The 57,671-nt window shown below is 32.0% G+C and carries 56 protein-coding genes and 1 other RNA gene (2 of these 57 only partly in view); 51 read left to right on the top strand and 6 right to left on the bottom strand.

The genetic code is table 11. The features are described 5' to 3' along the window. The 16 genes from galU to ACSVC9_RS11105 form a co-directional block, all read left to right on the top strand. Positions 1 to 711: the 3' portion of a UTP--glucose-1-phosphate uridylyltransferase GalU gene (galU, locus tag ACSVC9_RS11180; protein ID WP_446897570.1), read on the top strand. Its footprint begins 171 nt before the window's first position; the window shows 711 of its 882 coding nt (coding positions 172-882); its start codon lies off the left edge, out of view; it ends in the stop codon at positions 709 to 711. Between the two features lie 142 nt (positions 712 to 853). Continuing rightward, entirely contained in the window at positions 854 to 2,710 is a 1,857-nt protein-coding gene (locus ACSVC9_RS11175) for a polysaccharide biosynthesis protein (RefSeq protein WP_446897569.1), read from the top strand. A 16-nt stretch (positions 2,711 to 2,726) separates the two neighbouring features. Beyond that, on the top strand, positions 2,727 to 3,902 hold the full coding sequence (locus ACSVC9_RS11170; protein ID WP_446897568.1) for a glycosyltransferase: 1,176 nt from the start codon (positions 2,727 to 2,729) through the stop codon (positions 3,900 to 3,902). A gap of 24 nt (positions 3,903 to 3,926) precedes the next feature. Continuing rightward, complete coding sequence (locus ACSVC9_RS11165; protein ID WP_446897567.1) at positions 3,927 to 5,246, top strand: nucleotide sugar dehydrogenase; 1,320 nt, start codon at positions 3,927 to 3,929, stop codon at positions 5,244 to 5,246. A gap of 64 nt (positions 5,247 to 5,310) precedes the next feature. After that, positions 5,311 to 6,417 (top strand): Gfo/Idh/MocA family protein, encoded by a 1,107-nt coding sequence (locus ACSVC9_RS11160; RefSeq protein WP_446897566.1) that lies wholly within the window; start codon positions 5,311 to 5,313, stop codon positions 6,415 to 6,417. A gap of 33 nt (positions 6,418 to 6,450) precedes the next feature. Next, positions 6,451 to 7,200, top strand: a complete 750-nt coding sequence (locus ACSVC9_RS11155) for a DapH/DapD/GlmU-related protein (protein WP_446897565.1) — start codon at positions 6,451 to 6,453, stop codon at positions 7,198 to 7,200. An 80-nt stretch (positions 7,201 to 7,280) separates the two neighbouring features. After that, positions 7,281 to 8,387: a glycosyltransferase family 4 protein gene (locus ACSVC9_RS11150; RefSeq protein WP_446897564.1), complete on the top strand. Its 1,107-nt coding sequence runs from the start codon at positions 7,281 to 7,283 to the stop codon at positions 8,385 to 8,387. Positions 8,388 to 8,404: 17 nt separating this feature from the next. Next, positions 8,405 to 9,949, top strand: coding sequence for a murein biosynthesis integral membrane protein MurJ (murJ, locus tag ACSVC9_RS11145; RefSeq protein ID WP_446897563.1), 1,545 nt, complete (start codon positions 8,405 to 8,407; stop codon positions 9,947 to 9,949). Between the two features lie 22 nt (positions 9,950 to 9,971). Further along, complete coding sequence (locus ACSVC9_RS11140) at positions 9,972 to 11,318, top strand: ABC transporter substrate-binding protein (RefSeq protein WP_446897562.1); 1,347 nt, start codon at positions 9,972 to 9,974, stop codon at positions 11,316 to 11,318. A gap of 28 nt (positions 11,319 to 11,346) precedes the next feature. Continuing rightward, complete coding sequence (locus tag ACSVC9_RS11135; protein ID WP_446897561.1) at positions 11,347 to 12,795, top strand: O-antigen ligase family protein; 1,449 nt, start codon at positions 11,347 to 11,349, stop codon at positions 12,793 to 12,795. Positions 12,796 to 12,797: 2 nt separating this feature from the next. Then, entirely contained in the window at positions 12,798 to 13,829 is a 1,032-nt protein-coding gene (locus tag ACSVC9_RS11130) for a glycosyltransferase family 2 protein (RefSeq protein ID WP_446897560.1), read from the top strand. A gap of 177 nt (positions 13,830 to 14,006) precedes the next feature. After that, positions 14,007 to 15,107: an O-antigen ligase family protein gene (locus ACSVC9_RS11125; RefSeq protein ID WP_446897559.1), complete on the top strand. Its 1,101-nt coding sequence runs from the start codon at positions 14,007 to 14,009 to the stop codon at positions 15,105 to 15,107. Then, positions 15,091 to 16,209, top strand: coding sequence for a glycosyltransferase family 4 protein (locus ACSVC9_RS11120; protein WP_446897558.1), 1,119 nt, complete (start codon positions 15,091 to 15,093; stop codon positions 16,207 to 16,209). The genes ACSVC9_RS11125 and ACSVC9_RS11120 overlap by 17 nt, the downstream gene beginning before the upstream one ends. Continuing rightward, a complete protein-coding gene (murJ, locus tag ACSVC9_RS11115; RefSeq protein ID WP_446897557.1) occupies positions 16,210 to 17,751 on the top strand; it encodes a murein biosynthesis integral membrane protein MurJ in 1,542 nt (513 codons plus the stop codon). It begins immediately after the preceding gene. 21 nt (positions 17,752 to 17,772) lie between these two features. Next, positions 17,773 to 18,426: a sugar transferase gene (locus ACSVC9_RS11110; protein WP_446897556.1), complete on the top strand. Its 654-nt coding sequence runs from the start codon at positions 17,773 to 17,775 to the stop codon at positions 18,424 to 18,426. Positions 18,427 to 18,443: 17 nt separating this feature from the next. Next, the gene (locus tag ACSVC9_RS11105) at positions 18,444 to 19,160 is read left to right on the top strand and encodes a WecB/TagA/CpsF family glycosyltransferase (RefSeq protein ID WP_446899845.1); all 717 of its coding nucleotides are present in this window, start codon (positions 18,444 to 18,446) and stop codon (positions 19,158 to 19,160) included. On the opposite strand, the gene ACSVC9_RS11100 is transcribed toward ACSVC9_RS11105, so the two are convergent. Together ACSVC9_RS11100 and pdaA are read right to left on the bottom strand one after the other, a co-directional pair. Beyond that, positions 19,157 to 19,570 (bottom strand): RrF2 family transcriptional regulator, encoded by a 414-nt coding sequence (locus tag ACSVC9_RS11100; protein ID WP_446897555.1) that lies wholly within the window; start codon positions 19,568 to 19,570, stop codon positions 19,157 to 19,159. The two genes, ACSVC9_RS11105 and ACSVC9_RS11100, sit on opposite strands and share 4 nt — an antisense overlap. A gap of 124 nt (positions 19,571 to 19,694) precedes the next feature. After that, positions 19,695 to 20,546, bottom strand: coding sequence for a delta-lactam-biosynthetic de-N-acetylase (gene pdaA, locus ACSVC9_RS11095; protein WP_446897554.1), 852 nt, complete (start codon positions 20,544 to 20,546; stop codon positions 19,695 to 19,697). Positions 20,547 to 20,970: 424 nt separating this feature from the next. On the opposite strand from pdaA, the gene spoIIAA reads away from it, so the two are divergent. From spoIIAA to sigF, 3 genes are read left to right on the top strand one after another with little or no spacing between them, the layout of a single operon-like run. Next, a complete protein-coding gene (spoIIAA, locus tag ACSVC9_RS11090) occupies positions 20,971 to 21,306 on the top strand; it encodes an anti-sigma F factor antagonist (protein WP_446897553.1) in 336 nt (111 codons plus the stop codon). A gap of 14 nt (positions 21,307 to 21,320) precedes the next feature. After that, positions 21,321 to 21,749 (top strand): anti-sigma F factor, encoded by a 429-nt coding sequence (gene spoIIAB / locus ACSVC9_RS11085; protein WP_446897552.1) that lies wholly within the window; start codon positions 21,321 to 21,323, stop codon positions 21,747 to 21,749. A 9-nt stretch (positions 21,750 to 21,758) separates the two neighbouring features. Further along, the gene (gene sigF / locus ACSVC9_RS11080) at positions 21,759 to 22,514 is read left to right on the top strand and encodes an RNA polymerase sporulation sigma factor SigF (RefSeq protein WP_446897551.1); all 756 of its coding nucleotides are present in this window, start codon (positions 21,759 to 21,761) and stop codon (positions 22,512 to 22,514) included. A 71-nt stretch (positions 22,515 to 22,585) separates the two neighbouring features. On the opposite strand, the gene ACSVC9_RS11075 is transcribed toward sigF, so the two are convergent. Both ACSVC9_RS11075 and hpt read right to left on the bottom strand, forming a co-directional pair. Next, entirely contained in the window at positions 22,586 to 24,919 is a 2,334-nt protein-coding gene (locus ACSVC9_RS11075; protein ID WP_446897550.1) for a transglycosylase domain-containing protein, read from the bottom strand. 177 nt (positions 24,920 to 25,096) lie between these two features. Further along, positions 25,097 to 25,630 carry a hypoxanthine phosphoribosyltransferase gene (hpt, locus tag ACSVC9_RS11070; RefSeq protein ID WP_446897549.1) on the bottom strand — a complete coding sequence of 178 codons (534 nt, stop codon included), beginning with the start codon at positions 25,628 to 25,630 and terminating at the stop codon, positions 25,097 to 25,099. 262 nt (positions 25,631 to 25,892) lie between these two features. Here hpt and rd point away from each other — a divergent pair, with 262 nt between their 5' ends. The 27 genes from rd (at position 25,893) to ACSVC9_RS10935 (ending at position 50,847) form a co-directional block, all read left to right on the top strand. Then, positions 25,893 to 26,054: a rubredoxin gene (rd, locus tag ACSVC9_RS11065; protein WP_446897548.1), complete on the top strand. Its 162-nt coding sequence runs from the start codon at positions 25,893 to 25,895 to the stop codon at positions 26,052 to 26,054. Between the two features lie 238 nt (positions 26,055 to 26,292). Continuing rightward, positions 26,293 to 27,198 (top strand): nucleotidyltransferase domain-containing protein, encoded by a 906-nt coding sequence (locus ACSVC9_RS11060; protein WP_446897547.1) that lies wholly within the window; start codon positions 26,293 to 26,295, stop codon positions 27,196 to 27,198. Between the two features lie 42 nt (positions 27,199 to 27,240). Beyond that, positions 27,241 to 28,656 (top strand): MocR-like pyridoxine biosynthesis transcription factor PdxR, encoded by a 1,416-nt coding sequence (gene pdxR, locus ACSVC9_RS11055; RefSeq protein WP_446897546.1) that lies wholly within the window; start codon positions 27,241 to 27,243, stop codon positions 28,654 to 28,656. Positions 28,657 to 28,698: 42 nt separating this feature from the next. Next, positions 28,699 to 29,346 carry a HEAT repeat domain-containing protein gene (locus ACSVC9_RS11050; RefSeq protein ID WP_446897545.1) on the top strand — a complete coding sequence of 216 codons (648 nt, stop codon included), beginning with the start codon at positions 28,699 to 28,701 and terminating at the stop codon, positions 29,344 to 29,346. A 13-nt stretch (positions 29,347 to 29,359) separates the two neighbouring features. Continuing rightward, positions 29,360 to 30,004 carry a YigZ family protein gene (locus tag ACSVC9_RS11045; RefSeq protein ID WP_446897544.1) on the top strand — a complete coding sequence of 215 codons (645 nt, stop codon included), beginning with the start codon at positions 29,360 to 29,362 and terminating at the stop codon, positions 30,002 to 30,004. A gap of 81 nt (positions 30,005 to 30,085) precedes the next feature. Further along, a complete protein-coding gene (locus ACSVC9_RS11040; RefSeq protein WP_446897543.1) occupies positions 30,086 to 30,823 on the top strand; it encodes a YebC/PmpR family DNA-binding transcriptional regulator in 738 nt (245 codons plus the stop codon). Positions 30,824 to 30,968: 145 nt separating this feature from the next. After that, on the top strand, positions 30,969 to 32,213 hold the full coding sequence (locus ACSVC9_RS11035) for a GyrI-like domain-containing protein (RefSeq protein WP_446897542.1): 1,245 nt from the start codon (positions 30,969 to 30,971) through the stop codon (positions 32,211 to 32,213). Positions 32,214 to 32,277: 64 nt separating this feature from the next. Next, positions 32,278 to 32,874, top strand: a complete 597-nt coding sequence (locus tag ACSVC9_RS11030; protein ID WP_446897541.1) for a hypothetical protein — start codon at positions 32,278 to 32,280, stop codon at positions 32,872 to 32,874. Positions 32,875 to 32,966: 92 nt separating this feature from the next. Beyond that, a complete protein-coding gene (gene ruvA, locus ACSVC9_RS11025) occupies positions 32,967 to 33,563 on the top strand; it encodes a Holliday junction branch migration protein RuvA (RefSeq protein ID WP_446897540.1) in 597 nt (198 codons plus the stop codon). Positions 33,564 to 33,578: 15 nt separating this feature from the next. Next, positions 33,579 to 34,604 (top strand): Holliday junction branch migration DNA helicase RuvB, encoded by a 1,026-nt coding sequence (gene ruvB / locus ACSVC9_RS11020; protein ID WP_446897539.1) that lies wholly within the window; start codon positions 33,579 to 33,581, stop codon positions 34,602 to 34,604. Positions 34,605 to 34,638: 34 nt separating this feature from the next. Then, positions 34,639 to 35,664: a tRNA preQ1(34) S-adenosylmethionine ribosyltransferase-isomerase QueA gene (gene queA / locus ACSVC9_RS11015; protein ID WP_446897538.1), complete on the top strand. Its 1,026-nt coding sequence runs from the start codon at positions 34,639 to 34,641 to the stop codon at positions 35,662 to 35,664. Between the two features lie 12 nt (positions 35,665 to 35,676). Next, positions 35,677 to 36,798, top strand: a complete 1,122-nt coding sequence (tgt, locus tag ACSVC9_RS11010; protein ID WP_446897537.1) for a tRNA guanosine(34) transglycosylase Tgt — start codon at positions 35,677 to 35,679, stop codon at positions 36,796 to 36,798. A 22-nt stretch (positions 36,799 to 36,820) separates the two neighbouring features. Next, positions 36,821 to 37,120, top strand: a complete 300-nt coding sequence (gene yajC / locus ACSVC9_RS11005) for a preprotein translocase subunit YajC (protein ID WP_446897536.1) — start codon at positions 36,821 to 36,823, stop codon at positions 37,118 to 37,120. A 58-nt stretch (positions 37,121 to 37,178) separates the two neighbouring features. Next, complete coding sequence (locus ACSVC9_RS11000) at positions 37,179 to 37,547, top strand: TIGR04086 family membrane protein (RefSeq protein WP_446897535.1); 369 nt, start codon at positions 37,179 to 37,181, stop codon at positions 37,545 to 37,547. A gap of 80 nt (positions 37,548 to 37,627) precedes the next feature. Further along, positions 37,628 to 37,765, top strand: a complete 138-nt coding sequence (gene scfA, locus ACSVC9_RS10995; protein WP_291717679.1) for a six-cysteine ranthipeptide SCIFF — start codon at positions 37,628 to 37,630, stop codon at positions 37,763 to 37,765. An 80-nt stretch (positions 37,766 to 37,845) separates the two neighbouring features. Next, the gene (gene scfB / locus ACSVC9_RS10990; RefSeq protein ID WP_446897534.1) at positions 37,846 to 39,213 is read left to right on the top strand and encodes a thioether cross-link-forming SCIFF peptide maturase; all 1,368 of its coding nucleotides are present in this window, start codon (positions 37,846 to 37,848) and stop codon (positions 39,211 to 39,213) included. A 92-nt stretch (positions 39,214 to 39,305) separates the two neighbouring features. Beyond that, entirely contained in the window at positions 39,306 to 40,595 is a 1,290-nt protein-coding gene (gene secD, locus ACSVC9_RS10985; protein ID WP_446897533.1) for a protein translocase subunit SecD, read from the top strand. A 1-nt stretch (position 40,596) separates the two neighbouring features. Next, entirely contained in the window at positions 40,597 to 41,487 is an 891-nt protein-coding gene (gene secF, locus ACSVC9_RS10980; protein ID WP_446897532.1) for a protein translocase subunit SecF, read from the top strand. Positions 41,488 to 41,644: 157 nt separating this feature from the next. Further along, on the top strand, positions 41,645 to 42,502 hold the full coding sequence (locus ACSVC9_RS10975; RefSeq protein ID WP_446897531.1) for a DHH family phosphoesterase: 858 nt from the start codon (positions 41,645 to 41,647) through the stop codon (positions 42,500 to 42,502). Positions 42,503 to 42,581: 79 nt separating this feature from the next. Beyond that, positions 42,582 to 43,100, top strand: coding sequence for an adenine phosphoribosyltransferase (locus tag ACSVC9_RS10970; protein WP_446897530.1), 519 nt, complete (start codon positions 42,582 to 42,584; stop codon positions 43,098 to 43,100). 107 nt (positions 43,101 to 43,207) lie between these two features. After that, on the top strand, positions 43,208 to 45,385 hold the full coding sequence (locus ACSVC9_RS10965) for a RelA/SpoT family protein (RefSeq protein ID WP_446897529.1): 2,178 nt from the start codon (positions 43,208 to 43,210) through the stop codon (positions 45,383 to 45,385). Positions 45,386 to 45,395: 10 nt separating this feature from the next. Continuing rightward, positions 45,396 to 45,845, top strand: a complete 450-nt coding sequence (gene dtd / locus ACSVC9_RS10960) for a D-aminoacyl-tRNA deacylase (protein ID WP_446897528.1) — start codon at positions 45,396 to 45,398, stop codon at positions 45,843 to 45,845. A 28-nt stretch (positions 45,846 to 45,873) separates the two neighbouring features. Next, entirely contained in the window at positions 45,874 to 46,476 is a 603-nt protein-coding gene (locus tag ACSVC9_RS10955) for an MBL fold metallo-hydrolase (RefSeq protein ID WP_446897527.1), read from the top strand. Between the two features lie 97 nt (positions 46,477 to 46,573). Further along, positions 46,574 to 47,821, top strand: a complete 1,248-nt coding sequence (gene hisS, locus ACSVC9_RS10950; protein WP_446897526.1) for a histidine--tRNA ligase — start codon at positions 46,574 to 46,576, stop codon at positions 47,819 to 47,821. A gap of 25 nt (positions 47,822 to 47,846) precedes the next feature. Continuing rightward, entirely contained in the window at positions 47,847 to 49,625 is a 1,779-nt protein-coding gene (gene aspS, locus ACSVC9_RS10945) for an aspartate--tRNA ligase (RefSeq protein WP_446897525.1), read from the top strand. A 42-nt stretch (positions 49,626 to 49,667) separates the two neighbouring features. Further along, positions 49,668 to 49,847: non-coding RNA, 6S RNA (gene ssrS / locus ACSVC9_RS10940), on the top strand. 52 nt (positions 49,848 to 49,899) lie between these two features. After that, a complete protein-coding gene (locus tag ACSVC9_RS10935) occupies positions 49,900 to 50,847 on the top strand; it encodes a DMT family transporter (protein ID WP_446897524.1) in 948 nt (315 codons plus the stop codon). Between the two features lie 57 nt (positions 50,848 to 50,904). Here the strand turns inward: ACSVC9_RS10935 and ACSVC9_RS10930 are convergent, their stop codons facing one another. Beyond that, positions 50,905 to 51,564, bottom strand: a complete 660-nt coding sequence (locus ACSVC9_RS10930; protein WP_446897523.1) for a DUF6483 family protein — start codon at positions 51,562 to 51,564, stop codon at positions 50,905 to 50,907. Between the two features lie 210 nt (positions 51,565 to 51,774). Here ACSVC9_RS10930 and trhA point away from each other — a divergent pair, with 210 nt between their 5' ends. The 5 genes from trhA to ACSVC9_RS10905 all read left to right on the top strand — a co-directional run bounded on the left by trhA (position 51,775) and on the right by ACSVC9_RS10905 (position 56,323). Further along, complete coding sequence (gene trhA, locus ACSVC9_RS10925) at positions 51,775 to 52,425, top strand: PAQR family membrane homeostasis protein TrhA (protein WP_446897522.1); 651 nt, start codon at positions 51,775 to 51,777, stop codon at positions 52,423 to 52,425. A gap of 163 nt (positions 52,426 to 52,588) precedes the next feature. Continuing rightward, positions 52,589 to 53,500 (top strand): quinolinate synthase NadA, encoded by a 912-nt coding sequence (gene nadA / locus ACSVC9_RS10920; protein ID WP_446897521.1) that lies wholly within the window; start codon positions 52,589 to 52,591, stop codon positions 53,498 to 53,500. 29 nt (positions 53,501 to 53,529) lie between these two features. Next, the gene (gene nadB, locus ACSVC9_RS10915) at positions 53,530 to 55,122 is read left to right on the top strand and encodes an L-aspartate oxidase (RefSeq protein ID WP_446897520.1); all 1,593 of its coding nucleotides are present in this window, start codon (positions 53,530 to 53,532) and stop codon (positions 55,120 to 55,122) included. Positions 55,123 to 55,133: 11 nt separating this feature from the next. Beyond that, positions 55,134 to 55,964, top strand: coding sequence for a carboxylating nicotinate-nucleotide diphosphorylase (gene nadC, locus ACSVC9_RS10910; RefSeq protein ID WP_446897519.1), 831 nt, complete (start codon positions 55,134 to 55,136; stop codon positions 55,962 to 55,964). 197 nt (positions 55,965 to 56,161) lie between these two features. Next, entirely contained in the window at positions 56,162 to 56,323 is a 162-nt protein-coding gene (locus ACSVC9_RS10905; RefSeq protein WP_446897518.1) for a cell wall-binding repeat-containing protein, read from the top strand. Positions 56,324 to 56,400: 77 nt separating this feature from the next. Here the strand turns inward: ACSVC9_RS10905 and ACSVC9_RS10900 are convergent, their stop codons facing one another. Further along, positions 56,401 to 57,671: the 3' portion of a sodium:solute symporter family protein gene (locus tag ACSVC9_RS10900; RefSeq protein ID WP_446897517.1), read on the bottom strand. Its footprint extends 118 nt past the window's final position; the window shows 1,271 of its 1,389 coding nt (coding positions 119-1,389); its start codon lies off the right edge, out of view — the gene reads right to left on this strand; it ends in the stop codon at positions 56,401 to 56,403.

Genomic DNA, 57,671 nt, shown 5'->3' with positions numbered 1-57,671 from the left:
AGGAATAAAAGAGCTATAGAAGATCATTTTGACAAGTCCGTTGAACTTGAAAAAGAGCTTGAAAGTCATAATAAGAAGGAACTTTTAAAGTTGGTCCAGAAAATATCAAATATGGCTGATATATACTATATAAGACAGAAAGAACCAAGGGGACTTGGTCATGCCATAAGTTGTGCTGAAACTTTTGTTGGAAATGAACCTTTTGCAGTAATGCTTGGAGATGATGTTGTAGATAGCAAGGTACCATGTTTGAAACAACTTATGGATTGTTACGATGAATATAAGACTTCCGTTATAGGGGTTCAGGAAGTACCCAAGGAGGAAGTTTATAAATATGGAATAGTAAAAGGAATGTATATAGAGGACAGAGTTTATAAGATTAAAGGACTGATCGAAAAACCGAAGGTTGAGGAGACACCTTCTAATATAGCTATATTGGGAAGATATATAATAACCCCAGCTATATTCAAAATACTAAAAGATACAGTACCCGGTAAAGGTGGAGAAATTCAACTTACCGATGCTCTTAGAAGCTTAGTAAAGGTGGAAGCTATGTATGCTTATAATTTTGAAGGAAGAAGATATGATGTAGGTGACAAATTGGGATTTCTTCAGGCTACCGTGGAATATGCTTTAAAAAGGGATGAACTTAGAGAACCCTTCATGAAATATCTTCAAAATTTAATGGAAACGGAACTATTTAAAAAGTAAATGAAAAGATAATAGATGAATTTGGTAAAAATAAGTTTACAAATTCATAAATAAAATATATTGAATAATTTCTACTATGATGTAAAATAGAAAAAGAGAGTTTTGTCTGAAACTTTTGCAAAAAACTTTAGGAAGTGTTGATATGCAAAAAGATAGAAAACTTGTTATATATGATATGGCTTTACTGACAGTTTCGCTTTATTTTGCACTGCTTTTAAGATTCGAATTTAGCATACCTCCTGAATATATTGGATTTTTAAAGCTTTCCTTAATTCCGGTAATAGGTATAACGCTTGTATTTAATAAATTTTTTAAGCTATATAATAGTATATGGAAATATGCATCTATAGAAGAGTTGATGTCTATAATATATTCAGTATCACTTTCAAATGTTGTCTTTATAATTTATAGTCGCTTTATAAATTTTAAATTTTTGGAAAATACTTATTATAGATTTCCTTTTACAGTGCATATAATATTCTGGATATTATCTGTAATTACTTTGGGTGGAGTCAGATTTTTAATGAGAATAGTTGATCAAAGCAAGGGCGAAAAGGAAGTAAAGAGAAGATGTAGGAAACTGTTGATAATAGGGGCAGGAGATGCATCATCAATATTAATAAGGGAAATAAAAAGGAATAAAAATTTAAATTATGATATAGTAGGGCTTATTGATGATGATGTTTCCAAAAAAGGAAAATTTATAGGTGGAGTAGAAGTACTGGGTGGAAGAAATGATATTGTAGATATTTGTGAAAAGAAGGGAATTGAAGAAATAATAATTGCAATTCCTTCTGTGGATATAAATACAAAAAGAGATATCATAAACATATGTAAAAAGACAGAGTGTAAGTTGAAAACACTTCCGGGCATATATGAAATCGTAGATGGAAGGGTAAATATAAGTAAATTAAGAGATGTCAATATAGAAGATTTGCTTGGAAGAGAAGAAGTTAAGTTAAATAACAGCAATATAAACAAATACATAAGGGACAAGGTAATACTAGTAACAGGGGGTGGTGGTTCTATAGGTTCTGAATTATGTAGACAGATATCAAGATTTAGTCCAAAGGAGTTATTGATATTAGATATATATGAAAATAATGTATACAGTGTTCAAATGGAATTGAACTATAATCATCCAGAGTTAAATAAAGAAGTCATAATAGCATCTATAAGGGACATGAATAGAATGAGAAGCATATTTTCACAATATAAGCCCGATGTTGTATTTCATGCTGCTGCCCATAAACATGTTCCACTTATGGAGTTGAATCCAGAAGAGGCAATAAAGAACAATATAATAGGTACATATAATGTGCTTAAATGCTGTAATGAGTTCAATGTCAAGAAATTCGTCCAGATAAGTACAGATAAGGCTGTGAATCCTACCAATATTATGGGAGCAAGTAAGAGGTTTTGTGAAATTATGGTTCAAGCTTTTGATCAAATAAGCAATACTGAATATGTTGCTGTTAGGTTTGGAAATGTACTTGGCAGCAATGGATCGGTTATACCGTTGTTTAAGAAACAGATATCTCATGGAGGCCCGGTTACTGTTACCCATCCTGATATAAATAGATTTTTTATGACAATACCTGAAGCTGCTCAGCTGGTTATACAGGCTGGAGCTATGGCACATGGAGGGGAGATATTTGTTCTGGATATGGGTAAACCAGTTAAAATAGTTGATTTGGCTAGAGATTTGATAACGCTATCTGGATATAAGCCTGATGTTGATATTAAAATAGAGTATACTGGATTAAGACCAGGAGAGAAATTATATGAAGAACCTCTTATGAATGAAATAGCACTTACGTCAACAGAACATAATAAAATATTTGTAGAAAAATCAGATAATATAGATATCAAGTTTGTCGAAAAATCCATAGTAGAATTTGAAAATGTTATTGGTGGAGACAGAGAAGATATATTTAAGCTTATGGAAGAAAAAGTTCCAACTTATAAGAAAAAGAAAAGTGAAGAAGAATCTGCATAGCAGGCAAGGAGGAAATATGAAGGTTCTAATAATTTCACATATGTATCCATCAAACTTTAACAGGATGGCTGGTATATTTGTATATCAGCAGGCTAAAGCCCTTGTTAAAAATGGATGTGAGGTAAAGGTTATAAGTCCCGTACCGTGGACACCTTTTCCGATAAAATATATGAATAAAAAGTGGAGAAAATATTCTATCATACCATTTAAGGATACGATTGGGTCTATAGAAGTTTATTATCCAAGATATTTGGAATTTCCACATGGGATTTTATTTTATAAATCAGGTTATTTTATGGGAAAAGGTATATCAGGAGTTTTAAAAAAGGTTTATAGTAATTTTAAATTTGATATAATACATTCTAATGTTGCATTACCAGATGGATATAGTGCAATGGTTGTAAATAGGTATTTTAAAGTTCCCAATGTTGTTACCATACATGGACAGGATTTTCAAAATACCATAACTAAAAATAATAGATGTAAACAGGCGGTTTTTGAAGTTTTAAATGCAGCAGATGGAATAATAACAGTCAGCAGTAAATTGAAGAATATGGTTAAAGATCAGAAATTCTATAATAAGATAAGAGTGATAAATAATGGAATAGATGTGAATTGTGATTTTTGCAATTCTAAAAGGAAAGATGAAAATGTAATAAAGATTTTAAGTGTATCAAATTTAAAAGAAACAAAGGGTATACATATTAATTTAGAAGTGCTGGGAAAATTGAAGGATAAATATAGTAATGTGCAATATGATATAATAGGAAGTGGAGATTTTGAAGAATCTCTTAAAAAATTAGTTAAAAAGTTAAATTTGGAAGATAAGGTGAACTTTTTAGGCAGAATGGAACATAAAGAAGTAATAAAGTGTATGTCAAACTATGATATTTTTTCTTTACCAAGTTACAATGAAGGATTTGGTGTGGCTTATATAGAGGCAATGTCTGTAGGATTGCCTGTTATAGGTGTGAAAGGAGAAGGCATAGAGGACGTGATAGTAAATGGAAAAAATGGTTTTTTAGTTGAGAGAGAAAATGTAGAGAGTTTATATAGTACTTTGGACAAATTGATTCAAGATAAAAATATTAGGGTTAAAGTGGGCTTGAATGGGAAAAGTACAGTTGAAAAATATTTTACATGGGATAAAAATGCACAAAAAGTTATAAAATTATATGATGAACTTATATAAATTATAAAACTCAGGAGGAAAGAAATGTCACAATTAAAAGATGAATTGATATTAAAGTTGAATAATAAAACTGCAAAATTAGGAGTGGTGGGTTTAGGATATGTGGGACTTCCACTTGCTGTTGAAAAAGCGAAGGTAGGATTTGATGTTATAGGATTTGATGTTCAGGATAAGAAAGTAAAAATGGTAAATGAAGGACACAATTACATAGGAGATATAGTTGATTCCGATTTATCTAAACTTGTAGAAGTGGGAAAGCTTAAAGCAACTACTGACTTTGGATTTGTTAAGGATGTCGATGCAGTTACGATATCTGTGCCAACACCGCTTGATCTATACAAACAGCCAGATTTGTCTTATGTGGTCAATTCTACTAAAAGTGTGGCTAAATATCTTCATAGAGGAATGCTTGTAGTACTTGAAAGTACTACATATCCTGGAACAACGGAAGAAGTGCTGAAACCTATACTTGAAGAGAGTGGTTTAAAATGTGGAGAGGATTTCTTTCTGGCATTTTCACCTGAAAGGGTTGATCCTGGAAATAAAAGATACAAGACAAAGAATACACCAAAGGTGGTTGGAGGCTGTACACCAGAATGTACAGAGGTTGCAGCGGCTCTTTACAGAAGCGTACTTAACAGTGACGTATTTACAGTATCTTCACCGGCAGTAGCTGAGATGGAGAAAATACTCGAAAATACATTTAGAAATATAAATATAGGACTTATAAACGAAATGGCAATACTATGTAATAGAATGAAAATAGATATATGGGAAGTAATAGAGGCAGCTAAGACTAAGCCTTATGGATTTATGCCATTTTATCCAGGACCTGGATTAGGTGGACATTGTATACCGCTTGATCCATTCTACCTTTCATGGAAAGCAAAGGAGTATGATTTTCATACTAAACTCATAGAAACTTCCGGAGATATAAATGATTCAATGCCTTCGTTTGTAGTGGATAATGCGATGAAACTTTTGAATAAATATGAAAAAAAGGCTATGAATGGAGCTAAAGTACTTCTCCTGGGGGTAGCTTACAAGAATGATATAGATGATATGAGAGAATCGCCTGCCCTCAAGGTAATAGAACACCTTGAAGCAAATGGAGCTAATATTATAATAAATGATCCATATATATCGAAATTTAAGCATAAGGGAAAAGAATATAACAGTGTTGACTGGAAAGAAGTTATAGATGAAAGTGATATAGTGATTATAACTACAAATCACAGTTGCTATGACTATGATGAGATTGTAAAGAGGGCAAAACTTGTATATGATACTAGAAATGCTACAAAGGATGTTAAAGACAACAGAGATAAGATCTATAAACTATAAAAGATAAGTTTGTGTAAGTCTTAATTTGTAAGACTTACACTATTAGAGAGAGTGGGGTATCTTTATGAAGAAGTTAAGATTTGCGATTATAGGTTGTGGGAGAATTTCATATAAACATGTAGAAGCTTTAATAAATAATAGAGAGGAAGCGGAACTTGTTTGTACCTGTGATATAATACAGAGAAAAGCTGAAGAAAAGAGAAAAGAATATATAGACAAATTAGGAGAAAAGGTTGAAATAAAAGTATATACTGATTACAAGCAAATGCTTGATAGTGAAGAAATAGATGTAGTTACTGTAGCGACGGAAAGCGGATATCATCCTCAAATAGCTATGTACTGTATGAATAAGAATAAACATGTTATAGTTGAGAAGCCTATGGCTCTTTCAATAGATGATGCAGATGATATGATAAAGTGTTCAAGGGAAAATAATGTTAAGCTGTGTATAAGTCATCAAAACAGATTCAACAAGCCGATCCAAAAACTCAGGAAAGCCATTGATGAAAATAGATTTGGAAATCTCATAAATGGAACTGCGAGAATACTCTGGAACAGAAATATGAGTTATTACAAACAGGCACCCTGGAGAGGTACGTGGAAACTGGATGGTGGAACATTGATGAATCAGTGTATACATGATATAGACCTGCTTCAATGGATGATGGGTGGCGAAATAGACAGTGTGTATGCACAATGTGATACATTCATGAGGGATATAGAAGCAGAGGACTTTGGGGCTGTAATCATAAGATTTAAAAATGGTTCTATAGGTATAGTAGAAGGAAGCGCCTGTGTGTATCCTAAAAATCTTGAAGAAACTTTGAGCATATTTGGAGAAAAAGGTGCAGTTTCCATAGGCGGACTTGCAGTAAATAAAATAGAAATATGGCGTTTTGCAGATAACAAGGACAGTGAGGATGAAATATTGAAAAGTCAGGATGGCGATCCAGATACCGTATATGGATTTGGACATACGCCTTTGTTCAAAAATATGATTGATGCTATAAATAACGATATAGAGCCATTGATTAACGGGGAAGAAGGTAAAAAAGGCATGTCTATAATTCTTGCAGCCTATAAATCCAGACTCACAGGTCAGCCTGTTAAATTTCCGTTCAAAGATTTTTCAACTATGGATATGGTAAATATAGATAAAATACATAAATAAATATTTGTGTATTCTTTAAAAGGGGAAAGAAAAATGGATAGATGTTTTATATCACAAAAAGCAGCTATAGGGAAAAATGTCAGTTTTGGGTATTTTGTAGTTGTAGAAGATGATGTAGTCATAGGCGATGATTGTATTATATCAAATAATGTAGTTATACACAGCGGAACAACTATAGGTAGTAATGTAAGAATTGATGATAATGCAATAATAGGCAAACAGCCTATGAGGGCTGCAAACAGTATATTTAAAGATGATAAGAAAACTATTAAACCGGCTGTCATAGAAGATGGATGCCTTATAGGAGCATCTGCCATAGTGTATGCAGGATCATATATAAATGAAAAATCTCTGATTGCTGATTTGGCTGTAATTAGAGAAAATGTAACTATAGGACAGAAAACTATAATTGGCAAGGGAGCTACAGTTGAGAATTACTGTAGTATAGGCTGTAATTGTAAAATTCAGACAAATGCCTATATAACAGCTTATTCCAAGATAGGGGACTATGTTTTTATAGCTCCCTGTGTTGTAACTTCCAATGATAATTATGCGGCTAGATCTAGGGAAAGGTTTAATCATTTTAAGGGAGTTACAGTAAGAAAAGGTGGAAGAATAGGAGCCGGAGCTGTTATATTGCCCGGGAAAACAATAGAGGAAGATGGTTTTGCTGCAGCAGGAAGTTTGGTTACAAAAGATATTGGTAAGGGAAATATAGTTGCAGGTAACCCGGCAAGATATTTAAGAAAGGTACCAGAGAATCAGTTACTTGAAAATCAGTAACAATTTTGTCTGCCTAAAAAGAAAGAAGGCCTTAGAGTTAAACTCAAGGCTATATTTATTTAATCTATGAGGTGTAGTCTATGATAATATGCATGCTTACATCTGGACATGATGTATTTGATAATAGAATCTATTATAAAGAAATTTTATCTTTGAAAAAACGGTATGATAAAATATATATGGTTGCGCCAGGAGATAAAGATTTTGTAACAGAGGATGGCATAATAGTAAGATGTTTTCCTAAGAGAAAAAACTGGCACGATAGAAGAGTACCAATGAAAAATATTTTTAACATAGCATGCAAAATAAAGGCTGATGTATATCATGCTCATGAGCCAGATTCTTTTTATGTAGCTACAAAACTTAAGAAGGAGCTTGGAGCAAAGATAATATATGATTCACATGAATATCATCCTGAGGCTTTTTCAGAGCATTTTAAATTTGGCAAATCACTGGTACAAAAAATTATCTACCTATATGAAAGAAAAATTGCAAGACAAGCGGATTGTATAATTACTGTAAATGGTATTTTGGTGAATAAATTTAAAAAATACAATAAAAATGTACGATTAATACCTAATTATCCAGTTTTAAAAGTTGAACATTTTGAGAAGGAGCCGCATACAAAGCCGACATTTATATATGTGGGAGGACTTAGGGATGATAGGGGAATATTTAAAATATTAGAAGCCATAGATAGTATAAAGGATAAAGATTTTAAATACATATTTGTAGGCCCGTTTGAGACCACGGAGTTTGAGTTAAAATGCAAAGAATTCATAAAAAATAATTTGAAGGAAGTAGATATTTTATTCACTGGAAAAGTTCCACATGCCGAAGTGTTTAATTATCTTAGATTATCTAATGCAGGATTTGTACTTTTGCAACCTTATAATTGGAGATATGTTAACTCTGAACCTATAAAGTTATTTGAATATATGGGGAGTAAAACTGCTGTTATAGGAAGTGATTTTCCGATGATAAGAAATATATTGAATGGATCAAATAGTGGAATATTGGTTAAAGCAGATTCTCAATTGGAAATTTCACATGCCATACTAAAGTTAGGCGAGGACGTAAAAAGGTCAAGGACTATGGGAGAGAATGGTTATAAGCAAGTAAGAGAAAAATATAATTGGAGCGTATGCGAAAAAGAGTTATTAAATGCGTACAGTGATATGGAATAATACGTTTTGGAGGAACCATGGGTGAAGCAAAAAAGAACATTAGGAGTATAGCTAAGTACAGTATGATTATAACTGTACTCCTGGTAATAAGTAAGCTTACAGGCCTTTTAAGAGAATTTATAGTGGCTATACAATTAGGAGCAACTGCTGAATCTGACATATTTAAAACTGCAAGTGCCATGCCACAAGTATTTTTTAGTGCAGTAGCAGCCGCACTTGTAACTACTTTTATACCTGTTTTTTCTGATATAAAACATGATGAGAAAAGGGCAGATGAATTTTTTAACAATGTGTTGAATATAATTATTATTTTATGTGGGATTTTGTCTATTATAGCTATAGCAGTTTCACCCCAACTTGTGAAATTATTTGCTGGTGGATTTCAAGGTAATAATTTTACAACAACCGTTAGACTTACTCAAATACTTATGCCATCTATAATATTTTTAGGGATAAGTGGATTGTATACAGGATATCTACAGTCATATAATAAATTTATCCAACCAGCTTTAACAGGAATTGCTGCAAATATAGCTATAATAATAGGACTGGTAATATTCTATAGATATTATGGGCTTATGGCAGCTATACTTTCAGTATTTGTAGGAGCTGTAACACAGGCAATAACTCAGAGACCATTTATGGGAAAAAGATATAAGTACAAATTTATTGTAAATTTTAAGGATCAAAGTGTAAGAAAAATGATGATTTTATCTGTTCCTATACTTGTGAGCAGTGCAGTTTCTCAAATAAACTTGATGGTAGCAAGAAATTTTGCTTCATATTTAGTAAACGGAAGTATTTCTGTTATAGATTATGCAAGTAAATTTAGTACTATAATAAATCAAGTATTTGTAGTATCTATAACTACAGTGTTATATCCTAAATTGACCGAAAAATTTGCACTTAATGATATAGAAGAATTTAAAGATCTATTTGTGAAATCAGTTAATATAGTTATGCTGGTATCTATTCCCCTTATATTTGGTCTTGCTGTTTTAAGTGAACCTGTAATAAAATTGGTACTGGAACATGGAAAATTTAACAGCAATGCAACTGTTGTTACGGCGACCTGTCTTAAATATTTAGCATTTTCAGCATTTGGATATTCGCTTATGGATATACTGGGAAAAGTGTTTTTTGCAATGAAGAATACAGTAATACCTATGATAAATGGTTTTATATTAGTAGTGGTCAATATTATATTTATCTTGATTCTGGGGCCAATTATGAAGGTGAACGGAATAGCTTTGGCAACTACACTGTCAGTAACTATATTGGCATTGATTCTTTTTATAGAAATCAGAAAAAAATTGAAAGGTATAAGCTATAGAGTCATCTTTATAGGTTTTATAAAGATGACATTGTCAGCGACCATAATGGCATTAGCTGTATTTATATGCTGTAAGTTGCTAAACACAATTTTACCATCAAATAATATATTTTTGGCTTTAAATATAGTAGCAAGTACTATAATAGGAGTATTGGTTTATATAATTATGTTAATTGTTCTTAAAGTAGAAGAATTAAGAGAATTAGTTAAACTAAAAACTAAAAACTAAGAAGCATAAGTGAGGAATTCAAATGAAAAATAAAAAATCTAAATGTATAGTATATGGTCTAATAGTAGCGTTATTAATTTTTACATCTTCTGTGTATAGAATTAAATTTTACAAGAGTTATCTTGGTGATAAGCAGAGTCTTCCTCAGGAATTGAAAAATAAGACCATAGTCAGGCTATGGATGAAAAAGAGTGTCATATCTCCAACTAGATCGTACCAGATACAAAAGTTTAATAAAGAAAATAAGAACAATGTATATATAATACTTAAAGAATATAAAGAAGATTATTATAATGCGTTAAAAACAACTCTTGCCACGAAAAAGTATGCTCCTGATATTTTTGAATATGGTTTTGCAGATCTTATGAAAAATAATGAAATAGCGAATTTAAACGATATAGGATTCAATACTAATAGTGTGGATAATTCAAATATAGTAAGATATAAGGGCATACCTCTCGGTGTGAAGTTAATGGAAACGAGCTCAAAGATGATCTGGAATAAAGAAATATTTAAGGAAGCAGGGATTGACCCAAACAAACCTCCATCTACATATGATGAGTTATTGGAATACTCACTAAAAATAAAGAAAAAATTTCCTAACATTACTCCATTTGCTTTTCCATTGCAGCAATATGATGATATGAAAGTATCTATTGGCGAACCAAGTGTAAATTCAGGAAATATATATACTACCTTTTGGAATTATAAAGAAGGTACTTATGATTTTAGTAGTGCTAAGGGTATACTGAATATATACAATAAGATGTATAATATGAACTTAATAGAGAAAGATTTTGACAAGAAAAGTAAAAATCAAATGAGATCGGAATTTTATCGTGGCGACATAGCTATGATGATAAGTACTTATGAGGATAAAGGATATTTTTCAAATATAGTACCACTGAATTTTCAAATTGGAATAAAAGATATAATACAGACAGGAAAAAATCAAAATATATATTATTATGTTGGAAATAGCAATTTTTTGGTTGCAAACAAATTGCCAATAAGTGACAAAAAGAAAAAAGAGGCTATAAAAGAAGTTTATGATTATATGGTAAGTAATGATGTGAATAGGGAAGTGCTTGAAACTAGAAATGCACTACCCTTGAATGTTAATAGTAGGCAGGTAAAAAATGATATTTACAGCGAATACAATGATACAAGTAAATTCCATAATGAACAATATGATCCTACTATTTTTTTAAGCAGGGATTCCAGTTATGAAATTGGATTGGTTGTAGATGCTATAAAGGGTAAAAAGTCAATTAATTCAGCAATTCAGGGGCTAGATGAGAAATATAAATACTACTATAATTTTGCAGTAGACAAGGAGAATTTTGATTTTAGTTATTATAAAAAATAGAGTTTAAATGATTGGAGAAGTGTCATAGATGCATAAATATATATGTAAATATTTAAAACAATATAGCAAGATTGTATTAATATCAATAATAGTTTCAGCTGTATTTAGCCTAGTATTATCAAGAGAAGTAGGTATGAAGACATCAATTATGCTTTTTGCGGCACTTTTTTGTCTTATTATAAATATTTATCTTATATTTGTAGATAGGAAGAAGTCAATTCTTTTATTTTTATTGTTATTGCCAATATATACGACAGTTAGACGAGTGTGCTATTTTGACATACTGTTTGTTAAAGTTACTTTTGAAACGATTTACATAAGCATTTTGTCAATAGTAAGTTTTAAGGATATAATTCGTAGTACAGTTGATTTATTTAAATCTAAAGAAAATTTATCCTTTAACTTTATTTTGATGATAATGGCATTTCTAGTGTTTTGTATAAATAGTGCATTTTATTCATGGAATATATTAACTGGACTAAGTGAAGTATATATAGGAGTATTGATGCCCCTGATGCTTATGTTATGTTTTATTACATATTTTCGAAAAGAAGATAAATATTGCATATATTATGTTTTAATTTTAGCAATTGATTTTAGTTGTTTATATGGATTTTTGCAGCTTTTTGCAAGGGGAATATCCATGTCTGCTATAAAGGTAAATAAAATATATCTTACTTTTGGATATAATAATGTAAATATATTTGCAGGTATATTGATTTCAATATTACCTCTTCTTGTGGAAATGATATTGTACAAAAAGAACAGAAAAGTTGAAAAATTATTTTTATATTCCTCATTTATTCTTTATTCTGTAGCTGTATTGATTACATTCAGCAGAGGAGCATGGCTTTGTTACATAGGCGTAATATTTTTGTCTTTATGTAGTAAAAAATATAGAAAGATATTGATAATATTGTTGATACCGGCAGTTTTTATTGCTAAGCCTACATTTAGTTATATAATAGACAGAGGAACAAGTACTACGTTTTTTAATAATGAGTCTTCGGTTGCAAGAATTCAGTCTATATTTACCGATTTGGTTATAATGAAAAATTATCCTTTTGGAATAGGAGGAGGAAATTTTGCTGAAGCGTATAAGACTTTTAGTCTTCAAGGATATTTATCAATGCCTGAAAATATAAGGTTTAAAGCTAATGCAGCTCAATATACTCTTGAGCATGCTCATAATTTACTTCTTCAGATAGGGGTGGAGTTTGGAATAGTAGCAGCTCTTATATTTATTATGATTATTGTAAATAGATTGAAACTCTGCTTGAAAAATATTGAATATAGTAGGGGTACATTTAATTGCATTTTGATATATTCTATGTTTTCATTGATAACAGGAAATCAGTTTAACCACAAGGGCGTAATTACAGGAACTCTCATAATATTTGTAGTATTTGGTATAGCACAATTACCTTTTAAAAGAAGAAATAATAACAAATTAGATTCTACAATGGGGGAAAATTAAATATGATTAAACACCAAGATTTAACAGTGTCCGTAGTAATTCCCTGTCGGAATGAAAAAAAATATATAAAGAAATGTCTTGATTCATTTATAACACAAACATATAGAAATGATTTATATGAAATTCTGGTATGCGATGGCATGTCTGATGACGGTACTAGAGACATAGTTCAGCATTATAAAAGTTTATATGGCAATGTAAAACTTATAGACAATAAAGGTTTATCAGCTCCAAGGGGAATGAACGAAGGAATTAAAAATAGCAAATCAGATGTAATAATAATTTTTGGTGCACATGCATATGCAGATAAGAAATTCATAGAGGAAAATATAGATGTACTTGTATCTCACGAAGCTGGATGTGTAGGTGGCCCAATTGAAACCATAAATGAAGATGATAAAGGATATGCTATTTCTATGGCCATGAGTTCACCTTTTGGAGTTGGAAATGCATTATTTAGATATGCAAAGGAAGAAGTTTATGTGGATACCGTAGCCTTTGGATGTTATAGGCGAGATGTGCTAGATCATATAGGATATTTTGATGAGGAACTTGTTAGAAATCAAGATGATGAATTAAATTTTAGGGTGGTTAAAAATGGTTATAAAATTTTATTGTCACCTAGAATAAAGTCCTATTATTATAGCAGATCCTCATTGAAGAAACTATGGAAACAATATTATCAGTATGGATTCTGGAAGGTAAGAGTTATGCAAAAACATGGAGGTGTTGCATCTATAAGGCATATAGTACCTGCAGCTTTTGTTGTTACAAATATTCTAGGAATAATTTTAAGCCTATTCTATAAATGGATATTATATTTATGGATATTGGAAATAATTTTGTATTTGATGGGCGATGTTATCTTTTCACTTAAACTCATAAAGAATAACAAGAGAATATGGAAATATATATTTTTTATCTTCCCAATATTGCATATAAGCTATGGGTTAGGGTTTATAAGTGGAATTTTTAATTTCTATATTGTTAAGTCAAAAAAGACTGTTAAAAATAATACTAAAATGTCCAGATAATTATTTAAAGAAGAGGTAACCAATATGAATATTGGAAATAAATTAATTAGTATCTTATTGTATATTTATATATTATTTGAGCCGATTTTACCAAGTAAATATAAAATAGGGTCAATCCCTTTCAATGGAGATTTAATATTGGCTTTGATAATACTGATTTATATTTTATCGATTCTTATGTTTAAGAATTCAAGAAAAAGATTTATAGGTGGTATGGAAGATTTTTTTACAAGCTATATTAGCATATTTATATTTGCTTTAACTTTAATAATGTTTATATCTATATCTTATGCAGCGGATAAAAAGGTGGCTCTATCAGAAACTGTAAGATTTTTAACCTATGTAGTACTTTTTTTTATTATAAAGTATGAATTAAATAGCAGAAGGATAGTTGATATGGTATTGAAGTTATATTTATTTGCTGTTTCTGTAGTTGGAATAGTGGGAGTATTTGAAAGTATGGCAGGCATAGGTTTTATTCAAAGGAGTGAGCATGGCATAAGGGATAGGATACTATCTACTATGGAGAATTCAAATAATTTAGGAGCTATTATGATTATTGCAATTTTTCCCATGATAATGCTTGCTTTAAATGAAAGAAACAGAAAAAGAAAAATAATTTTTTCATTTTTAGCTCTATTATTTTTAGCAAATATCGTACTTAGCTTTTCCAGAAATGCATGGATCGGCTTTGTTATTGGATGTTTGGTGCTTGCCTTGACTTATAGCTGGAAAATTATTTTGGCACTTATAGGCTTGGGTGGGATATCTATATTTGTACCAGCTATATCAAATAGATTAGCTGAATTTACAGATGCCAGCCAGAACTTATCCAGGATAAAATTATGGGATATAGCAATTTTTATGATAAAAGACCATCCATTAATAGGGGTAGGCAATGGTAATTACAGGATTTTATATGATAAATATAAATTACTGCTGAAGGAAAAGATAGAATATTATCCCTCAAGTAATTTTCATCCACATAATATAATTCTTAAAATACAATCTGAGTTAGGTATATTTGGAACGGTTGCATTTATTGGTATGATGATATTTATTGTTTTAAGGATTGTTAAATTTAATAAAAATATAAAGGATAAATTTTATACACCATTTTTTAGAGGATTTTTAGTTTCTTTAATTGCATTTATAAGTATGAACTTTATAGACAATTTTTTTTCAGCTCCTAAAGTAATATCATTTTTTTGGATACTAATAGCATGTTCTGAAGCTATATTATATAGAAGGGAATTTGGAGGTGATATATATTATTAGGGTACTCCACATCATATCAGGAAATGATAATGGCGGCGGTGGAAGGCATGTATTAAATGTATGTTCAAACAATATGTACAATATGAAGTGCTGCATAATGTGTATAGGAAGCGGTCTCCTATATAATAAAGCTATACATAATAACATAGATGCTTTTAATTTCACATTCAATGAGATAGTCCGAGGAAAATTGAAAAGTATAGTGAATTCAAGAAAGATTGATATAATTAATTTCCATGGGGCAAAATCAAACTTTCTATATCTTATACTCAATAGAAGTATAAAAAAGCCCTGTGTAGCCACAATACACAGCGACTATAGATATGATTTTTTGAATAGCATTTTAAAAAAATACTTATATACACCTTTGAGTATTATGGGACTTAGAAAGTTCAAAAATTATATATGTGTTTCGAATTATCTAAAAATTTTACTTGAAGAGAACAATTTTGTTGGAAGCAAATATGTAGTAAATAATGGAATGAATTTTAACTCTGTCAAGATAGCTGTGTATAGGGATGACTTAAGGGCTCAATTTAATCTGGATAAAGATGATTTTGTATATGTAATGATAGCCAGGATGCATCCAGTTAAAAACCATAAAAAGCTTATAGAAGCGTTTTATATGTTACAAGGTCACTTCCAAAATGTCAAGCTGTTTCTGGTGGGAGACGGTGAACTTGAAGATAGTTTGAAACATCTTGTAGAGGATTTGAAGATTCAGGATAAAGTGATATTTACAGGATTTAAAAATAATCCGTTAGATTTTATAAATGCTTCCGATATAAGTATTCTTACTTCGTTTAATGAAGGGGGTGCACCTCCACTGGCAATATTGGAAAGTGCCTTGTTAAAGAAATCGGTTATATGCTCTAATGTAGGGGATATGAATTTGGTAATCAGCAATAAAAGCGGGTATCTAGTAAATCCGAAGGATAAACAGGATATATTTAATAAAATGAAGGAAGCATATTTAAATAGAAATAATTTGTGCAATATGGGACAGAATTTATATAAGGATATGTCAGATAAATTTTCAATGGAGAGATTCTGGGAGAACTATTATAACGCATATTTACATATTTTAAGTGGAGTGAAGTAGATGAAAAGTTCTTTTATAGTCATGATTCTTATAATAGCAGGAAAGATACTTGCCCTTATAAGAGATTCTTTAATAGCAGCGAAATTTGGTGCAACCTATATTACTGATATATACAATTTCGCAATAGGTATGGTGTACCTTTTAACTACTGTAAGTTATGGACTTACAACCACTTTCATACCACTTAACGCAGAATACATAGAGGGTGGAAATTTAAAAAAAAGAAATAGGTTCGTAAATAATATAATAACTATAGCTTCCATTGCTGCGGTTATTGTGACTGTAATACTTATTGTATTTACGAAGCAGATAATATATGTTTTTGGCCATGGATTTACATCTAGTACAGTAGTGTTTGATGCTTCTGTTCAAGTAACGAGAATTATGCTTTTATCTCTTGTATTTGTTACTCTTCAAAGCGTGGTGGCAGGAGTTCTTCAATCACATAAGCAGTTTTATGAACCGGCTGCGATGGCCTTAATATCCAATTCGGTCTATATAATATATCTTGTATTACTTACATCAAAATACGGAATACAGGGATTCGCTGTTGCTACTGTAATAGGATTTGTAGCTCAATTTTTGATTAATGTACCTAAGTACAGGAAGCTTGGATATAAATATGTGCCTGTGCTGGACTTCAAAGATAAAAATGCGGATAGAATATTTAAACTTATGGTACCTGTTGTGATAAGTACATCAGTAATTCAACTAAATGTATTTGTAAATAGAGCTTTTGCAACTAATATGTATTTTGGAGCAACAACTATACTAGATTTTTCCAATAAAATAAATACTCTTGCCTACGAAGTTTTTGCAATTGGAATTGCAATGATTGTCTACCCTACTCTGTCTGAGTTGGCGGTTAAAGGAGAGCTGGCTGAATATAAAAAAGCAATATCCAATGCATTGACGACTATAATGATAATAATGGTTCCAGCGGCCATGGCAATAGGAATGTTAAGGGAGCCACTAGTGGATATAATCTTTAAAAGAGGGGCTTTTACGGAAGAAGCTGCACAATTGACATCTAATGCATTGCTATTTTACTGCCCTGCAATGGTTGCTTATGGAATACGCGATATTTTGAATAAAGCTTTTTATTCTTTGAAAGATGTTAGGACTCCAATGATAAATAGTTTTTTGGGAATATTCATAAATATAATAATAAATTTATTTATAGTAAAATATATGAAAGTGTCAGGACTTACATTAGCTACTACGATATCAGCTGTTTTTACTACCATAATTATGTTATGGAATCTTAATAGGAAAGTAGCTGGAATAAATTTATCGGTAGTTTTCATTAATTTTATTAAAATTGTAATTGCATCAGCTATTATGTCCATAGTTATATTTGGAATAAGTAAAATATGTTCAGTTTTATTTATAAATACTATGGTAAGAAGCTTTATGTCTATTTTTGTGTCTTTTATAGTTGGAAGTATTGTCTATTTTATATTTCTTTATATAGTAAAGGTTAGAGAATATTTGGATATTGTGCATAGAATAAAATATATAATTTTAAATAAATTTTCGTAAATAAAGACGGGGAGGAATTCCATGAAGGCTGAAGATATAAAAATTGAGATTGATAAAGATATAAAAAGAAAAAAAATTCAGTTTATGATAAAAAGGATATTTGATTTTATACTTGCTCTTGCTGGCTTAATAATTCTAAGCCCTGTTTTCCTTATAATTACACTGTGGATAAAAAAGGACTCAAAAGGACCTGCAATATTTAAGCAGGTTAGGGTAGGAAAAAATGGAATTGATTTTACGATATATAAATTTAGAACTATGGTAGTAGATGCAGAGCAAAAAAGAAAGTTAGACATAGATACTTCAAATTTGGAAAACTTCGTATTTCAAAGTAGGAATGACAATAGAATTACTAGATCAGGGGCTTTTTTGCGAAAAACAAGTTTGGATGAAATTCCCCAGCTCATGAATGTACTTTTTGGAAATATGAGTCTGGTTGGTCCGAGGCCTGAAATACCGGATGTAGTTAAATTATATCCAGAAGCTTATAGACAGCGGCTTATAGTTACACCAGGCATAACAGGATTGGCACAGATAAGTGGGAGAGGTGAAATTGAACTTGGAAAGACTGTATATTACGATCTGACTTATATAAAAAAATTTTCGTTGTGCCTGGATATAAAAATACTTTTTAAAACATTTTCCTCTGTGTTTAAAAGTAAAGGAGCATTTTGAAAATTATGGAAAAAAATATGTTTACGGAAATATTAGGATACAATATATTTAAAGGAACGAAAAAGGAGTTTATAAGTTATATAGAGCAATTCCAAAAGATAAATATAATATCAGGGAACCCAGAGGTATTATATAATGGATTCAACAATCCAAAGCTTTTGAAATGTTTTAAAGAAATATATTCAATTATAATACCAGATGGGATAGGGACTGTTCTGGCATCTAGACTATTAAAGGATTCGGTTGCAGAAAAAATTGCAGGAATAGATGTAATGAAAGATATTATAGAAAAGTGTGAGAGAGAAAACAAACCTATATATCTTCTTGGTGCGGAACAGAAGGTACTTGAAAACTGTATAAAAAATTTAATGAAAGCTTATAAAAATTTAAATATAATTGGAAGTCATAATGGATATTTTGATTTAAAAAATTGCAATAATATTGTAGAGGAGATACAGATAAAAAAACCTTATGCCATATTTATCGCCATGGGATCACCAAGACAAGACATATTTATAAGTGAAAATATAAGAAAACTTCCCTGTACTATATTTATGGGAGTTGGAGGAAGTTTTGATGTATTTTCAGGTCAGGTAAAAAGAGCACCACAATGGATGATAAAGTTTGGCCTTGAGTGGTTTTTTAGAGTGGTTAAAGAACCATGGAGAATGAAAAGGTTGGCTTCTATTCCTAAATTCTTGATAAAAGTAATTGAATACAAAAGAAAATATTAAATTTCATCTTTTAACATGTCCTTAAAGTTTATATTATCCAAATCCTCAACCAGATTATTTTGTACTCTAGACAGAGCCTGGTTTACTACACAGTAAGAGCCATGCTCTATATTGCAGTTTTCTGGATTATAAAGGCATCTATTTATATAGATAGGACCGTCTATAGCTTCAATTACATCTTTTAAAGTTATATTTTCTGGTATTCTATTGAGAGAATAACCTCCGTTAACACCTCTGTAAGATTTTATAATACCACAGAGGGTTAATTTTCTAAGTAGCTTTAAAAGAAATCTAAGAGGTATTCCCTGGTCTTTAGATATAGATTTAGCTTCAATTTTCTCACCATAACCTAATTTTGATAAATAAAGTACAACTCTAAAACCATAATCTGTTTCTTGCGTAATTCTCATAATATCTCTCCAAATAATAATTATAATCGATTTACTACTGTTTTATATTAATTATAACTAAATAGGTGGATAATATAAAGTAGAATTACTAAAGTATTTGTATTTTTTACAGTTTTAATGGGATTTAAGGCAATTTGTCAAGACTTTCAAGTGTATAGCCCTTTTCCTTCCAACTTTGAATTACTGAATCCAGTATCTCGGAATTTGTTTTTGAAACTGCATGAAGTAAAATTATTGCGCCATTGTGAGTCCTACTGGATATTTTTTGTTTGGCAAATTCAGCAGAGGGTTGATTTTCTCTGTTCCAATCATTATAGGCAAAACTCCAGAATATGGTTTTATAGCCTAATTTTTTTGTGTAAAATAGGGAAAGTTCACTATATTTACCCATAGGAGGCCTAAAAAATTTAGGCATTTCCTTACCGGTGACATTTTTATAGGCTTCCTCAGTTATAGTAAACTCTTTTTGAAAATCATCCAGATTTTTTGCGCGCTCTGCCATGGAAGGATGTTTTGCAGTATGGTTGCATACTAGATGACCTTCATTTACCATTCTCTTTATTAGATCTGGATTATCTTTTATATAAGGTGTTGTTACAAAAAATGCGGCTTTTACATTATTCTTTTTCAGTATATCCAATATTTTACCTGTATATCCATTTTCGTAGCCTTCATCAAAAGTAAGATATAATATTTTTTTTGAAGTATCACCTAAATAATAAGCAGAATATTTATTTATAAGTTTATTTACCTCGGGAGTTTCTTCAGATGGCAGTCCGTCTTTTCTGGGTTTGAAAAACCAGTTTCTTTCAGCTTTATCCAATTTGGAGATATCCAACCCTTTGAGAGAACCTGATTTTAAGACTGGTTCATTGTTTGTTGTTGTATCATGTGATGCAGAAACTCTGTTTATATTTGAACAAGTTAATGTCGAAATTATAAATATTAAAAGGAAGCAAATAGTAATTTTTTTCATTCATTATCACCTTCTATAGATATTATATATTTATGGTGTACTCCATTATATAATTTATACTGGTAATTTATAATAAAAATGTATTGCATTTATATAAATTTTGTTTAAAAATATAATACATGGTAAAAATAGATAATAAAGTGACTAATAAAAATTAAATAAAAAAAGAGGAAAATTATTCCACGTGAAGAATAGTATTCTAGAGTACTTAATTTTATAACAATAACGGAGAGGGGGTAAAATTGTCTGACTCGGACTGCACAACTTTATGTGCATACTAAAATTTATCAAAGTATGGTGAATTTTAGTCGTGTAGCAATATGCCATTATTATTGCTATATGGAAAATTAAAGTTAAGTTTAACTTAACGCTGGAACCATATTATGGCTTGGTAAATAATGATTTCAGTAGAGTTTGATATATAATGAATTTAAAATTTGAGATTAAAGATGATAAGCTTATAGTCCATATGATTGGAGAACTCGATCACCATAGCGCCGAAGAAGTTAGGAACAAAATTGATGACAGAATTGATAGAGACAATTTAAACAAAATTATACTTGATTTTTCCTGCGTAAGTTTTATGGATAGTTCAGGTATAGGTGTAGTTATTGGAAGATATAAAAAACTTAGCCTGAAAAATGGAAGTGTTTGCATTGTCAATGTAATTGATTCTGTTAAAAGAGTATTTGAGTTATCAGGTATGTTTAAAATAATAAGGGTCTATGACAGCATTGAACAGGCTATTGAGAATATTTAATGGGGGGATAAAACATGTACGATAACAGTATGAAAATAGAGTTTACTAGCAAGTCACAGAATGAGAGTTTTGCAAGAGTAGCAGTAGCAGCTTTTGCATCACAATTAGATCCGACTGTAGATGAATTGACAGATGTAAAAACTGCGGTGTCAGAAGCAGTTACAAACTCTATTATTCATGGTTATGAAAATAAAGAAGGTATTGTAACAATTAGAGCTTATATAAGTGGGAGAAAATTAACGTTGATAATAGAAGATACGGGTGTTGGGATAGAGGATGTTAATCTTGCAATGCAGCCGCTTTATACTTCCAGGCCTGATTTGGAAAGGTCTGGAATGGGATTTACAGTTATGGAAACTTTTATGGATTCCCTTCAAATACAATCTGAAGAGAACAAGGGGACAAGAGTTACGATGGAAAAAGTTTTTAAATCATTAAGTTAGGTGAATAATATGAGTGAAGAAGCTGTAAAAATATCTGGTTACGATTATAATGACAATTTAAAACTTATAAAATCTGCGAAAAAAGGTGACAAGAATTCATTAAATAAATTGGTCGAAGTGAATCTCCCGTTGGTTACAGCGATAAGCAAAAAATTCCTGAACAGGGGTTACGAGTATGAAGATATATTCCAAATTGGCTGTATGGGACTTATGAAGGCAATTAATAATTTTGATGAAAATTACAATGTCAAGTTTTCTACTTATGCGGTACCAATGATAATGGGAGAGATAAAGAGGTTTTTAAGAGATGATGGCATGATAAAAGTAAGCAGGAGCGTTAAGAATACTGCAAAAAAACTCCATTATGATAAAGAAAAACTAACTAAAAAATTAAATAGAGAGCCAACTATAGAAGAATTATCAGAGTATTCGGGGGTAGAAATAGAGGATTTGATATTTGCATCTGAATCAGCAAATAGTATGCAGTATTTATATGATACAATTCATCAAGATGATGGTGCACCAGTACTTTTAATAGATAAATTAAGCGAGAATCCAAATGAAGATGTGGAAATGGTAGATAGAATAGCTTTAAAAGAGACTTTAAAGAATCTTGATGTAAAATCCAGACAAATTATCATGCTCAGATACTTTAAGGATAAGACACAGGTCCAAGTTGCAAAAATGCTTGGTATAAACCAAGTACAGGTATCACGCATTGAAAAAAAGGTATTAAAAATGATGAAGGATATTTTAGAAGAATAGTATATTAATCTATTGTACTCGTACTGCAAAATAATAATGTTCATTTGGTACAATAGATTAATATATAAAACTTATTTTTTTATAGAATTGGAATTGTTGTTTGGTGGCAATATATTTTCATTTTCTGTATTTTGCGTATCTGTATTATCTTTATCATCAGTTTGTTCGGGAATAGTATTTTTATTGTCAACAGGATTAGTTGTAGTATCCTCTTTGTCATCTGTGTTATTATCTTCATATGTTTTGTCATCATCCAGTATGGAACTGCCTTTAAACCATGAATGGGGTAAAGTACATGTGCTTTTGGGAACAGTGCCATTTAAAAATAACTCATTATAAACTTTATTGCCTGTTGGATCTATATAACACAGTGGAGAAGGAAGATTTCCCGATTCAGAACATATTTTAGCGGTTATGACTCCGGACGGCATAGCTATATCTTTTGGTGAAAGCCCGTTGTGAAAAGGAAGCATTATAGCAGACCAAAGTGCAGCAGCTGAATTACTGTTTAAAGAACCAGGTAGTGTAGAATTGTTATCTTTTCCTATCCATACTGAAGCTGAATAGTAAGGGGTTAAACCCGAAAACCATAGATTTTTATTATAGCTTGAAGTACCGGTTTTACCACGAACCTGCATATTCCCAAAATTGGCATTAGGACCCGTTCCATCCGGGCTTACAGGACCTTTTAAAAGATCATACATTATGTATGCAGTAGATGGAGGAAGCACTTTTTTAGTTTTTATTTTAGATTCCAGAAGTATTTTGCCAGATCTATCTGTAACTTTTGTATAAAGTCTTGGTAGAGTATAATAACCGTTATTTCCAAAAACTCCATAGGCAGCTGCCATCTGCAATGTATTGGTACCATGATGGAGCTCACCAAGTGAGAGTGCAGATATACTCGCTCTGTCGTCACTATCTATATTAATCCCAAATTTTTCTGCATAAGAAGCTCCTGTTTCAAGTCCAATTTTATCCTCTATCTTAGCAGCTATAGTATTTATAGATTTCGTAAGTGCCATTCTCAATGTCATATAATTATCTGTGATTGCCGAATCGTCTTGTGGGTAATATAAATTACCATTTGAACTATATTTTTGGGCAATCTCATCAGACCAATTTGAGTCTTTTAAAATCGATGCTGCTGTATATTTCTGTGTATTTATGGCAGGACTATATACAGTCAAAGGCTTTATGCTTGATCCTGGTGGCCTAAGATAATTTTGTGAGGCTGCTCTGTTAAATGACATAGCAGGCTGATCCCCCCTTCCACCTACCAGAGATTTTACTTCACCTGTATGATAATTTATAACTACTGCGGAAGCCTGGGGTTGTAATATACCATTTTGGTCATTATATGAGCTGCTGCTAAATATGGAGCTGTTTGTAAGAACATCCTCCGTCTTTTTTTGAAGTTCCTTGTCCATAGTAGTATAAATTTTTAGACCTCCATAGGTCAATAGCTGATTTACCTGAGAATCATTGTATTTGTACTTTATTTTTAGGTCATTTTTTACTTGCTGAATGGCAGGCATTGAAAACCACTCATTCTCTAATTTGTTATTTGGTGCAGTATAGGGTTTTATAATAAGTTTGCCATTTGATACATCCTTTATGGCAGTTGTATATTGAGTTTCACTTATGTAATTGTTATCATACATTTTTTTTAAAACATTCTTTGTCCTGTTTAAATATATGGAAGGACTTTTTTTTGCTGTGTCTGAATAAGGATAATATACAGATGGGCTTTGAGGGATACCTGCTATAAATGCAGATTCAATTAAATTCAATGAACTCACTGGTTTCCCAAAATATGCTTCAGAAGCGGATTCAACTCCAAAAGACTTTCCACCTAAAAATATTGTATTCATATATGCCTCTAGTATCTGATCTTTAGTCAAGAGCTTCTCAAGTTTTATTGACATGTACATTTCCTGTAGTTTTCTTTTAAAACTTACATCTCTTGATAAATATATATCTCTTACTAATTGCTGGGTTATAGTAGATGCGCCTTGAAGTCCAGGTTTATTTGTTATTTTATTTTTTATATCGATAAAAATTACACCTATTATTCTTTTTACATCTATACCTTTATGTTTATAAAATCGTTCATCTTCAATGCTTACAAAAGCATTTTTCAAATTTTGAGGGATACTGCTGAAAGGTACAACAGTTCTATGCTCGGTACTGACTACTACATCCATGAAATCTCCCTTGTCATCATATAATATGGAAGGCTCATTCAAGTTTAAAACCTGATTTATATCTAAATTCGGTGAATTCTTAATAATGGCTAAACTAGCTCCAATGCCGGATACGAATGCCAGTAAAAAAATACATATCAATATAGTGAATGTGATTTTTAAAGCTTTATACCGAGACCTTTTATGTCTCTTTACCATAAATTGTCCTCCTTGTTAAAATCATACATAAATTTGCCAATTATAAATTATAAGTTATTATATCATAAATAAAAGCATTAATGAAATCAATATATTTAGTTCAAATAATGATAAGAACTACAGGCAAATCATATAGCAATTACCTGTAGTTCTCTGAGGTTTTACACTGGATTTAAATTATTTATCCTTATTTTCCCAATTAAATACGTAAGGAATATTTCTATAATAGTTCCCATAATTCAAACCATAGCCAGCTACAAATACATCTGGAATTTTGAAACAATAGAAATCTGGCTTTAAATTTATTTTCCTCTTTTCAGGTTTATCTAACAGTACACAGCATTTTACAGAAGAAGCTCCAAGGGATTTAACATGGTTTAATGCGAAGTCCATTGTAATTCCAGTATCTGTTATATCATCTACAATAAGAACATCATAACCTTTTATATCCTCGGAGATATCATTTACTATTTTTACAGATCCTGAAGAATTTTCAGAGTTTCCGTAGCTTGAGGTTGTCATAAAACCTATTTCCAAATTGATATCTATTTCTCTTACTAAATCTGCTGTGAATATAAAACTACCTTTTAAAATTGATAAAATGTAGAGCTTTTTATCAGAATATTCCCTGGTAATTTGTCTTCCTAGTTCACTAATTCTTTTAGATATTTGTTCTTTAGTTATAAGTATATTTCGAGATTTTTCTTCCATTACAGGCCTCCAAATGTATATTATTATTTATATAATATGAAATTATAATATTAATATTAGCAATCTTTTTTTGGTTTTTCAATATTTCTTTATATATTTACAATATTCTTATAAAGAGAAATATAAGGGCAATCTAAAGCTGTAAACAGGTTAAAAAGTTTGCTGCAAATATATTGACTTAACTGAGCAAATATGGCATACTTATACTAATAATTAATAATAAAAATCTATTAATACGTTTTATTGATTGGAGGAATTTAAATTGGCTAAATATGTTTGTAGTGTATGTGGATATGTATATGATCCTGCTGTAGGAGATCCTGATAATGGTGTTAACCCAGGTACTTCATTTGAGAGTTTGCCAGATGATTGGGTATGCCCACTTTGCGGAGCTTCAAAGAGTGAATTTGAAAAAGAGAATTAGCAATAATAATTGGGAAAGAATATATGTATGCGATATATTCTTTCTTTTTAGGTTAAAGTTAGTAAAATATGAAGGGATTAATTCATGTAGTAAAGTTCCTATTGTATTTTTATTGTAATATATTATATAATATATAGAAATTATAATATATTTAGATGTTTTAATTTAGAATTTACTGGGGAAATTGATATTTTAAATTATGCATAATTTATATTATATAATGGGGGCTTAATAAGAAATGGAAAAAACAATATTAGAATATCAACGAGTGTTTAATAAGGCAATTGACAAGTTCAAAAAAAATAGTGCTATATTAGCTGTTATGGTATTTGGAAGTATGGTTACAGGTGATTTATGGGCTGAATCCGATATTGACTTTTTAGTCATATGTGAATACGATGAAGCGATCTTAAAAAATATATATACGGAGGAAAATGAAATACCTGTTCATATTAAACTTATGAGTAAAATGAAATTTCTTCAGCTCAATGAGGAGAATCTTAAAGGTGGTTTTATACATAGAATAATATCATCTTCACGACTTGTATTTTCTAAAGATATGGATATTACCTCAAGGTATGATATTGGGAGATATTATCCTGATATTGACAAGGAAAAATGGAACATGGTATATCTTGGGAATACACTTGAGAATATATCTATATGCAGAAAGTATTTACAAAATGATGGTATTTATACCTCTTATACAGCAGCTGTAAAATCAGTAGAGGAATTTTCAAAATTATATGTTAACTCCATGGGATACATGATAAGTAAAGATGCTATTGCTGTTGCAATGAATTTAAATGATAGATTTAAAGAATGTGTTGATAATCTGTTTTTTAGTAATGAGAAAAGTAAAAATGTAAAAGAGATTATAAATAAAACTATTGCCTATTTAAATAAGTACATAGATGACAATATAAGTAGATTTGTAAATGTGCTTATAAATTATATGAGAGAAAAGGATGATTTCTTAAGCTCTGAAGAAATAAAAACTTGTGATTTATTTAAGGATTATACAATACATATGGAAGAAATACTCAGTAAACTTTGGGAAAAGAATATTATAAAAAAGGAAAAAAGAGATTATAAATTTAAAGATGGAGCTATACTGTTTAAGGAAAATATATATTTTATCTAAATTTGTTTTTTATAGATATCTTTTGATATTGGGGTGGCAGTGATGAATAAATATTTCCTGGAATTGGATTATGAAGGAATAGTTAAGTATAAAGCCATAGAAAAACATATAAAAAAATTAATAGATTTAAATGAAATAAAAGATGGTGAAAAGCTGCCTTCTATACGTAAACTTGCTAAATTCTTAGAGGTTAACAATATAACTATAATAAATACATATAAGAAACTTCAAAGTGAGGGATATGCCTTTCAAAAAATGGGAAGTGGTACTTATGCAAAGAGAAGAGACATAAGTAGAAATTTTAGAAAGGAATATTCAAATGTATTAAAAAAAATATTAAGCAATAAATGTGACGAATACCTGGATTTTACAGGAGAAATGCCAAATGGAGACTTTTTTCCAGTAAGATCCTTTAAAAATGTTATAGACGAGGTATTGGATAGAGATGGGGCAAAAGCACTTATCCACCAAGAAATTTTAGGATACAGTGGTCTTAGAAAAAGTATAAGCAGTGTTTTCTGGAATAGAAAAATAAATAGCGATGACATATTGATAGTATCGGGAGCCCAACAGGGGATAGATATTGTTTCAAAAGCTATAATAAATACAAATGACAGTGTGATTGTAGAAAAACCTACATATAGTGGAGCATTGTCAGTTTTTAAATGGAGAAGAGCTGACATAATTGATATACCGATAGATAAGGACGGAATAGATATAGATAAATTTGAAAAAATCTTGAAAAAGAATAACATAAAATGTTATTATACCATGAGTTATTTTCAAAATCCTACAGGTATGAGTTGCAGCTATGAAAAAAAAATAAAAATATTGAATTTGGCAGAAATATATGATTTTTATATAATAGAAGATGATTATCTTTCTGAACTGATTTATGATAAAAATATAAAGTATAATAGCTATAAGAGTATGGATATGAATGATAGGGTCATATATATAAAAAGCTTTTCAAAAATATTTTTGCCGGGTATAAGAATAGGATATTTAATACCCCCTAAAAAATTTAAAGAAAACATACAAAATTGCAAGGTAAATACGGATATAGCTACTTCAAGTCTTATGCAGAGAGCACTTGATTTATACATTAGAAAGGGATTTTGGAGAGAATATATAGACAAGCTGAATTTTGTGTATTCTAAAAGATACGAGTATACAAAAAATTGTCTTTTAAAGTATTTGAAGAACAAAGTTGTGTTTGATGATCCAGGGGGTGGATTACACTTTTATCTTGAAATTTTGGAGAAGAAAAATATAGATTCCATAGCAATTTTTAATGCTGCAATGAAAAAGAATGTTTTAGTAACTCCTGGTACTTTATTTTATAAGAATCCTTCAAGTGGAAATAAATATTTTAGGTTGAGCTTTTCACAAGTTGTAGAAAAGGATATAGACAGAGGTATCAATATTATATCCCATATCATTGATGATTTTGGATAGACTATTAGGTATAGTGAAGGTGATGTTTTGTCTTTAAATTGTATGCTGAATGTTGATTGGAATAAGATCGATAATTACAGCGAAGGAGAAATAAGCTATTTTTTATATTTAGAGGGTAAAAATATAAATGCCATTTGCAAAATAAGAAATTTAAGTAGAGAAGTGGTTGAAAGTCAAATAATAGATGGCAAGATAAAATATGGGATTTTAGCCAAGAGTAAAAATGAAAGAGAGTTTTTTAAAATTGTATCCATGTCTGGAAAATCCGATAAAATAAATGCACTGGAGAACTTGGATAAATTTAATAAAAATAGACTTGTAGAATTTATAAAATGTAATTATACTAATATGAGGACTAGAGATAAAGAAAATGCTATATGGATATTAGGGGAGCTTAGAATTAAGCCTGCCTGTGATATTTTGACTAAGGGTGTAGTACATAAACATGTAAATGTTAGGAGAATGGCGGTTTCTGCTCTTGGGAAATTAGGAAATAAGTCGGGGGAAAATGCGCTTATAAGGGCATTGGATGATGATAATCCACAGGTTGTCATGTATGCTATAAAGGCCCTCATAAAAATAAGGAGCAGTAAGGCAGTAGAGAAAGTTAAAAATATAGAAAGCAGTAGCTGCAAAGTATATGTAAAAAATTCAGCTAAAGAATATTTAAATAGTGTTAAAAGCTTTTAAAAGAGGTGATAGCATGGGTTATTTTACAATTAGAGACGAAGCTAATGATAAATTTGAGGAGGAGAAATCTACATTTATAGGTAGTGTGAAGAGAGTGTATACTGAGTCAGAGGCTAGAAAATTTATAAATAAAGTAAAGAGTCATGAAAAAGAAGCAAAGCATAATGTATATGCTTATGTTATAGGAGAGAATATGGGTACACAAAGGTATAGTGATGATGGAGAACCACAAGGAACTGCAGGGCTTCCAGTTCTTGATGTAATAAAAAAAAATAAAATAACAGATGTTGTGGTTGTAGTTACAAGATATTTTGGAGGTATTCTACTTGGACGTGGTGGATTGTTTAGGGCATATTCAAAATCTGCCTCTAGGGTAATAGAGAAGGGAAAAATAGTTGAAAAAACCCTTGGAGTAGAATTGAATATAATAATAAATTATGAAAATTTGGACAAGGTTAAATATGCTTTTGAGAAAAATTCATGGTATATAGAAGATATAAAGTATTCAGATAAGGTCAGTATTTTGATGTATCAAACCACAGAAAACAGTGATAAGGTTATCAACGAAACTATAGAAATCACAAGTGGAAAATGTCAGGTAATAGTTGGTGATGAAGAATACTACTTTAAGATAGGAAGCAGATTGTATAAAGAATAAAATATAAAAATTTGAGATTGTAAATATTTATATGATATAATATTTAATGTTTTTATAGATTGGTAATTGGGAGGGAATCGCATGTCAGGACATTCAAAATGGCATAATATACAGGCGAAAAAAAATAAAATAGATGCCAAGAGAGGCAAAATATTTACCAAAATAGGTAAAGAAATTGCAATTGCTGCAAAAGATGGATCTAATCCAGATACAAATTCAAAATTGAGAGATGTTATATCAAAGGCAAAATCAAATAATATGCCTCAGGATACAATAAATAGAGCCATAAAAAAAGGTTCTGGAGAAATGGAAGGAATAAATTATGAAGAGATAACTTATGAGGGCTATGGCCCTGGTGGTGTAGCCATAATAGTCAAGGCGTTGACTGATAATAAGAATAGAACTGCAGGCAATGTAAGAACTGCATTTACTAGAAGTGGAGGAAATCTTGGAGCTAATGGCTGCGTAGGGTGGATGTTTAATACTAAGGGTCAGATAATAATAGAAAGAACTGAAGATTTGGATGAAGATGATATAATGATGAAAGCACTGGATGCTGGAGCTGAAGATTTTGATGCTCAAGAGGAAGTATTTGAGATAACTACTTCCATAGAGGAATTTGGAAAAGTACGGGATGCTCTTGAAAAGAATGGGTTTGAATTTATTTCAGCTGATATTACTATGATACCAGATAACTTGACTACTGTTGACATGGAAACGGCTGAAAAAGTTCAAAAGCTCATAGACAAATTAGAAGAAGATGATGATGTTGACAGTGTCTATCATAATACAGATTTCCCGGAAGATTTTGAAGAGTAGTTATTTTATAGTATTATAATGTAGATTGAATTTTAACATAACTTTATATAATATTTGGACCATTTTCAATATAGATGCTATGAATGTCTGCAGATTGGATATGGTCTTTTTATTCTTGCAAGCTGTTTTGTAGGAGGGTAAATATATGGATTTAAATGAAATTGTAAAATCTGCCGGATTAACTAAAAAGGCGGCTGATTATTATGGGAATGACATTATTAAAATGTTTAAAAAGTATTTAGAAGATGTAGAGGATAATGTTTCAGGATTAAAAGAAATTAATGAAATTTTAGAGAAATGTAAGAAAATTGTGTATTCAATTCAGCCTGACATAAAAGCAGCGGCTGAAAGTATGCAGATATTAACGAAAGCTTTTAATATCTATGAGAGGCAAAAGGCTGGGTGTATAAAAAAGGAATTGCATAGGATTTTTCCAGGATTTTTTGGAGAATATATTTATCTGAATTTCTCGGAGTATTTTATGGAGCCTTTAGATACTAAAGAAAAAGAGAATTCCTGGGGAAATATTATTAAAATTCTTGACAGAGTTGAATATCCGGATAAAATTGAAAAAATAGAAGAATTAATTAAAGAAAATAGTATTGACTGGGCAGTAGTGGAGAAATTTATTGAGAATAGTAAAAGAAGAATAGGATCTAAAAGTAATGTAAGTATTTATGAATATCCTAATATATTAAATAATTTTAGGGTGACAAAAAATGATGTTGATTTTTGTGATGAACTGTTTATATATATGAGCTCAAAAAATCAAATAGATTATGTGAAAAGTTTATTTGATTTGATAGATGAAGATTTAAAAATACTCAGCAAAATATACAGAAATGTTCAAAATAATACTGATGTAATAATGGATTCTGGAGATCCAAATGAAATTGAAATAGGCAAAGGAATACTGAATATTCCGGAAATAACTTTTGCCGTTTATGAATATAGAAAGTTTCTACCTTTTGGGAATATGGATAGTTTGATATACAGATTTAAAACCAGAATTAAAGAAATTGAAGATGTTATAAATCCTAATAATATATATGTAATTAAAGGTATTGATTCCATATCGGAATACAAGAAGTCCAAAATGAATATTTTTGAATTTGGTTTTTCTTTTTTAGTAGGAGTGAGGACTTCAAGTACAGCACATATTCCGGAAGATATAAAAAAGATCATAATACCTGCCCATAAATATGCATGGTATACTTCTTCCGGAGGTAGGAATATGAAAGATTTAATTATGGAGGATCTATCCACTATAAATTTTCTGGATAATAAATGTAAACTTTCTAATTTTCCGATGATACAATTATACAATGAGGAATACCTTGGTAAAAAAGATGGAAGACTTATATTTAATAGTTATATACCGATAGAATAAAAAATGTGTGTATATGTATAATATTAGTAAATAATGCCCATAATATTCATTGAGGAGGGATATTATGGATACAATAAAATTGCGTAAAACCTTATTAGCAATTTCAACTATACTGGTTTTTGTACTAAGCTGTTATATATGCATAGTTAAAATCAAAGATTACAATACAAAAAAAGATATGTATCAGGTTAATACAAATGGATACGATTCTATAAATACAAATTCTGATGTGGGACATATTGTTTCTGGCAAGGGTAGCTTGATATTTAAAATAGAATATGATAAAAGTGGAGACATTGAAATAGAAAAAGAAGAATCTGCAAAAAAGTTAGCAGGAAGTACTAAAAATGAAGTTGAGGATATCTATAAGAAATCTGGATATGAAATTGATAGCTTTAGTCCCCTTAAAATAGTACTTGTTAAAAAAGTAGATAAATATGCACCTAATAAATATGTAGTTGGAATAAAAGATGGATTTATAGCAATATATAAGACGGATAAAGATGGAAATATGTTTATAGAAGATTCTACACGAGATATAACTGACATAAAGACAAGCAGATTGAAAGATAAGGACATAGAGCTTCTTACAGAGGGAGATAAATATTTTCAATGTGATACGCGTGAAGATGCTGAATCACGCCTTGAGGACTATGAATAATAGCCTCGAGGTTATTTTATTTACTTGAATAAAAGTTTTTAAAATGATAAAGTAATATATGTTATCAATATTTTGGGGAGGGGTAGCTTTCATTGTATGAATATATAATTGGAATATATAAAGGAATCAATAGGGACTACATAATAGTCGAAAACAATGGAATAGGATACAGGATAAATACATCTGGAAGTACTATTGCCAATATCCCTAAAATAGGTGACAATATAATGGTATATGTAATGCAAATAGTAAGAGAAGATTTTATTGGATTATATGGATTTTTAACTAGGGAAGAACTTTCTATGTTTAACCTTCTTTTAGGGGTAAATGGAATAGGAGCCAAAGCGGCTTTGTCACTATTATCCATAACAAGTGTAAATAATCTCAAATACTCCATAATTACGGGTGACGAAAAAACTATAATTAGGGCACCTGGCATAGGAAAGAAAACTGCACAGAGAATTATACTGGAGTTAAGAGATAAAATAGATTCAAAAGTGATAGATGGGGAAGATGAATATTTAACTACTGGAGAAAAACGTTCTGAAGATGATATTGCGGAAGCACTTGAGGCACTTATTTCACTTGGATATTCAGATAAGGAGGCATCTAGAGCACTTCATTCAATAGATAGAAAGAATTCAGTAGAAGATATAATAAAAGATGCTCTTAAATTTTTAATGGGTTAGGTTAGGTGAAGATATATGGAAAATAGAATTGTTACACCTTCTGTGTTAGAAGGAGAAAACGAATATAGTTTAAGACCTAAAAAACTCAAAGAATATATAGGACAGAAAAATGTAAAAGATAAATTGAAGATATTCATACAGGCGGCCAAAAATAGAAAAGAAGCATTAGATCATGTTCTACTCTATGGACCGCCAGGACTTGGCAAGACAACACTTGCAAATATAATAGCAAATGAAATGGGTGGAAGTTTGAAAGTTACATCAGGACCTGCTATAGAAAGAGCTGGAGATTTAGCCGCCATACTTACTAATTTAAATGATATGGATGTATTGTTTATAGATGAAATACACAGATTGAATAGAAGCGTAGAAGAAATACTGTACCCAGCTATGGAGGATTATGCCCTGGATATAGTAATAGGAAAAGGTGCCTCGTCAAGATCCATAAGATTGGATCTGCCTAATTTTACATTGATAGGGGCAACTACCAGAATAGGCCTTTTAACAGCTCCATTACGTGATAGATTTGGAATGCTGTGCCCAATGCAGTTTTATAGTGAAAATGAATTAAGCGAAATTATACTGCGATCTGCAGAAATACTTAATGTAAAAATAAATGTGGAAGCAGCAATGGAGATAGGGAAAAGATCAAGGGGGACGCCTAGAATTGCGAACAGATTGCTAAAAAGAGTAAGAGACTATTCCGAAGTAAAAGGAAATGGAATTATAGATCTAGATATGAGTAAAGCAGCACTTCAACTTTTGGAGGTTGATAGTGAAGGATTTGACAGCATAGATAATAAAATACTTACTGCCATAATAGATAATTTTCAAGGAGGTCCTGTAGGATTGGAAACCCTTGCATATTTTATAGGAGAGGAATTGGATACTGTAGAAGATGTATATGAACCCTATCTTCTTCAAAAAGGATTTATAATAAGGACTCCGAGAGGAAGAATAGCATCGGACAGCGCATATAGACATCTGCATAGATCCAAAAATAATAAAGGATTAAGACAACCATCCCTATTTGACAAATAGAATTTTATGAACTTAGCGAAACGGAGTGAACAAATTGAAAATTACAGACTTTGATTTTTACCTGCCTCAAGAGTTAATTGCCCAGCATCCCTTGAAGCAGAGGGATGAAGCAAGGCTTATGGTGCTTGACAAAGAGAATGGCGAAGTGGAACATAAATTATTTAAGAATATAATAGATTATCTGGATCCAGGTGATTGTCTTGTATTGAATGATACAAGAGTACTTCCGGCCAGATTGATAGGTATGAAAAAGGATACAGGTGGAAAAATGGAAGTACTTCTTTTAAAGCGCATAGATGATGATATCTGGGAAACTCTGGTCAAACCTGGTAGAAGAGCTAGGGTTGGCAGTAGATTCGATTTTGGAAATGGTGAATTGAAGGCAGAGATACTTGAAATTAGAGAAGATGGAAATAGAATAGTCAAATTTGAATATAAGGGTATATTCGAGGAAGTATTAGACAGACTTGGGCAGATGCCACTTCCACCGTACATAAAGGAAAAGCTTGAAGATAAAGAAATGTATCAGACAGTATACTCAAAAGAAGAAGGTTCAGCGGCAGCCCCTACGGCGGGACTGCATTTTACAAAGGATCTCTTAAGAAGAATAGAGAAAAAAGGAGTAAAAATTGCATTCCTAACACTTCATGTTGGTTTAGGAACTTTTAGACCTGTTAAAGTTGAAAATATAGAAGATCATAATATGCATTCTGAGTACTATTGTATGACAAAGGATACTGCAGATAAGATAAATAATGCTAGACAAAATGGTCATAATATAGTTGCAGTGGGAACTACATCATGTAGGACATTGGAAACTATTGGAGATGAAAATGGAAAAGTCCGGGAGCAGTCTGGTTGGACCGATATATTCATATATCCAGGATATAAATATAAGGTTGTGGATAAACTTATAACGAATTTTCATCTTCCTGAATCTACTCTTATAATGCTTGTAAGTGCATTGTGTGGAAGAAAAAGAATATTGGATGCCTATAAGATTGCTGTCGATGAGAAGTATAGATTCTTTAGTTTTGGAGATGCTATGTTCATAAAATAGAGAGGTGTTTTAATGTATAAGCTGCTTAAAAAACAAGGAAATACTAGGAGAGGTCAGCTGAGTACAATACATGGTACTATTCAAACTCCTGTTTTTATGAATGTAGGTACGCTGGCTGCCATAAAAGGTGCAGTTTCAAGTATGGATTTAAAGAGAATAGGATGTCAGATAGAACTTTCCAATACATATCATCTCAGTTTAAGACCTGGGGATACTGTAATTAGAAAGCTTGGTGGTCTCCATAGGTTTATGAACTGGGATAGGCCTATCTTAACTGATTCTGGTGGATTTCAAGTATTTTCTCTGTCAAAAATAAGAAAAATAGAAGAAGAGGGAGTGTATTTCAATTCACATATAGATGGAAGTAGTATATTCATGGGCCCTGAAGAAAGTATGAGGATTCAAAGTAATTTAGCTTCTACTATAGCCATGGCTTTTGATGAGTGTATAGGAAATCCAGCTCCTAGGGAATATGTGCAGAAATCAGTACATAGAACTACAAGATGGTTAAAAAGGTGTAAACTGGAAATGGAGAGATTAAATTCACTTCCGGACACAATAAATAGACATCAGATGTTATTTGGAATCAATCAAGGTGGAACCTATGAGGACATAAGGATAGAACATGCAAAGGTAATAAGTGATATGGAGCTAGATGGATATGCCATAGGTGGACTGGCAGTAGGAGAGAGCGCAGATGAAATGTACAGAATAATAGAAAGTGTTGTGCCAAATCTACCACAGGATAAGCCAATATATTTAATGGGCGTTGGAACACCGCAAAATATACTTGAAGCAGTGGAAAGGGGAGTAGATTTTTTTGATTGTGTTATGCCATCAAGAAATGGGAGACACTCTCATGTATTTACTAGTAAAGGAGAGTTGAATCTCTTAAATGCAAAATATCAGTTAGATGATACTCCAATTGATAACAATTGTAGTTGTCCTACTTGTAAAAATTATACTAGAGCCTATATAAGGCATCTATTTAAGGCAAAAGAAATGCTTGCAATGAGACTCTGTGTAATACATAATCTATATTTTTATAATAATCTAATGAAAGAAATTAGAGATGCCATTGATGGGGATTATTTCCCAAGATATAAAAAAGAGAAACTTGAACAATGGAAATAAAATTTATTGAGGAGGTATATGTGTGAAAAGTTTAACTGGATTAATGCCAATTATACTTGTAGTTATAGTATGCTATATTTTCATGTTCTTGCCGGAGAGCAGGAGAAGGAAAAAATATAATTCAATGTTGGATAGGCTTAAAGTCAATGATGAGATAATTACAAAAGGAGGAATAATTGGTAAGATTACAAATATACAGGAAAAGGAAGTTATAATGCAGACAGGACCTGACAGAGTTAAGTTAAAGATCAGTAAGGCAAGTATAATGAATGTACTATCTCATAGAGATAGTCAGGAAATCTCTAAAAAAGAAGATAAATAATTATGGAATAAAGCATCTTCTGTCCACATAGATACTATTAGATGGGAGGTGTTTTAATTTGGAAAAATATAATGATTATATTCCAGCTGCAGAGGGTGTACTTAGAAGTTTTATAATTACTGTACTTATGCTATTGATATTTGCTGTGGCCATGACTTTTGTAGAAATAAATGAATATATAAGTTCCATTTTTTATATTGTTACTACTATTTTAAGCATAATGTATGGAGCAATATATGCCTCGGAAAAAATAAAGAGAAAAGGGTGGTTTGTGGGAATAATAGTTGCTCTTTTATATGTAATTATACTTTATGTAGTTTCTATAGTTTCAGGAAATTCTGCTGTCATTGGACCTGATGGAATTAAGAGATTTGTGCTTGCACTTTTAGTTGGAAGTATATCAGGTATGATAGGAGTGAACATATAGTTGCCATATGCTGTAAACTTTATTTTGATTATGATTTATGTTATAATCAAACAGAAATCTTTAGAAATGGGGGAAATTAGATGAAACATATAAAAACTTTAAATAATACGAATATAAAGGACAGTTTGAAAAAGCCAGGTTGTAAGGAATGTGCTAATTCATGTCAGTCAGCATGCAAGACTTCTTGTACGGTTGCAAATTTAGCATGTGAAAACTAACATAGACTTAAGGCAGTAACATATGTTACTGCCTTAAGTCTATGCGATAAAAAGAAATATTAATTTAGGAGGAAGAAATTTTGGCTGATATTCATAAGTTTATTCAGGGTGGAAATTATTATGTGATAGATGTTAACTCTGGAGCGGTTCATCTTGTAGATGAACTGGTGTATGATATTTTGGATGAAGATAGACTAAAAAATTTGGATGAGAGCTTAAAGCTTCTTGGAAATAAATATAAAAAAGAAGATATTATTGATGCCTATGAAGAAATTCAATATCTTGTCAAAAATGAAATGCTTTATTCTAAGGATTTATATAAAGATATTGCGGTGAGAAATGACAATACACCTTCTTTTATAAAAGCTCTCTGTTTAAATATTGCCCATGATTGTAATTTAAGATGTAAATATTGTTTTGCAGACGAAGGAGAATACAAAGGAAAAAGAGAACTTATGTCACCGGAAATAGGAAAAAGATCAATAGATTTTGTTATAGAAAAATCGGGGCCCAGAAAAAATATAGAAGTGGACTTGTTTGGTGGTGAACCCCTGATGGCTTTTGAAGCAATAAAGGAAATTGTAGAATATGCGCGAGAACAGGAGAAAGTACATGATAAAAACATAAGATTCACAATGACTACCAATGCAACTTTGTTAAATGATGAGATAATGGATTATCTTGATAAAAATATGGGCAATATTGTTCTCAGTATAGACGGAAGGAAAGAAGTAAATGACAGGGTAAGAGTTAAAGCTGACGGTACAGGGTCTTTTGATTCAATATTACCTAAAATAAAAAAAATGATAAAAATTAGAGATAAATCTAAGCAATATTATGCAAGAGGTACTTTTACAAGAAAAAATACTGATTTTTTTGAAGATATAAAGTTCCTTGCAGACCAGGGATTTGATGAGATATCTGTTGAACCAGTAGTCCTTCCCGGGAATAACCCACTTTCACTGAGGGAAGAGGATTTGCCTGTTATATTTAAACAATATGATAAATTATATGAGGAAATGCTTGATAGAAGCAAGCATGGTAGATCATTTAAATTTTACCACTTCAATATAGATTTAAAAGGTGGTCCATGTGTATATAAGAGAATATCTGGATGTGGTGCAGGACATGAGTATGTAGCAATAACCCCGGAAGGAGACATATATCCATGTCACCAGTTTGTAGGAAACAAGGCTTTTAAGATGGGAAACTTAAAGGATTTTGACAATATAAAAGAGTCAATAAGCAAAAAATTTAAAACTGCTCACATATACAACAAGCCAGAATGTATGAAATGCTGGGCCAGATTTTACTGTAGTGGGGGATGCCAGGCAAATAACTATAATTTCAATGGTGACATAAGAATACCTTATTCACTTGGATGTAAAATGCAGAAAAAGAGAATTGAATGTGCTATTGCCCTTAAATCCAGGACAATGGATAATTAAAATATATTGACGGTTATTTTTTTAAGTAATATAATTGCTAATGTACATACGTGAAATCAGAAGCAGTTGTTCATACACGAAGGAGGATAAAGATGAAATCTAGGGCAAAGAAAAGTACTAGGCTAAGAAGTAGTATAATTTTGCTGTTGTGTCTTATTTTGATAGGATTTTTGGCCTATTCAGGTGCATATGGAATTAATTTAGGTAGTTATAGGCTTAAGCCTTTTGGTGAAGTAATAAATAAGGGACTTGATCTTCAGGGTGGTATTTCCGTATTGGAAGAAATTCAGTCTAAGAACGTAGATCAGAAAACTGTGGATAGAACAGTAGACCTGTTATCTTTGAGGGTAAATAAACTAGGTGTAAGTGAAACTGTAGTAACGAAAGAAGGTAAAAACAGGATAAGAATTGAGATACCTGGAAAATTTGATGCAAAAGAAGTAGTAGATGGCGTTGCAAAGACAGGAGAACTTAAATTTGTTGGGCCTGACAAGAATACTATATTGACAGGAAAAGATGTAAAAGATGCAAGCGCATATTTAAATTCACAGGATAACAAGCCTACAATAAGTTTAAAGTTAAATGACAATGGTACTAAAAAGTTTGCCGATGCCACTAAAAAATATATGGGACAACAAATTGCTATATATCTGGATGATGAAATGCTTACAAATCCGAGGGTAGATGCACATATAACTAATGGAGAGGCTGTGATAACCGGAAGTAATAGCATTGAGGAAGCACAAAAAACAGCTAATCTCATAAAATCAGGTTCCCTACCTGTTTCGGTAAAACCAGTACAAGTTACAACCATAGGGGCATCTCTTGGTGCTAATGCACTTCCGTTAAGCATATTGGCAGGCAAGATTGGTATAGGACTTGTAATGATATTCATGATATTATATTATAGACTTCCTGGGCTTATTGCAGATATAGCACTGACATTATATATATACATAGTTCTGGCTGCATTTGTCAATGTCAATGTTACGTTGACGCTTTCAGGTATAGCAGCATTTTTGCTTACAGTAGGTATGGCGGTAGATGCAAATATACTTATATTTGAAAGGACAAAGGAAGAACTTAAGAGTGGAAAGTCGATAAAGGCTTCTATAAATATTGGGTTTAAGAGGGCGATGACTTCAATCCTTGATTCAAATATAACCTCCATTATATCAGGACTGGTACTTTACAGCATAGGAACAGGAGCTGTAAAGGGATTTGCACTTACGCTCATAATAGGTGTTGTACTTAGTATGTTTACAGCCATAACAGTTACAAGAACTCTTATGAAGTTAGTGGCGGACGTAGGGTTGTTTAGTCATAAGGAGACAATTGGAACCTTCGGTGTTCACGACTTTAGAAAGGGGGTAGCTAAATAATATGAATAACATATACAGAATTATAGAAAAGAGAAAAATATGGTTTACAATATCTCTCATAGTAATTGCCATAGGAATTTTTACTATAGCTACCAAAGGCTTGGAATATGGACTGGATTTTAAAGGTGGTACTGTAATTGAAATAAATTTAGGTGCGGATTTCAATAAACATGACGTAGATAAGATAATTCAGAAATACTCCAATGACTTTCAGTCAAATAAGGTGAACAGCAAGTCGATATCCATAAAAAGTGCTAATTTAAGCAATGATAGTGTAAGCAGCATAATAAAAAGTGTAAAAAAGGAATATCCTAAAAGTACTCTCACAAATCAGGAAAATATAGGAGCATCCATAGGAAAAGAAGCCAGGATAAATGCAATTAAAGCAGTAATCATAGCTATTGCAGCAATGTTTATATATATAGGAATAAGATTTGAATTTAGTTATGGAATGGCAGCAATTATTGGCCTCATCCATAATATACTTATAATGCTTTCCGTTTATGCAGTTGCAAGGGTATCTATAGATTCTAGTTTTATAGCGGCGGCTCTTACAGTTATAGGTTATTCTGTGCATGATACCATAGTTGTTTTCGATAGAATAAGAGAAAATCATAATTATATGAGGAGAGAGGATCCGGAACTTATAGCTGATGCAAGTGTGACCCAGACACTGGCAAGATCTATCAATACTGTTGTGACAGTTGTTATAACTTTAGCTTCAGTCTATATATTGGTACCTTCAGTCAGAAACTTCTCGGAGCCAATACTCGTAGGAATTATTTCAGGATGTTATTCTTCAATATGTATAGCGAGTCCATGCTGGGTACTTATAAAAAGACATATGACTAAGAGAAAAAAATTAAAAACTGTTGTCAATAAAACAAATTAGTTGTTAAAATATCCTTTAATATGTTAGAATAAAAAATCTAGAGTATATTGAAACTCTAGATTTTTTTATTGTGCCAAATCTGCTTATACTGTATTTGTAAAAAATAATAATATAATTTATAATAGAGTTGCTTTTGATAAATTTGGAGGATTTTATTATGGAGATACGACAAGATAATACTCATAATTTCAATTTTTTAGGTCTAGAGGATCCTTTTCTTTTAAAGGATATGGGTAAGGCTTTAAAAAGGATAATTAAAGCGGTAAATGAGAGAGAAAAGATTGTTATATATGGAAACTGTGATTTAGATGGAGTAACAGCTGTATCATTGTTATTTCTTGTTTTAAAATATTTAAATGCGGATGTAGAATATTTTATTTCCGATGACATGAATGACAAGTTGAATATAAATTCAAAGATAATAAAGAACCATATAAAGTTTTTAGGTGCAGAGCTCATGATAACAACTGGATGTGGAAGTAAGTCTATATCGCAGGTTGAATTATGCAAGAAACTTGGTATAGATGTAATAATAACGGATTATCATTACTGTGCTGATATTCTCCCGGGAGCTATTGTTATAAATCCGAATCAAGAGTATTGCAACTACCCTTTTAAGGATTTAACAGCGGTAGGGGTAGCTTTTAAGCTTTCGCAGGCCATTTCTATGTATTATCAGATGAGATGTATAAGCAAGTATCTTGATTTGGTTGTTCTTGGGACACTTTCAAAGGGTACCTACGTAACTGGAGAGAATAAGGAAATGGTGGATCAGGGAATATATAATCTCAAATATACAAATAACTATGGATTTAAGGCGTTGATAAAAGTCCATAATATAAAGAAAATAAACAAGGAGAATATATTCAAACTTTCAAACAGCATGACTCCTTCAACTAATAAAAGCAATAGATATATAGATAATTCCCGAATAGCTGTAGAACTTTTTACAACTGAAAATATGGATAGGGCGGAGCAGATAGCAAAATACCTGAAAAATGAAATTTTGGAATAGTAATTTTACAATCTTTATGATAATATAATGAAGTGTAGCGAATTTTATCAAATGGTTTTAATTTTAGGGGGTAAGATTAGTGGATTTGAAAGATAAGATAAGGGTTATAGATGGTTTCCCAAAGAAAGGTATAAGCTTTAAAGATGTTACTACACTTCTTAAAGATAAGGATGGCTTTAAATATAGTGTTGATAGAATAGCAGAACATTTAAAGGATAAAAATGTTGATATACTTGTTGGACCAGAGGCAAGAGGATTTTTGTTTGGTGCTCCAGTAGCCTATGCCATAGGAGCTGGTTTTGTGCCCGTAAGAAAAGTTGGAAAACTTCCATGTGAAACAGTGAAGGTAACCTATGATTTAGAATATGGAAATGATGAACTAGAGATACATAAAGATGCAATTTCTTCAGGTCAGAGAGTTGCTTTGATAGATGATTTGCTTGCAACAGGAGGTACTATGTCATCTGTTGCCAAACTTGTGGAGAAACTTGGGGGAGAGATAGTAGCTGTGGATTTTGTTATAGAACTTACAGATTTAGAGGGAAGAGAAAAGCTGAAGGGATATGACGTGTTTTCACTGGTTAAGTATAATATATAGCTTATTGGATAAGTTTAAATTGAAAGTTTATATTGTATATAATATAATATTAATAAAAAATAATGGCTGGTTCAATAAACCAGCCATTGATTTTAGGGAGTATTAGTATGCTGGAAAAATTGATGGAGAAAATAGATAAAAATTGTAGCAACGTAAATAAAGAAATGGTAAAAAAAGCATATTATTTTGCAGATAAGGCTCATAAGAAACAAAAAAGAGAATCTGGAGCTCCATACATAACTCATCCTGTAGAAGTGGCTTGCATACTTGCGGATATGGGAATGGACACGGGAACTATAGTTGCGGGGCTTCTTCATGATGTAATAGAAGATACAAATTTTACCCATGATGATGTAACACGGGAGTTCAGTGGTGAGGTAGCAAACCTGGTGGAGGGAGTAACTAAACTTGGACAGCTGGAGTATAAGACAAGAGAAGAGCAACAGGCAGACAATGTAAGAAAAATGCTTCTTGCCATGGCAAAGGATATAAGGGTTATACTCATAAAACTGGCAGATAGACTTCATAATATGAGAACATTAAAGTATATGCCTGTTGAAAAGCAAAAGGAAAAATCAAAGGAAACTCTTAACATATATGCACCATTAGCTCACAGGCTTGGAATGTCAAAGGTTAAATGGGAGCTGGAAGATCTTGCTTTTAGGTACATAAATCCTAATGAATATTATTTTATAGTTAGGAAAATCTCTGAAAAGAGAGCTGAAAGAGAGAAATACATAGATCAAATAATAGGTGAATTAAAGAATAGCCTTGGGGATGCAGGGATAGTTTCAGATATAGAGGGAAGGCCGAAACATTTTTATAGCATATATAGGAAAATGGTAAATAAAAACAAGACAATAGACCAAATATTTGATTTGACAGCAGTTAGAATACTTGTAAATACAGTTAAAGACTGTTATGCAGTACTTGGAATAGCACACACCATGTATAAACCTATACCGGGAAGATTTAAAGACTATATTGCAATGCCAAAGCCAAATATGTATCAATCACTTCATTCCACAGTAATTGGTCCACAGGGTAAGCCCTTTGAAATCCAGATAAGGACTTTTGAGATGCATAAGACTGCTGAATATGGTATAGCTGCTCATTGGAAGTATAAAGAGGGAGTAGAGGAAGAGGATAGTATAGATAAAAAGCTTACGTGGGTTAGAGAAATGCTGGATTGGCAGACTGAAACGTCAGATGCTGAAGAGTTTATAGAGGGATTCAAGATAGATTTATTTTCAGACGAAGTATTTGTATTTACACCTAAGGGTATAGTTATAAATTTGCCTTATGGAGCGACACCTATAGATTTTGCATATAAAATACATACTGATATAGGAAACAGCTGTACTGGAGCTAAGGTAAACGGCAAAATGGTTCCACTTGATTATAAATTGAAGACTGGAGAAATAGTCGAAATACTGGTATCAAGTACTCCAAAAGGACCCAGTATAGACTGGTTGAATGTGGTAAAAAGCAATCAGGCAAAGAGCAAAATAAAATCCTGGTACAAAAAGGCTAAGAAGGAAGAAAATATATTAAAGGGAAAAGAACTTCTCGAAAAAGAAACGAAAAAGCAAGGTTGTAATTTTGGCGAAATAGCTAAAGGCGAGGCTATAAACGTTATATTGAAAAAGTATAACATGGGCTCAATGGATGAATTATATGCAGCAGTTGGTATAGGTGCCTTAAATTTAAATACTGTAGTATTGAGATTTAAGGAAATCCATGATTCAATACTTAATAAGAATGTAACTGATTGGAGAGTCATACAGGATCAACTTAAAAAATCCAACAACAAGTTCAACAGGGCAAAGAAAAAATCACCGGGAGTAATAGTAAAAGGTGAGAGTAATGTGCTAGTAAGGTTTGCAAAGTGTTGTAATCCGGTACCAGGAGATGCTATAGTAGGATACATAACCAAGGGAAGAGGAGTATCTATTCATAGGAGCGATTGCAAGAATATAGATTATCTGTTGAAAAATAAGGAGAATAAGGTTGTGGAAGTAAGTTGGGGAAGACCTAAGGGTGAAGAATATATTACGGAGATACAAATTAAAAGTGAAGACAGACCGAGACTTTTAAATGAATCCATAGAAATTATTAGTGACAGTAATACTTCACTATATGCTGTGGACGCAAAGCCGGTTAAAAATGGTATAGCTATTATAAAGATAAAACTTAAGATTACAGACGTAAGAGATATCAAGGATATCATGAAAAAGTTTAGGAAGATGAAAGGCGTAATGGAAGTATATAGAACAAACAGTTAGAGGTGATAGCATGCGTGCAGTAATTCAGAGAGTGAAAAAATCCAAAGTGGAGGTTGACAATAAGATTATTGGCAAGATTGGAAAAGGACTTAATGTGCTCCTGGGAATATCGAAAGATGATGATGCTTCGGATATAATATATTTGAGAGATAAAATAGTGAATTTGAGAATATTTGAAGATGAAAATGGGAAATTGAATAGATCTCTTATAGATGTTGGTGGAGAATTGCTTGTGGTTTCTCAATTTACACTTTATGGAGATTGTAGAAAGGGAAGAAGACCAAGTTTTGTAGAAGCACTATCAGGTGAAGAATCAGAAAAATTATATGATGAATTTGTGGAAAAGTGCAAGGCAGTGATAAAAAAAGTCGAAACAGGAAAATTTGGCGCCGATATGATAGTATCTATAAAGAATGATGGCCCTGTCACCATACTTTTAGACAGCAAAAAGATGTTTTAAACAATAAATTGGAAATGGAGGTATATCTATGAAAATACAAAAAATGGCTGTTGGAATGTATGCAGCAAACTGTTATATACTTTTAGATGATAATTCAAATGAATGTGCAGTAATTGATCCTGGTGGGGATTCTGACGTTATAAGGGATGTCCTGAAAACTATGAAAGTTGAGAAAGTTAAGTTTATATTGCTGACCCATGGTCATGCTGATCATACCGGAGCTGCTTTAGATATAAAGAATTCCTTTAATGCACCAATTTACTCCAATGAAGAGGATTATAAGATGATGAAACGTGGAACCTTCATGTATGGTGATGTACATGATAGTGTTGATAAATTTCTTAAAGATGGAGATGAACTGGTTTTAGGAAAACTTAAAATAAAGGCTATATATACACCGGGACATTCACCGGGAGGTATGTGCTTTCTTGTAGACAATGTAGTATTTACAGGAGATACATTGTTTTGCGGAAGTATAGGAAGAACGGACATTGAAGGGGGAGATTTTGAGACAATAATAAGGAGTATAAAGGATAAGTTGATGATTTTGCCTGATAATGTAATTGTACTGCCCGGACATGAAGGAAAGAGTTCTATAGGTAGGGAAAGAATTTCAAATCCATTTTTATAGGACTTTATATTATAGATAGATTAATTGAAAAATAAGTGGAGCAAATATATAATGGTTATTGGAATATAGAAATTAAACAGAGAGGAAGTAAATATTTATGGCTATTCAGTCGCCTAAAGGTACCAAAGACGTTCTGCCTAATGAGATATATAAATGGCAATATTTAGAGAATAAGTTTCGAAATATAGCGGCGTCTTATGGACATAGAGAAATAAGAACACCTGTATTTGAGTATACTGAATTATTTCAGAGAGGTGTCGGAGAGACTACAGATGTTGTTCAGAAGGAAATGTATACCTTTCAGGATAGAGGTAATAGAAGCATTACTTTGAAACCAGAAGGGACTTCTCCTGCTGTTAGAGCTTTTGTTCAGGGGAACCTTTATAATGAAGTTCAACCTACAAAATTGTTTTATTTTACTCCGGCACTTCGATATGAAAATGTGCAGCGTGGAAGACTTAGAGAACATCATCAATTTGGGATAGAGGCCTTTGGAGCTGAAGGACCTTCTATTGATGCTGAAGTCATAAGTATAGCAATGAGAATTTATAAAGAACTTGGAGTTAAGGATATAGAGCTCAATATAAATAGCATAGGCTGTGCAGAATGTAGAAAAAAATACAATGCTGAACTTAAAAATTATCTTTCAAAAAGATATGATGAATTGTGTGATACATGCAAGACTAGATTTGATAAAAATCCAATGAGAATATTGGATTGCAAAATAGACGGGAAAAAAGAAATAATAAAAAATGCACCAAGCATACTTGACTATATATGTAGTGAATGTAGGGAACATTTTGAGGGACTGAAAATGTATTTGAAGGCATTAGGTATAGAATTTAAAGTGGATCCACGCATTGTGAGAGGCCTCGATTATTATACCAAGACGGTGTTTGAAATAATAAATAAGGATATTACAATATGTGCTGGAGGAAGATATGATTATCTCATAGAAGAAGTAGGAGGTCCATCCATGCCTGCAATAGGTTTCGGCATGGGAATAGAAAGGACTCTTCTTACTCTTGAAAAAAATGGGATAGAAATACCAAAAAAACCTTACATAGATTTATATATAGGTTCTATGGGTGATAGTGCAAAACTTGAATCACTTAAGCTGGCAAATCTTTTGAGAGAAAATAGCTTGAGGTGTGAATGTGATCATATGAATAGAAAAGTAAAGTCTGAAATGAAGTATGCGAATAAAATAGATGCAAGGTTTACAGTTATAATTGGAGAAGATGAAATTAAATCGGGTGTCGCAAAATTTAAAAGAATGGATGATGGCCAGCAGTATGAGTTAAAGCTGGATGATATTAATGGGATAGCAAGTTTAATGCAATAATATTTATAACAGGAGTTGAATATAAATGGGAGAATCTTTAGAGGGATTGAAAAGAACTTCTATGTGTGGTGTTCTCGGAGAAAAAAATATAGGAGAAAAATTTACTGTAATGGGATGGGTTCAAAGAAAAAGAAATCTTGGTGGACTTATTTTTGTTGATTTGAGAGATAGAACAGGAATAATTCAGGCAGTATTTGGAGATAGAATAAATAGTGAGGCATTTGCTAAAGCAGATACTTTGAAATCCGAATATTGTATTGCAATTAAGGGAACACTTGTAAAAAGGGAGTCTATAAATAAGGAAATACCTACAGGTATGGTGGAACTTGAAGGCGAATATGTAAGGATATTTTCAGAATCGGAAACCCCACCTATATATATAAAAGAAAATTTGGATGCAGCAGAAAGCATACGGTTGAAATATAGATATCTTGATTTAAGAAGACCGGATATGCAAAGAATATTTAGGATAAGACATAAAGCCTCAAAAATTATAAGAGATTTTATGGATGAAAATGGGTTTCTAGACATGGAAACACCAGTGCTCGCAAGAAGTACACCTGAAGGTGCTAGGGATTATTTAGTTCCAAGTAGAAATTATCCAGGAAAATTTTATGCGCTTCCGCAATCACCGCAGCTTTTTAAACAGCTTTTAATGGTGTCTGGATATGACCGATATTTTCAGATTGCAAAATGTTTTAGGGATGAGGATTTGAGAGCTAATAGACAGCCGGAATTTACTCAAGTGGATATGGAATTGTCATTTGTTGAAGAAGATGACATAATGGAATTAAATGAAAGGCTTATAAAGAGAGTATTTAAAGAAGTAGCTGGAGTTGATGTAAAACTTCCCATAGAGAGGATGCCCTATAAAGTTGCAATGGAAAAATACGGTACTGACAAGCCGGATTTAAGGTTTGGAATGCAAATTAGCAATATAACCGATGAAGTATGCAATATGGATTTTGCTGTGTTTAAAAATGCAATTGAAGCAGGTGGATCCGTAAGAGCTATTAAAGTAAAAAATTGTGCTTCCATGAGTAGAAAACATTTGGATAAACTCGTACAATTTGTGAAGGATTATGGAGCAAAAGGACTTGTTTGGATAGCAAATAGGGATGAAGGAGTTAAATCTTCCATAAGTAAATTTTTGGAGGAAGAAACTGTAGAACGTATATTTTCAACATTGAAAGTTGAAAAAGGGGATTTGATACTCATAGTTGCTGACAAGAATAGTGTGGTATTTCAGAGCCTTGGTGCTCTTAGGGTTCATATGGCCAGAGAAACTGGTATACTTGATAACAATAAGGATTTTAAGTTTATATGGATAACTGAATTTCCTCTCTTATCATATAATGAAGAGGAACACAGATATGAGGCAGAACACCATCCTTTTACTATGCCGATGGATGAAGATATACAATATTTGGATAGCGATCCTGGAAGGGTTAGGGCAAAAGCCTATGATATAGTTTTGAATGGTGAGGAATTAGGAGGAGGAAGTATAAGGATACATGATACAAAGCTTCAAGCGAAAATGTTTAGTGTTATAGGCATAAGTAAAGAAAAAGCTTTGGAAAAATTTAACTATTTATTGGAAGCTTTTAAGTATGGACCACCTCCACATGGAGGCCTTGCATATGGGCTTGACAGAATGGTAATGTTTTTGGCAGGAACTGAAAACATAAAAGATGTCATAGCATTTCCTAAAAATCAAAATGCATTCTGCCCTCTTACGGAAGCACCTAATGTAGTAGATGAAGTACAATTGAAAGATCTAGGTATTTGTATAGATGAAAAATAAGAAAATATGTAGTATAATAATAATGTAAATTATATATTGGTGAAATTCCTGCTGTGTGCGTAAGTTTAAGTTTATATTGACCGAACATATTTAAAAAGGGAACTTAACTCTTTTTGTGGAATGATACTTAATGAATGTTGGGGACAGGAAGCAAAAAGGTTGGTGCCCACCTGCCTGAAAGCGGGTTCAAATAACTTGAACTTGCGGCATGGCGGGGTTTATTTTATTGCAAATATTTATGACCCATATTGATGTTCAAGGGAGATGGTTATAGTTGGGTTATGCATATATTATTTTAACCGCTGTAATATTCAGTACTATGGAGATAACAGGTAAGCTAGCTGTAGGCTTGAACCCAATCCAATTAAATTTTTTAAGATTTATAATAGGTGGTTTGATTTTGCTTCCATCAGCCGTTAAAGCTATAAAACTCAGAGGAGTCAAGCTGAAAAGGGATGATTTCTATTATTTCTTGGGAGCTGGATTCCTTTGTGTTGTACTAAGTATGTCTTTTTTTCAGCTGGCAATTACTTATACTAAAGCATCTACAGTTGCTATAATATTTAGTACAAATCCTGTGTTTACTGTACTGCTTGCATATATTGTATTAAAAGAGGACTTGAATAGAGGCACTATTATATCAATACTGCTGAGCCTTGTTGGAATTTTTTTCATATTAAATCCTTTTGGTACAAGTGGCGATATGAAGGGAATAGTATTATCAATACTGGCAGCAGTTACTTTTTCAATGTATAGTGTAATGGGTAAAATGAGGTCTGGGAAATATGGAAGCATAGCTTTGAATTGTATTACATTTTTAGTTGGTGATTTTATTATGCTTGTAATTATATTGATATCTAAACTTTCCGCAATTAGAAGCATGATAAATCTTGATGGAGATTTGAGTTTTATGTCTAATATACCAATTTTTTCTGGAATAAATGAAGCTAATGTGATACCATTGATATTTATGGGAGTTGTCGTAACTGGACTTGGTTATATGTTTTATTTTCTTGCGATGGATGTTACTTCTGCAACTAAGGCTTCAGTAGTTTTCTTTATTAAACCAGCTTTGGCACCGATTCTTGCATTGATCATCCTTGGTGAAAAGATACCGTTGAATACCGTTGCAGGGATAGTACTTATTTTAGTAGGTTCCTATTTTTCACTTACAGCCAAAAACAATTCATATAAAGAGCAGAAAGAAGAAATTATTCATTAATGCCGTAATAAAATTTCTAGGATTCAAGATATGTAAGAATCCTAGAAATTTATATATTTATAATTTAGATTCAAGTTCTGTAATTGACTTTTTAATTTCTAATTTTGAAAGTCCACCATTTTTTAAGTCGAGATCTTCTTTTGACAATAAATTATTGTAAAATTTCAGAGCATATTCTATATAAGTTGTATCATATTTAGTCTCTTCCAGTATATAATAGATTATATCTTCTGCTTTGTCATATTTATTTATTGATATATAGTAGTCTTTAATTTTTTCTTCTAAAGTGATGGGAAGTTTATACTGAAAAACATCATCTATTAAAGGCTGTATGTCATTGAAGTATTCTTCCAATTCACAGTGATCACTTTTATTGATATAGGCATCTAGAAATATATTTAAGGATTTCTGGTTTATATAGAAAGCTTCATTCAATTTATCTTGTCGTTGAAGTATAGAACCCTCTTCTTCTAGAAGTTTTGCTATCATTATACATTTATCTGTATTCTGTCTTCTGTTGGTACTTGCCATATCTATAATGTTTTCTGTGGTAAAAGAATTGAAAAATTTAAGCCCCAATCTAAATATGTCTTTAAAGGCATCATCTATTAATTTAATAGCTGATTTATAATCATCACTACATTTTTTCGTTTCTATGCTGTTTAAATAGTATGTGAATTTTTTTATTAATTCATTTGTTAGGGTTTGCTTAAGCATTTGTAACATCCTCCTTGACTAATACAGCTTGAATTATATATTGTATTAATTATACAATAACTTTTGTATATATTGTATATTTTACAATTAAAAATATCACAATATAAATATATTGAATATATATTTATATTGTGATATTATTATATTACCACATATAGTTATAATAACTATATGTGGTAATATAATAATGAATTGTAGGAAGTGATTTATTTGGAAGGAGATTTAAAATTTTATACGCGAGGAGAGGAAATTGCAAATGCAATAACTCATGGAATAGGAACAGGCTTATCAGTAGCAGCACTTGTGCTCCTAATCGTATTTGCGGAGAATAAAGGAGATAAATGGTATGTACTTAGCTATACTATATATGGTATCTCCCTTTTGATACTCTATTTGGAATCGACTTTATATCACAGTATAACGAATATGAAGGTAAAAAAATTGTTTAGAATATTTGACCATGCTTCAATTTACTTATTGATAGCGGGTACCTACACTCCATTTACGTTAACAGTATTAAGACCAACAGTAGGATGGATTATATTTGGTATAGTGTGGACACTGGCCATTGCTGGAATAGTAATGAAGGTTTTTTGGATAGGAAGATTCAATGTCCTTTCCACTTTGATATATATTGGAATGGGCTGGATAATAATATTTGTCATGAAAAGGCTAATGATGCTCCTTCCAACTGCAGGTATAGTGCTGCTTTTTGCAGGTGGTATTATATATACTGCAGGTGCGGTACTCTATTTAATTGACAGAATACCATACAATCATGCGATATGGCATTTGTTCGTGATGGGTGGAAGCATATGTCATTTCCTCTGTATACTTCTCTATCTCTTTCCTAACAGATAAATTGAGGGAAAATATCTTCCCCCAATAATACATATTATTTATATATGAAACAGGTATTGTCCTTTAAGTAGGGATTATGCCTGTTTTCTATTGTTAAAAAAGTTAAAAGAGTATATACTGGTGTATATACAGATATATAAAATATTGCTTTAGGAGTGTGAAGATGGATAAATCATTGTTGATTAAGGAGATAAACAGATTAAAGGTTGAAAGAGATGCCTGTATATTGGCACATAATTATCAAATCCCTGATGTACAGGATATAGCGGATATAGTTGGAGATTCTTTTGCGCTCAGCAGGGCGGCCGCAAATTTGGATAATAAGGTAATAGTATTTTGCGGTGTTAGATTCATGGCCGAAAGTGCAAAAATTTTATCACCAGATAAGGTTGTACTGCTACCTGCGGCCCATGCAGGGTGTCCTCTGGCAGATTCTATAGATGAAAAACAGCTTAAAAGAGAAAAAGCAAAATATCCTGATGCAAAGGTGGTATGTTATATAAATTCCTCGGCTGAGGTAAAGGCGGCCAGTGATATATGCTGCACTTCTTCAAATGCAGTAAAGGTTGTTAACAGCATGGATTCAGAGCAGATAATTTTTGTACCGGATCAAAATCTGGCTTCATATGTGGCGGAAAAGATAGAAAATAAAAAGATAATACCATGGCAGGGCAATTGTATTACTCATGCAAGAATAACAATGGAAGATGTTTTCAATACAAAAAGAGAGCACCCGGAGGCAGAGATGCTGGTTCATCCCGAGGTTAGTGAAGAGATAAGGGCAGATGCCGACTTTGTGGGAAGTACTTCACAAATAATAGACTATGCCAGAAACTCAAAGCGCCAGGAATTTATTATAGGAACGGAAATAGGAGTACTGCACAAGATGCAGAATGACAGCCCGCAGAAAAAATTTTATCTGCTCAGCAAAAGACTTGTATGTGAGAATATGAAGATGACATCTCTTTATGATGTTTACAGGTCGCTTATGAATATGGATAATGAGGTCTTTGTTTCTGAAGATGTAAGTACAAAGGCATTGAGTTGTCTTGACAAAATGCTCTCCGTAAAATAAACACTATGAAGTTTGGAAGGTGATGTAAATTGAAAAGATATCTGGCTTATTACAGAAGAGATTCTGCTGCTGACATTGATTATTATGATGTAATTATAATAGGTGCCGGGATATCGGGGCTTTATACGGCACTTATGATCCCCGAAAAATTTAAGATAGTAATTTTAAGCAAGAAAGATATATATGATTCGGATTCATGTCTGGCACAGGGAGGAATTGCGGCAAGTATAGAAGACGATGACAGAAAACTTCATGTAAAGGATACTCTGAATGCAGGTTGCTATATAAATGACCTGAATGCTGTAGATGTACTTGTAAATGAATCTGAGGATGCCATAGATAAATTGACCGAAATGGGAGTTGAGTTCGACAAAGACAGTACGGGGAAATATTATAGATCTCTTGAAGGAAACCATTCCATTCCAAGAATACTTCATGTTAATGGTGATGCTACCGGCAAGGGGATAATGGATGTACTGATCAAAAGAGTTGAGAATGCTCCAAATATACAGATTATAACTGATATATTTGCTGTAGATATTGTAACAGACAAAGAAAAGTTTACAGGACTCACTGCATTATGGAGAAATAAATTTGTGCTTTTTAAGGCAGGAATTTGCGTTATGGCATCCGGTGGAATAGGACAGGTATTTTCAAAGACAACCAACGTTGATGTACTTACTGGAGATGGAATAGCAATGGCGCTTAGAGCCGGTGTCGATCTGGACAATATGCAGTATGTACAATTTCATCCTACTGCGTTGTATTCCTGCAATGTAGAGGACAGATTATTTTTAATATCGGAGGCAGTCAGGGGAGAAGGTGCGGTTCTCAGGAATGCGTTCAAAAAAAGATTCATGAATTATTATGATAAAAGAATGGAACTGGCACCGAGGGATATTGTGGCCAGGGCGATTGAGGACCAGATGAAAAAATACAATTCTGATTATATTTATCTGGATGCCACGCTGTATGACAGAAATTTCCTTGAAAATAGATTCAATACAATATATTCAAAGTGTATCAGTAGGGGAATAGAAATGGAGAAAGATTATGTTCCTATAACTCCGGCACAGCACTATTTCATGGGTGGAATAAAGGTAGATTTGTATGGTAGAACAAATATTGAGAATTTATATGCAGTGGGGGAATGTTCCTGCACTGGTGTTCACGGTGCAAACAGACTTGCAAGCAATTCTCTCATAGAGGCAATTGTATTTGGGAAAAGAGCAGCTGAGGATATTTCAAACAGAATAGATAACATAAGATATGAAAAGACTGATAATCTTTATAGTGATGTCATGGACGGCAAAGCTTGGGATGAATTTCACAAAATAGATAAAAATGAAATTCTACGGTTTAAGAAAACCATAAAACATTGTATGGATGAAAAAGTAGGCATAGTCAGAAATATTGACAGCCTTGAACAGGCGCTTTCAACTGTGAACAGCATCATGGATAAAGTTGAAAATGCAGTATGTACGGATATGAAAAATTATATTGAGCTTTATAATATGTGTCAGGTGTCCCGGTGTGTTATTTTATCTGCTCTTGAGAGCAGGACTTCCATAGGCAGCAATTATGTCGAAGAATATTGCAAAAATCCGGTTTCCAAAAGTTGAGGTGGTATCAATTGAATTATTTAATATTGGATGAATTTATAAAAAGAGCTCTGGTTGAAGACATAGATTATGGTGACATTACTACCGATACCTTGTTTTCTGGAAATGAAATTTCACAGGCAAGAATCATTTCCAAGGACAGTGGTATTATTTCAGGAATTCATGTGGCAGAGAGGGTATTTCATATTGTGGACTGGAATATAGAATTTCAAGTTGAAAAAGAAGATGGTGACTCTGCAGGGTATGGTGACATACTAGCAAATATAGGGGGAAGTTCAAAGTCCATATTGAAAGGGGAGAGAACCGCACTCAATATAATGCAGAGAATGTCTGGTATTGCGACGGCAACAAGAAATATAGTAAATCTTGTAAAGAATTTTGATACCAGGATAGTAGATACGAGAAAGACCCTCCCGGGGTTTAGAATGCTTGATAAATATTCGGTAACCATAGGAGGAGGATATAACCATAGAATGAATTTATCGGATTATGTAATGATTAAGGATAATCATATAAAGGCAGTAGGTTCAATAAAAAAAGCAGTTGAAACAGTGAAGGAGAAACTGCCCTTTACACACAAAATTGAAGTCGAGGTGGAGAATCTGGATCAACTGAAAGAAGCACTTTCTACGGCGGCAGATGTGATAATGCTTGACAATATGGATATAGGAACCATGAAGAAGGCTGTGAAATTAATTGATGGAAGGTTTGTGGTGGAAGCCTCGGGAAATGTAAGTGAAAAAAATGTGGCTGATATTGCAGCTGCAGGGGTTGATATCATATCAATAGGAAGTCTGACCCATTCGGTTAAAGCATTTGATATAAGCCTAAAATTCAGATAGCGGCTGCCGCACTAAAAATTAGTGCGGCAGTTTTTCGTATAAAAAACACTATATCAAGAAATTCAGAAATTCTACGATATTATATTATAATAATACAAAATTCAGTCAGCTTGTAAAACTGTTAGAAAATTAATGTAATTATAGCAAGTGGAAATGATTTCCCAGATGCACTTCTTGGAAGTGTTCTATCTAAAAAATTGAATGCTCCCATAATACTTGCAGACGGACAAAATATTGAGGTGCAGAAAGAATATCTGGACACAACCGGTTATAAAAATCTGATTTTAATCGGCGGGACTGTTTCCATAAATGATAAGGTGCAGGAAACATTAGGTAGCGATCCTACTGTTGATCAATAAAGGTATGACAAAAGGATATTTCCAGAATTCTTTTTCAGGAATTTTGGAAATATCCTTTTTCTGCCGTTTCGGAATTATTAAATGGATATTCTATTTTTATCAATTATGGATATTAAAAAAAATGTTATGAGACATACTATCCACTCCATGTATATTACATGGGGAAATATCCTAAATGCAGGTAACAGTTGCCATAAAAATAAAACTATTATGCTGACCAAGGTAGTAAAAAATGCGGAGCTTTTTCTGCAAAATTTAGGAGCAAATACGGTAAACAGAAATACAAGTGTAAAAGCGGTACAAAGACTCAGCCCTACAGATATGGTTTTTAGTATTCCTGACATGGATAGAGCTAAAATAAAAGTAAATATGCCAATAACTACAACAAATGCCTTTGTCATTACAATTAATTTATGATCATTTATTTTAGGATTTAAAAACTTTTTGTAGATGTCGTTTGTAAATAATGTGGATGATCCCAGAAGCAAATTACAAGCTGTGGATACATCTGCAGCCCAAAGTGCTGCAAGTGTTATTCCTGCTGCAAAAGGATTTAATGAAAGTATCATTTTAGGGAGTGCCATGGTAGCACTTACATCGGGAAAGGCGGTTTTAGCGGCCATACCGATTATGGAGCATAAGAAACCTATGGGTATCATAAGAAGACCGGCTATGATGAAACCTTTTCTTGCTACTTTAGGATCTTTAGCCGCAAAGGCCAGTTGTACCGGACCTTGCATGGACATGACCTGTGTAGCCATAATCAGAAACCAGCTTATAATTATCCATATTCCGGTACCTTGAACAGGACTGAAATAAGGTATGTTCTGGGGAAGCTGTAATTTTATATTTTGTAATCCACCTCTTGAAGCAACAGCAAGCAGGGTACATATTATGATACCTGTATATTTTAAAGGTACATTAAAAAGATTACACAATCCAGAGGACCACATTCCTCCTATGAAAGTTATTCCTATAAAAACGCATGCACTTATAATCATACCGGTTTTAATGGTGAATATTTCAGGAAGCAAAGAGGAGAGAATGGCTCCGCCGGCTATGTATTGCAGGGATACAACTACAATCAGAATAATTATCTGGCATATTACACAAATGAGTCTGCCCTTTTCATCATAAAATTTCCCAAATAGTTCAGGTACTGTAGATACATTGAACCTTCTGTATTTACCGGCTATCCCTATGCCCATTATTATGGCGCCGAATCCCCAGGCCACATTGTACCATCCTGCCGATAATCCTATATCATAGGCCTGTTCAGCTACACCTATTGTGGATGCACCACCAATAGCAAGTCCTATAAGTGAACAAGCTACAAGTGGAGTTGTAA

The organism is Clostridium sp. LBM24168, assembly GCF_052953915.1.
The sequence above is the reverse complement of the archived record's forward strand: the minus strand, read 5'-3'. Positions and strand labels throughout refer to the sequence as shown.

Bases quoted from the DNA above. Each gene is read 5' to 3' on its own strand.
- ACSVC9_RS11175 (WP_446897569.1), top strand. From the start codon at position 854: ATGCAAAAAGATAGAAAACTTGTTATATATGATATGGCTTTACTGACA.
- ACSVC9_RS11170 (WP_446897568.1), top strand. From the start codon at position 2,727: ATGAAGGTTCTAATAATTTCACATATGTATCCATCAAACTTTAACAGG.
- ACSVC9_RS11165 (WP_446897567.1), top strand. From the start codon at position 3,927: ATGTCACAATTAAAAGATGAATTGATATTAAAGTTGAATAATAAAACT.
- ACSVC9_RS11160 (WP_446897566.1), top strand. From the start codon at position 5,311: ATGAAGAAGTTAAGATTTGCGATTATAGGTTGTGGGAGAATTTCATAT.
- ACSVC9_RS11155 (WP_446897565.1), top strand. From the start codon at position 6,451: ATGGATAGATGTTTTATATCACAAAAAGCAGCTATAGGGAAAAATGTC.
- ACSVC9_RS11150 (WP_446897564.1), top strand. From the start codon at position 7,281: ATGATAATATGCATGCTTACATCTGGACATGATGTATTTGATAATAGA.
- murJ (WP_446897563.1), top strand. From the start codon at position 8,405: ATGGGTGAAGCAAAAAAGAACATTAGGAGTATAGCTAAGTACAGTATG.
- ACSVC9_RS11140 (WP_446897562.1), top strand. From the start codon at position 9,972: ATGAAAAATAAAAAATCTAAATGTATAGTATATGGTCTAATAGTAGCG.
- ACSVC9_RS11135 (WP_446897561.1), top strand. From the start codon at position 11,347: ATGCATAAATATATATGTAAATATTTAAAACAATATAGCAAGATTGTA.
- ACSVC9_RS11130 (WP_446897560.1), top strand. From the start codon at position 12,798: ATGATTAAACACCAAGATTTAACAGTGTCCGTAGTAATTCCCTGTCGG.
- ACSVC9_RS11125 (WP_446897559.1), top strand. From the start codon at position 14,007: ATGTTTAAGAATTCAAGAAAAAGATTTATAGGTGGTATGGAAGATTTT.
- murJ (WP_446897557.1), top strand. From the start codon at position 16,210: ATGAAAAGTTCTTTTATAGTCATGATTCTTATAATAGCAGGAAAGATA.
- ACSVC9_RS11110 (WP_446897556.1), top strand. From the start codon at position 17,773: ATGAAGGCTGAAGATATAAAAATTGAGATTGATAAAGATATAAAAAGA.
- ACSVC9_RS11105 (WP_446899845.1), top strand. From the start codon at position 18,444: ATGTTTACGGAAATATTAGGATACAATATATTTAAAGGAACGAAAAAG.
- ACSVC9_RS11100 (WP_446897555.1), bottom strand. From the start codon at position 19,570: ATGAGAATTACGCAAGAAACAGATTATGGTTTTAGAGTTGTACTTTAT.
- pdaA (WP_446897554.1), bottom strand. From the start codon at position 20,546: ATGAAAAAAATTACTATTTGCTTCCTTTTAATATTTATAATTTCGACA.
- spoIIAA (WP_446897553.1), top strand. From the start codon at position 20,971: ATGAATTTAAAATTTGAGATTAAAGATGATAAGCTTATAGTCCATATG.
- spoIIAB (WP_446897552.1), top strand. From the start codon at position 21,321: ATGTACGATAACAGTATGAAAATAGAGTTTACTAGCAAGTCACAGAAT.
- sigF (WP_446897551.1), top strand. From the start codon at position 21,759: ATGAGTGAAGAAGCTGTAAAAATATCTGGTTACGATTATAATGACAAT.
- ACSVC9_RS11075 (WP_446897550.1), bottom strand. From the start codon at position 24,919: ATGGTAAAGAGACATAAAAGGTCTCGGTATAAAGCTTTAAAAATCACA.
- hpt (WP_446897549.1), bottom strand. From the start codon at position 25,630: ATGGAAGAAAAATCTCGAAATATACTTATAACTAAAGAACAAATATCT.
- ACSVC9_RS11060 (WP_446897547.1), top strand. From the start codon at position 26,293: ATGGAAAAAACAATATTAGAATATCAACGAGTGTTTAATAAGGCAATT.
- pdxR (WP_446897546.1), top strand. From the start codon at position 27,241: ATGAATAAATATTTCCTGGAATTGGATTATGAAGGAATAGTTAAGTAT.
- ACSVC9_RS11050 (WP_446897545.1), top strand. From the start codon at position 28,699: ATGCTGAATGTTGATTGGAATAAGATCGATAATTACAGCGAAGGAGAA.
- ACSVC9_RS11045 (WP_446897544.1), top strand. From the start codon at position 29,360: ATGGGTTATTTTACAATTAGAGACGAAGCTAATGATAAATTTGAGGAG.
- ACSVC9_RS11040 (WP_446897543.1), top strand. From the start codon at position 30,086: ATGTCAGGACATTCAAAATGGCATAATATACAGGCGAAAAAAAATAAA.
- ACSVC9_RS11035 (WP_446897542.1), top strand. From the start codon at position 30,969: ATGGATTTAAATGAAATTGTAAAATCTGCCGGATTAACTAAAAAGGCG.
- ACSVC9_RS11030 (WP_446897541.1), top strand. From the start codon at position 32,278: ATGGATACAATAAAATTGCGTAAAACCTTATTAGCAATTTCAACTATA.
- ruvB (WP_446897539.1), top strand. From the start codon at position 33,579: ATGGAAAATAGAATTGTTACACCTTCTGTGTTAGAAGGAGAAAACGAA.
- tgt (WP_446897537.1), top strand. From the start codon at position 35,677: ATGTATAAGCTGCTTAAAAAACAAGGAAATACTAGGAGAGGTCAGCTG.
- scfA (WP_291717679.1), top strand. From the start codon at position 37,628: ATGAAACATATAAAAACTTTAAATAATACGAATATAAAGGACAGTTTG.
- secD (WP_446897533.1), top strand. From the start codon at position 39,306: ATGAAATCTAGGGCAAAGAAAAGTACTAGGCTAAGAAGTAGTATAATT.
- secF (WP_446897532.1), top strand. From the start codon at position 40,597: ATGAATAACATATACAGAATTATAGAAAAGAGAAAAATATGGTTTACA.
- ACSVC9_RS10975 (WP_446897531.1), top strand. From the start codon at position 41,645: ATGGAGATACGACAAGATAATACTCATAATTTCAATTTTTTAGGTCTA.
- ACSVC9_RS10965 (WP_446897529.1), top strand. From the start codon at position 43,208: ATGCTGGAAAAATTGATGGAGAAAATAGATAAAAATTGTAGCAACGTA.
- dtd (WP_446897528.1), top strand. From the start codon at position 45,396: ATGCGTGCAGTAATTCAGAGAGTGAAAAAATCCAAAGTGGAGGTTGAC.
- ACSVC9_RS10955 (WP_446897527.1), top strand. From the start codon at position 45,874: ATGAAAATACAAAAAATGGCTGTTGGAATGTATGCAGCAAACTGTTAT.
- hisS (WP_446897526.1), top strand. From the start codon at position 46,574: ATGGCTATTCAGTCGCCTAAAGGTACCAAAGACGTTCTGCCTAATGAG.
- aspS (WP_446897525.1), top strand. From the start codon at position 47,847: ATGGGAGAATCTTTAGAGGGATTGAAAAGAACTTCTATGTGTGGTGTT.
- ACSVC9_RS10930 (WP_446897523.1), bottom strand. From the start codon at position 51,564: ATGCTTAAGCAAACCCTAACAAATGAATTAATAAAAAAATTCACATAC.
- nadA (WP_446897521.1), top strand. From the start codon at position 52,589: ATGGATAAATCATTGTTGATTAAGGAGATAAACAGATTAAAGGTTGAA.